This is a genomic window from Streptomyces sp. NPDC051940 (assembly GCF_040680895.1).
Lineage (GTDB): Bacteria > Actinomycetota > Actinomycetes > Streptomycetales > Streptomycetaceae > Streptomyces.
In genome coordinates this window covers 1-47243 of record NZ_JBFAXR010000066.1, presented here as the reverse complement: position 1 = coordinate 47243, position 47243 = coordinate 1, and the positions used below count along the sequence as shown (strand labels likewise).

General features: G+C 72.7%; 42 protein-coding genes and 1 pseudogene. 22 read left to right on the top strand and 21 right to left on the bottom strand.

Annotated features, from left to right (window positions below; translation table 11 throughout):
- Positions 1-344 precede the first annotated feature (344 nt).
- The 8 genes from AB0M28_RS24270 to AB0M28_RS24235 form a co-directional block, all read right to left on the bottom strand.
- Positions 345-710, bottom strand: coding sequence for a hypothetical protein (locus AB0M28_RS24270; protein WP_365408613.1), 366 nt, complete (start codon positions 708-710; stop codon positions 345-347).
- Positions 707-1186 (bottom strand): hypothetical protein, encoded by a 480-nt coding sequence (locus AB0M28_RS24265; RefSeq protein ID WP_365408610.1) that lies wholly within the window; start codon positions 1184-1186, stop codon positions 707-709. Before AB0M28_RS24265 ends, AB0M28_RS24270 begins: the two co-directional genes overlap by 4 nt.
- A 205-nt stretch (positions 1187-1391) precedes the next feature.
- Positions 1392-1844: an NUDIX domain-containing protein gene (locus AB0M28_RS24260; RefSeq protein WP_365408625.1), complete on the bottom strand. Its 453-nt coding sequence runs from the start codon at positions 1842-1844 to the stop codon at positions 1392-1394.
- Positions 1845-1871: 27 nt separating this feature from the next.
- Positions 1872-2630, bottom strand: a complete 759-nt coding sequence (locus AB0M28_RS24255) for a hypothetical protein (RefSeq protein ID WP_365408607.1) — start codon at positions 2628-2630, stop codon at positions 1872-1874.
- Positions 2631-2731: 101 nt separating this feature from the next.
- Positions 2732-3256, bottom strand: a complete 525-nt coding sequence (locus AB0M28_RS24250) for a GNAT family N-acetyltransferase (RefSeq protein WP_365408604.1) — start codon at positions 3254-3256, stop codon at positions 2732-2734.
- Positions 3257-3288: 32 nt separating this feature from the next.
- On the bottom strand, positions 3289-3987 hold the full coding sequence (locus AB0M28_RS24245; RefSeq protein ID WP_365408622.1) for a glutaminyl-peptide cyclotransferase: 699 nt from the start codon (positions 3985-3987) through the stop codon (positions 3289-3291).
- Positions 3968-5053 carry a DMT family transporter gene (locus AB0M28_RS24240; protein ID WP_365408602.1) on the bottom strand — a complete coding sequence of 362 codons (1086 nt, stop codon included), beginning with the start codon at positions 5051-5053 and terminating at the stop codon, positions 3968-3970. Before AB0M28_RS24240 ends, AB0M28_RS24245 begins: the two co-directional genes overlap by 20 nt.
- Before the next feature lie 226 nt (positions 5054-5279).
- Complete coding sequence (locus tag AB0M28_RS24235; RefSeq protein WP_365408599.1) at positions 5280-6143, bottom strand: 3-hydroxyacyl-CoA dehydrogenase family protein; 864 nt, start codon at positions 6141-6143, stop codon at positions 5280-5282.
- A 100-nt stretch (positions 6144-6243) separates the two neighbouring features.
- Between AB0M28_RS24235 and paaI the strand changes: the two genes are divergently transcribed.
- Together paaI and paaK are read left to right on the top strand one after the other, a co-directional pair.
- Positions 6244-6627 (top strand): hydroxyphenylacetyl-CoA thioesterase PaaI, encoded by a 384-nt coding sequence (gene paaI, locus AB0M28_RS24230; protein ID WP_365408619.1) that lies wholly within the window; start codon positions 6244-6246, stop codon positions 6625-6627.
- Positions 6628-6659: 32 nt separating this feature from the next.
- The gene (paaK, locus tag AB0M28_RS24225; protein ID WP_365408596.1) at positions 6660-7961 is read left to right on the top strand and encodes a phenylacetate--CoA ligase PaaK; all 1302 of its coding nucleotides are present in this window, start codon (positions 6660-6662) and stop codon (positions 7959-7961) included.
- A gap of 214 nt (positions 7962-8175) precedes the next feature.
- Here paaK and AB0M28_RS24220 read toward each other — a convergent pair whose 3' ends face one another.
- On the bottom strand, positions 8176-8721 hold the full coding sequence (locus AB0M28_RS24220) for a GNAT family N-acetyltransferase (RefSeq protein ID WP_365408593.1): 546 nt from the start codon (positions 8719-8721) through the stop codon (positions 8176-8178).
- A 51-nt stretch (positions 8722-8772) separates the two neighbouring features.
- On the opposite strand from AB0M28_RS24220, the gene AB0M28_RS24215 reads away from it, so the two are divergent.
- From AB0M28_RS24215 to AB0M28_RS24205, 3 genes are all read left to right on the top strand, one after another.
- Positions 8773-9576 (top strand): exodeoxyribonuclease III, encoded by an 804-nt coding sequence (locus AB0M28_RS24215; protein ID WP_365408590.1) that lies wholly within the window; start codon positions 8773-8775, stop codon positions 9574-9576.
- 120 nt (positions 9577-9696) lie between these two features.
- Positions 9697-10053, top strand: coding sequence for a YciI family protein (locus tag AB0M28_RS24210; RefSeq protein ID WP_365408587.1), 357 nt, complete (start codon positions 9697-9699; stop codon positions 10051-10053).
- A gap of 144 nt (positions 10054-10197) precedes the next feature.
- Positions 10198-11493, top strand: coding sequence for an RNA polymerase sigma factor (locus AB0M28_RS24205; protein WP_365408584.1), 1296 nt, complete (start codon positions 10198-10200; stop codon positions 11491-11493).
- A 1-nt stretch (position 11494) separates the two neighbouring features.
- Here the strand turns inward: AB0M28_RS24205 and AB0M28_RS24200 are convergent, their stop codons facing one another.
- The 3 genes from AB0M28_RS24200 to AB0M28_RS24190 all read right to left on the bottom strand — a co-directional run bounded on the left by AB0M28_RS24200 (position 11495) and on the right by AB0M28_RS24190 (position 17099).
- Positions 11495-12256 (bottom strand): MerR family transcriptional regulator, encoded by a 762-nt coding sequence (locus tag AB0M28_RS24200; RefSeq protein ID WP_365408581.1) that lies wholly within the window; start codon positions 12254-12256, stop codon positions 11495-11497.
- A gap of 110 nt (positions 12257-12366) precedes the next feature.
- Positions 12367-13368 (bottom strand): helix-turn-helix transcriptional regulator, encoded by a 1002-nt coding sequence (locus tag AB0M28_RS24195; protein ID WP_365408578.1) that lies wholly within the window; start codon positions 13366-13368, stop codon positions 12367-12369.
- Between the two features lie 53 nt (positions 13369-13421).
- Positions 13422-17099, bottom strand: a complete 3678-nt coding sequence (locus tag AB0M28_RS24190) for a S8 family serine peptidase (RefSeq protein ID WP_365408575.1) — start codon at positions 17097-17099, stop codon at positions 13422-13424.
- A 295-nt stretch (positions 17100-17394) separates the two neighbouring features.
- Between AB0M28_RS24190 and AB0M28_RS24185 the strand changes: the two genes are divergently transcribed.
- From AB0M28_RS24185 to AB0M28_RS24175, 3 genes are read left to right on the top strand one after another with little or no spacing between them, the layout of a single operon-like run.
- Positions 17395-18903, top strand: a complete 1509-nt coding sequence (locus AB0M28_RS24185) for an NAD(P)/FAD-dependent oxidoreductase (RefSeq protein WP_365408572.1) — start codon at positions 17395-17397, stop codon at positions 18901-18903.
- Entirely contained in the window at positions 18900-19847 is a 948-nt protein-coding gene (locus AB0M28_RS24180; RefSeq protein WP_365408569.1) for an alpha/beta hydrolase, read from the top strand. The genes AB0M28_RS24185 and AB0M28_RS24180 overlap by 4 nt, the downstream gene beginning before the upstream one ends.
- A complete protein-coding gene (locus AB0M28_RS24175; RefSeq protein ID WP_365408566.1) occupies positions 19844-20731 on the top strand; it encodes an SDR family oxidoreductase in 888 nt (295 codons plus the stop codon). Before AB0M28_RS24180 ends, AB0M28_RS24175 begins: the two co-directional genes overlap by 4 nt.
- A 144-nt stretch (positions 20732-20875) precedes the next feature.
- Here the strand turns inward: AB0M28_RS24175 and AB0M28_RS24170 are convergent, their stop codons facing one another.
- Complete coding sequence (locus tag AB0M28_RS24170) at positions 20876-21175, bottom strand: hypothetical protein (protein ID WP_365408564.1); 300 nt, start codon at positions 21173-21175, stop codon at positions 20876-20878.
- Positions 21176-21383: 208 nt separating this feature from the next.
- Here AB0M28_RS24170 and AB0M28_RS24165 point away from each other — a divergent pair, with 208 nt between their 5' ends.
- A complete protein-coding gene (locus AB0M28_RS24165) occupies positions 21384-22055 on the top strand; it encodes a hypothetical protein (RefSeq protein ID WP_365408561.1) in 672 nt (223 codons plus the stop codon).
- On the opposite strand, the gene AB0M28_RS24160 is transcribed toward AB0M28_RS24165, so the two are convergent.
- Positions 22001-25414 (bottom strand): S41 family peptidase, encoded by a 3414-nt coding sequence (locus AB0M28_RS24160; protein WP_365408558.1) that lies wholly within the window; start codon positions 25412-25414, stop codon positions 22001-22003. The genes AB0M28_RS24165 and AB0M28_RS24160 overlap by 55 nt on opposite strands.
- 168 nt (positions 25415-25582) lie before the next feature.
- Here AB0M28_RS24160 and AB0M28_RS24155 point away from each other — a divergent pair, with 168 nt between their 5' ends.
- From AB0M28_RS24155 to AB0M28_RS24140, 4 genes are read left to right on the top strand one after another with little or no spacing between them, the layout of a single operon-like run.
- On the top strand, positions 25583-26653 hold the full coding sequence (locus AB0M28_RS24155; RefSeq protein ID WP_365408556.1) for an energy-coupling factor ABC transporter permease: 1071 nt from the start codon (positions 25583-25585) through the stop codon (positions 26651-26653).
- Positions 26654-26656: 3 nt separating this feature from the next.
- Positions 26657-27421, top strand: a complete 765-nt coding sequence (cbiQ, locus tag AB0M28_RS24150; protein WP_365408552.1) for a cobalt ECF transporter T component CbiQ — start codon at positions 26657-26659, stop codon at positions 27419-27421.
- A gap of 44 nt (positions 27422-27465) precedes the next feature.
- Positions 27466-28227: an ABC transporter ATP-binding protein gene (locus AB0M28_RS24145; RefSeq protein ID WP_365408550.1), complete on the top strand. Its 762-nt coding sequence runs from the start codon at positions 27466-27468 to the stop codon at positions 28225-28227.
- A 25-nt stretch (positions 28228-28252) separates the two neighbouring features.
- The gene (locus tag AB0M28_RS24140) at positions 28253-29023 is read left to right on the top strand and encodes an SDR family NAD(P)-dependent oxidoreductase (protein WP_365408547.1); all 771 of its coding nucleotides are present in this window, start codon (positions 28253-28255) and stop codon (positions 29021-29023) included.
- Positions 29024-29054: 31 nt separating this feature from the next.
- On the opposite strand, the gene AB0M28_RS24135 is transcribed toward AB0M28_RS24140, so the two are convergent.
- From AB0M28_RS24135 to AB0M28_RS24120, 4 genes are all read right to left on the bottom strand, one after another.
- Complete coding sequence (locus tag AB0M28_RS24135) at positions 29055-30323, bottom strand: hypothetical protein (RefSeq protein ID WP_365408544.1); 1269 nt, start codon at positions 30321-30323, stop codon at positions 29055-29057.
- Between the two features lie 69 nt (positions 30324-30392).
- Positions 30393-31238, bottom strand: a complete 846-nt coding sequence (locus AB0M28_RS24130) for a DMT family transporter (RefSeq protein WP_365408542.1) — start codon at positions 31236-31238, stop codon at positions 30393-30395.
- A complete protein-coding gene (locus AB0M28_RS24125; RefSeq protein WP_365408539.1) occupies positions 31235-31744 on the bottom strand; it encodes a YbaK/EbsC family protein in 510 nt (169 codons plus the stop codon). Before AB0M28_RS24125 ends, AB0M28_RS24130 begins: the two co-directional genes overlap by 4 nt.
- 61 nt (positions 31745-31805) lie before the next feature.
- Positions 31806-33860, bottom strand: coding sequence for a penicillin-binding transpeptidase domain-containing protein (locus AB0M28_RS24120; RefSeq protein ID WP_365408536.1), 2055 nt, complete (start codon positions 33858-33860; stop codon positions 31806-31808).
- Positions 33861-34057: 197 nt separating this feature from the next.
- Between AB0M28_RS24120 and AB0M28_RS24115 the strand changes: the two genes are divergently transcribed.
- Positions 34058-34753: a DUF899 family protein gene (locus tag AB0M28_RS24115; protein ID WP_365408533.1), complete on the top strand. Its 696-nt coding sequence runs from the start codon at positions 34058-34060 to the stop codon at positions 34751-34753.
- 101 nt (positions 34754-34854) lie between these two features.
- Positions 34855-36318, top strand: a complete 1464-nt coding sequence (locus tag AB0M28_RS24110) for an ATP-binding protein (RefSeq protein ID WP_365408530.1) — start codon at positions 34855-34857, stop codon at positions 36316-36318.
- Between the two features lie 35 nt (positions 36319-36353).
- Here the strand turns inward: AB0M28_RS24110 and AB0M28_RS24105 are convergent, their stop codons facing one another.
- Both AB0M28_RS24105 and AB0M28_RS24100 read right to left on the bottom strand, forming a co-directional pair.
- Positions 36354-36509: a hypothetical protein gene (locus tag AB0M28_RS24105; RefSeq protein ID WP_365408528.1), complete on the bottom strand. Its 156-nt coding sequence runs from the start codon at positions 36507-36509 to the stop codon at positions 36354-36356.
- Positions 36510-36734: 225 nt separating this feature from the next.
- A complete protein-coding gene (locus AB0M28_RS24100) occupies positions 36735-38381 on the bottom strand; it encodes a phospholipid carrier-dependent glycosyltransferase (protein WP_365408616.1) in 1647 nt (548 codons plus the stop codon).
- 182 nt (positions 38382-38563) lie between these two features.
- Here AB0M28_RS24100 and rsmI point away from each other — a divergent pair, with 182 nt between their 5' ends.
- The 7 genes and pseudogenes from rsmI (at position 38564) to AB0M28_RS24065 (ending at position 45967) form a co-directional block, all read left to right on the top strand.
- Positions 38564-39445 (top strand): 16S rRNA (cytidine(1402)-2'-O)-methyltransferase, encoded by an 882-nt coding sequence (rsmI, locus tag AB0M28_RS24095; protein WP_365408525.1) that lies wholly within the window; start codon positions 38564-38566, stop codon positions 39443-39445.
- A 185-nt stretch (positions 39446-39630) separates the two neighbouring features.
- Positions 39631-39861, top strand: a pseudogene (locus tag AB0M28_RS24090) (hypothetical protein); the annotation flags it as partial.
- Between the two features lie 102 nt (positions 39862-39963).
- Positions 39964-40830: a TatD family hydrolase gene (locus AB0M28_RS24085; RefSeq protein WP_365408522.1), complete on the top strand. Its 867-nt coding sequence runs from the start codon at positions 39964-39966 to the stop codon at positions 40828-40830.
- Between the two features lie 133 nt (positions 40831-40963).
- Complete coding sequence (locus AB0M28_RS24080) at positions 40964-42151, top strand: ubiquitin-like domain-containing protein (protein ID WP_365408519.1); 1188 nt, start codon at positions 40964-40966, stop codon at positions 42149-42151.
- The gene (rsmA, locus tag AB0M28_RS24075; protein ID WP_365408516.1) at positions 42148-43020 is read left to right on the top strand and encodes a 16S rRNA (adenine(1518)-N(6)/adenine(1519)-N(6))-dimethyltransferase RsmA; all 873 of its coding nucleotides are present in this window, start codon (positions 42148-42150) and stop codon (positions 43018-43020) included. Before AB0M28_RS24080 ends, rsmA begins: the two co-directional genes overlap by 4 nt.
- A 285-nt stretch (positions 43021-43305) precedes the next feature.
- On the top strand, positions 43306-43983 hold the full coding sequence (locus AB0M28_RS24070) for a LuxR C-terminal-related transcriptional regulator (protein WP_365408513.1): 678 nt from the start codon (positions 43306-43308) through the stop codon (positions 43981-43983).
- A gap of 604 nt (positions 43984-44587) precedes the next feature.
- A complete protein-coding gene (locus tag AB0M28_RS24065; protein WP_365408510.1) occupies positions 44588-45967 on the top strand; it encodes a PQQ-binding-like beta-propeller repeat protein in 1380 nt (459 codons plus the stop codon).
- A gap of 10 nt (positions 45968-45977) precedes the next feature.
- On the opposite strand, the gene AB0M28_RS24060 is transcribed toward AB0M28_RS24065, so the two are convergent.
- On the bottom strand, positions 45978-46748 hold the full coding sequence (locus tag AB0M28_RS24060; protein WP_365408507.1) for a response regulator transcription factor: 771 nt from the start codon (positions 46746-46748) through the stop codon (positions 45978-45980).
- Positions 46749-47243 lie beyond the last annotated feature (495 nt).

Below are 47243 nucleotides of genomic sequence, written 5' to 3'. Positions count from 1 at the left end.
ACTCGTGGCCACCCTGGCGGCGGACTGCCTCGGACCCCACGAACTACACCTCGACCCACTCCGCGTGTATGCCCACACGGCCGGCGCATGAAGTCGCCTTGCCTGCCGAAGGGCTGCTGTGATCTCGTTCGCCGTGCGCTCGGTCAGGGCCCACCATGGGCAACGATCACCGGGCGGACGGGTAATGATCTTCAAGCCCTCGCATTGCAACTGATCAGACGCACTCGTGAACACCCCACGCACATGAGAAGACCCGCCGGTTTACACCGGCGGGTCTTCTGCTTTTGGGGCTGGGGCGCAGACGTCGCGCCAGGGCAGTGGAGGCTGGCCCAAGGGTGCCGGGGTCAGGGGCATCGTCTGTCTGTGGCTCGCGGGTGACCGGTTCCCGCGAAGGTGATCCAGCAGGTTTCGCGTGCGGTGTCCAGCAGGTACCAGATGCGGCCGCCGCCGGTCACTTCGATCTGCCACTGCTCGCAGGTCTGTCCGCGGTGGCTTCCGTGCGCCAGGCCACCCTTGAGGCGGTGGTGCCGGGGTGTCTCGGTGGCCGGCCTGGGGGTGGTGCGCATGGTGATCCACGCGCGGTATGTGTTCTCGCGGGCTTGCTGGGTGAGGCTTTCCCAGCCCTTGGCCGAGGCGGCGTCAGCGAAGCGGACCTCCCAGTGGCCTTCCGGTGCAGGGGGCGCCGCTCGATCGCCGCGTCCCGCGGTCATGCCATGTCCCGAGGGTCGGGGACCGGGCCGTAGTCCTCGCCGTGATCCCTGGTCAGTGCGGCCAGCAGTTCGGGGTCGGAGTAGACCTCGGCGGTGTGCTGCCAGGCGATGAGCAGTTGGGCGACGGACGCGCTGTTGCCGACTGAGTCGGCGGCACGCATGGTGTCGACCAGGTCGACCGCGAAGGCGTGCAGATCGGGCTCGGGCAGGAAGCGGACCCATGGGAAGGCGTCCGGCAGGATGTCGAGGAGCAGCTCCGTACTGCCGGGCTCCCGGCGCGCCAGCGCGGCCAGCATCCGGGTGGCTGCCGACACCACCGTCTGGTCCTGCTCGGCCCGCGCCGCGGTGGTGAGGACGAGGTCCTCGCCGTCTCTGCGGTGAAGGAGCAGTCTGGGCGATTCCTCGAGCCGGGCGAGGGTCTGTTTGTTCTTGTTCACCAGCTCGGAGAAATTCACGGCTGCGCTCTCGGAACTCATGACTTTGAAACTACTTCGAAACTTGCCTCGGCGTCATCCCTCAGAAGAGGGACACAGCGCGCGCTGGGCAGGTCACCGCGCGGGGGCGCTGTTCGTCGTCTCCGACGAGTGCTCGTGACTCCCGACCGACGACGCGGGTGCTGCCGCGAAGGCTGTCTCGCACACGAGCCCGGCTCCAGTCGGTGGACTGTCTCTACTGCCGACTTCAGATGCCCCACGACGCAATGTGATCGCGCAGGTAGTCGGCGAGCTCGGGCGGCTCGAGTCCGAGCGCAGCCACGGCTGATACGTCGAGTGGGACATGGACCGGCGTGAAATCTCCCAGGTCGGGATCACTCACCTCGGGCCCGCTGCGGCGGCCCACGTCCGTGTCCAGCACGTCAGCGCGGAAGTAGTGCCATACCGCCGTGACCCTCTCGCCGGGTTCAGTCATGGTCAGGAACTCGACGGGAGGACCGATCGTGGCGCCGATCTCCTCCATGACCTCACGGCGTAAGGCCGCTTCCAGCCCCGCGTCTTCGGTTTCGACGCCTCCACCAACGGTTGTGTAGAACGTGGATCCGCCGGGCCATCCCCGACGCAGAAACACCAGATGGTCGCCATCGAGCAGAACCGCGCGAACATTGCGCCGGACCTTCATGCTCGCGACGATAGCCATCTTCACCGTTCGAGGGCACTCAAACTGCTACAGACCGCCACGTTCGATCAAGGAACCGTCCGGGCCCAGGGTGAAGACGCGCGGGGGGCCCATGGCCGCCACGGCGCGCTTCAGTGCTGCCTCCCTCTCGGCGGGGCTGGGCGCATCCGGGTCCTGGATGCGGAAGCCGTGCAGTTCGACGTTGTACGCGTTGACGTCGTCCGGATCGGGGCCTCCCTCCTGGACGAAGCCGCACAGGGCCCGCAGCGCCTCTTCGCCGAAGTCGAGGGGATGGAAGGGCAGCGAGTACGGCTCTTCCTCCTCGCCGGGCCAGGGGATGACGTCCGCCGGGCGCTCCCCTGCCCAGAACGGGAGCTCGAAGGCGAGCGGTTCGCCGATGTTCTCCATGATTCCCCGGTCCGGCGACACGCTCAGGGAGCGGATGAGGCGTCCGTCTTCCCACACGGCGAATGCCAGCCAGTCGACCACACTGTGCATGGCGTGCAGAACCAGGCGTCGACCGGCACTCGCCGCAACGAGGTGCTCGGGAAGCCGCGACGGGTAATCGAGCATGACGTGTCGATCGCAGATGATCTCGATGCCGGGCCAGCTCGCCGCGTAGGCCGTTCCGTCCGGCGGGTACACGCCGTGCCCCAGCGTCGAACCCGGGGCCTCCTCGATCGTCCAGCCCGGGTGGAGCCGCCTCATCATGGCGGCCGTCCGCTCCGTGCTCGCAGCGCCGGCCTGCCGCAGCGCGTCGGGTACGACACCGTCCGCGTAAACCAGCAGTCCCGTCTTCGCTCCCATGGGCCCTCCCCGCAGCACTGTGCTTGATCGCGGAACGCACAGTACCCGGCAGCTCTGACATCGGGAGTCGCCCGCCCGTAAGGCCCGGAGCAGCTCCGGTTTTACGCCGGTCCGGACGGGTCCACCGGCCGCCGCATGCACACCCGCGCCCAGCGGGCCAGGCCGTTCGCCGCCTCGTTGTCGACGCGGGTGCGGAGGGACGGGCCGAGCGCCTCGTCCGGGAGGGGGTGGAAGCCGCAGCGGGTGTAGTACGGGGCGTTCCAGGGGACGTCGGCGCAGGTGGTCAGGGTCAGGGCCGGGGTGCCCGAGGCGGAGGCGTGGGCCGCCGCGTGGTCCAGGAGGTGGCGGCCTATGCCCTTGCGGGCGTGGGACGGGTGGACCGAGAGCTGTTCCACGTGCAGGTTGCCGTCGAGGGGCTCGGCGGTGAGGAAGGCGACCGGGGTGTCGTCCTCCGTGACCGCGACCCAGGCGAGGCCCTGGCGCTGGGAGTTCGCCAGGTCGTCCAGGGGGTGCGGGTCGCCGTCGGCCAGTTCCGGCATGCCGATGTCGCGGAAGAGCGCGTCCGCCGCCCTTTCGATGTCCTGCAGGTGCTTCAGTTCGTCGGCCCGCGCTGTTCTGATCCGCATGCGCGCATCATGCCGGGTCCCTTCCGTCCCGGTCACCCCTCAGGGACGAAGCGGACCCGGAACAGCTTCGGCCAGAGCTTGCCCGTCACATAGAACTCGTCCGTGTGCGGGATCGCCGCGATCCCGTTCAGGACGTCCGCGCCCGCCGTGCGTTCCGCGGGCGTGAGGAGGCCCGAGGCGTCGATCGTGGCCGTCACCTCGCCCGTGGCCGTGTCGATACGGACGATGCGGTCCGTCTGCCAGACGTTCGCGTACACCGTGCGGCCGTCCGGCGCGCACTCCAGTTCGTTGAGGCGGGCCAGCGGGCTGCCGCTCTCCGTGACCGGGAGGGTGCCCCGTACGGCGAAGGTCTTCGGGTCGCGGAACGTCAGGGTCGCGGAGCCGTCGCTCATCACCAGGCGCTCGGCGGACGACTGCAGGCACAGCCCCCAGCCCTCGCCGTCGTACCGCACACGGCGCAGCTCCTTCAGCGTGCGGGCGTCGCGCTCCAGGGCGACGCCCTCCTGCCAGGTCAGCTGCCACACCCGGTCGCCGACCAGCGTGATGCCCTCCCCGAAGAGATCCGCCGGCAGCGCCACGGCGCGTATCGGCGGCGCGCCGGGGCTGCCGGCGTAGAGGGCCGAGCGGCCGCGGCGGCCGGTGCCCTCGTACAGGACGCCGTCCTTCAGCTCCAGGCCCTGGGTGAAGGACGACGTGTCGTGCGGGAGGGTCTCACGTACTTCGGCGCGCAGCCGCCACGGGCTCCGGGGTGCGGGCTGCGGGCTCCGGAGCGAGGATGCCGGGGTGGTCCGGTGGCCCGGCGTACTCCCGCCGGGGGACCCGTCGGGGCTCCCGGCCCGCCCCGAGCAGCCGGTGAGCAGTACGAGGAGGGCGACGCAGGTCGCGACGGGAGCGCGCATGGGGCAACCCTGGCACACGCGCCGCACCCGAGCACCGGTGTACGGGTTCGCGCTGCGCGGGGAGCGCCGCCGCGTCCGCGGGCAGCGGGGCGGACTCCGTCCGGGCGGTCAGTACGAACACACCGGCCGCGGCGACCAGGCCCGCGACCGCCACGCCCGCCGCACCGGCCATCCCGTACCGGAACGACTCGCCCATCGCCACGATCCCGACCGCCGCGGCGACCACCGGGTTCACGACGGTCAGCGTGGCCAGCGGGGCGGCCAGGCCCGCGCCGCGGTAGGCGGCCTGGGACAGCATCAGGCCCGCGGGGGCGAGCAGGGCGATCATGCCGAGGCTGACGAAGTCCGTCAGATCGTCGGTGACGGCCTTGGTGAACACCGACGCCATGCCGAACGCCGTGCCCGAGGCCACCGCCAGCGTCAGGCTGCGCGCGGCCGGACGGTGACCCAGCCGGCGCGCGGTGAGCACCAGCGCGCCGAGCGCGACGGCCGTGCCGGCCGCCAGCAGCAGCCGGGAGTCCAGGGACAGCTCGTGCGCCGGGCCCGAGCCCGTGAGGGAGAGGATGACCGCGAGGCCCAGTGTGCACATCACGGCGGCCGTCCACGCGGAACGGCCGGCCCGCTTGCCGGCGAACAGGGCCGCGATCGGCAGGGCGAAGACGATGGTCAGGGCGCCCAGCGGCTGGACGAGGCTGAGCGAGCCGTACACCAGGGCGGCGACGTGCAGCAGCGCGCCGGAGCCGTTCAGCCCCACCGACGCCCACCAGCCGCCGTTGCGCAGGGGCGCGTACGACGGCTCATGGGTGGCGGCCGCCACGCGCTCCTGGAGCACGGCTGCGCCGGCGTACGCGGTCGCGGAGATGAGCGACAGCAGCAGCGCCAGCAGGAAAGGACTCATGGTCTTAACGATCCCCCGCGAGGGCGCGGAAGTCGTCATCCCATCGGATGCAATGCGTCCTACTGCTGTAGCAGTAGGCCTCACCCTCCGGGTCACGCTGTGGGCTGATATTCGCAGGTGAGGTTTGGGACCGGGGGAGGCGGGGCGATACGGCTCCGGGGTATCGGGGCGGCCTTGGGTGTACGCCGACACCCGGCGGCCGCCGGCACCCAGCGGGTTATCCCCGTCACTCGTCCCAGTCGTAGAAACCGCGGCCCGTCTTACGCCCCAGCTCGCCCTTCGCGACCTTCTCGCGAAGGAGCGCGGGGGGCTCGAAACGGGCGCCCAGGGTCGCGTGCAGGTGCTCGGCGATCGCCAGGCGCACGTCCAGGCCCACGAGGTCCGTGAGGCGCAGCGGGCCCATGGGGTGCTTGTAGCCGAGGGTCATCGCGTTGTCGATGTCCGCGGGGGCCGCGACGCCCTCCTCGACCATCCGGATCGCCTCCAGCCCCAGCATCACGCCCAGCCGGCTGCTGGCGAAGCCGGGGGAGTCCTTGACGGTGACGTCCGTCTTGCCCAGGGCGTGCGTCCAGGCGCGGGCCGCCCGCAGGGTCTCCGGCGCCGTCTGCGGGCCGGTGACCAGCTCGACGAGCGCCGACGCTGGGACGGGGTTGAAGAAGTGCATCCCCAGGAAGCGGCCGGGGTCGGTGAGGGCCGCCGCCAGCTCCGTCACCGGGAGCGAGCTCGTGTTCGTGGCCAGGACCGTCGTACCGCCGACGGCCTGCTCGGCGGCGGCCAGGACCTTCGCCTTCAGCGCCGCGTCCTCCGGCACCGCCTCGACCACGAGGTCGGCGTCCCGGGGCAGCCCGGCCACGGACTCGGTCGTACGGACCCGGGCCAGGACGACGTCGGGATCGGCGACCTTGCCCCGCTCGGCGGCCCGCGCGAGGCCCGTCGCGACCCGCTCCAGCGCCGCGGCGGCGGCCTGCTCGCCGCTCTCCACGATGACGACGGAGGAGCCCGCGGCGGCGAAGGACTGCGCGATCCCGGCGCCCATCCGCCCGCCACCGATCACGCCGACCACCGAGGGTGCGCTGTGCTGCGTCGTCATGTCCCACCTCTTGACAGGGATTTACGTGCACGGCAAAGCTAACCGAATGGTCGGTCGGGCGGCAAGCGTTCAGGGAGCAGGCGTGCAGGCGGCGAGGACGATGTACGAACAGGACCGCGCGTCGCGGCGCCTCGGAATCGAGCTGCTGGAGGTCGCCGAGGGCACGGCCGTGCTGCGGATGCGCGTCACCGCCGACATGGTCAACGGCCACGGGATCGCCCACGGCGGCTACGTGTTCCTCCTCGCCGACACCGCGTTCGCCTGCGCCTGCAACAGCCACGGACCGGTCACCGTCGCCGCGGGCGCCGACGTCACCTTCGTCGCCCCGGCGTACGAGGGCGACGAACTGGTCGCGCGCGCCGAGGAGCGCACGCGCTTCGGGCGCAGTGGGATATACGACGTGACCGTCCACCGCGGCGAGGACGTCGTCGCGGAGTTCCGCGGCCGCAGCCGCACGATCCGGGGAACGGAAGGCGCGCGGTGACCGCGCGAGGCACAGGGCAGGGAAGGGACGCCATGAGCACGACGGACGACCGGCTGCTGGACGCCGGTGAGCGGATGACGGCGGACGGGCTGCGCGAGCACCAGCTCCAGCGGCTGAAGGAGACGCTGCACCGGGTGTACGAGAGCGTCCCGCTCTACCGCGCCAAGTTCGACGCCCACGGCGTCGGGCCCGGGGACCTGCGGTCCCTGGCCGACCTCGCCCGCTTCCCCTTCACCACCAAGGCGGACCTGCGCGAGGCGTACCCCTTCGGGATGTTCGCCGTCCCGATGGCCGACGTCCGCCGGCTGCACGCCTCCAGCGGCACCACCGGCCTCCCCACGGTCGTCGGCTACACCGAGGCCGACCTGTCGACGTGGGCGGACGTCGTCGCCCGCTCCATCCGCGCGGCCGGCGGCCGGCCGGGGCGCAAGGTGCATGTGGCGTACGGGTACGGGCTGTTCACCGGTGGACTCGGGGCGCACTACGGCGCCGAGCGGCTCGGCTGCACCGTGATCCCGGCGTCCGGCGGGATGACCGCGCGGCAGGTGCAGCTGATCAACGACTTCAGGCCCGAGATCATCATGGTCACCCCGTCGTACATGCTGACCCTCCTCGACGAGTTCGAGAAGCAGGGCCTCGACCCGCGGGCGAGTTCGCTGAAGGTCGGCATCTTCGGGGCCGAGCCGTGGACGGAGGAGATGCGCCGGGAGATCGAGCAGCGGGCGGGCATCGACGCCGTCGACATCTACGGGCTGTCGGAGGTCATGGGCCCGGGCGTGGCCCAGGAGTGCGTCGAGACCAAGGACGGGCTGCACATCTGGGAGGACCACTTCTACCCGGAGATCGTCGACCCCTTCACCGGTGAGGCGATGCCGGACGGCGAGAGCGGCGAGCTGGTCTTCACCTCCCTCACCAAGGAGGCCATGCCGATCATCCGCTACCGCACCCGCGACCTCACCCGCCTGCTGCCCGGCACCGCCCGGCCCGCCTTCCGCCGTATGGAGAAGGTCACCGGGCGCAGCGACGACATGATCATCCTGCGCGGGGTGAACGTCTTCCCGACGCAGATCGAGGAGATCGTGCTGCGTACGGCGGGTGTCGCCCCGCACTTCCAGATCCGCCTGACCCGCGAGGGCCGCCTGGACGGGATGACGGTCCGGGTGGAGGCCCGCCCCGACGCGCCCGCCGCGCGGCGCGAGGAGGCCGCGGCGGAGATCGTCCGGGCGGTGAAGGACGGCGTGGGGGTCAGCGTGCGGGCCGAGGTGGTGGACCCGGAGACGCTGGAGCGGTCGGTGGGGAAGATCCGTCGGGTGATCGACGAGCGCGGGGAGTGAGGGGGCGCGACCGTCGTACGGCGGAGTGTGGCCGGGTACGAGAAGACCCGCCCGGCACGAAGGCTGGGCGGGTCCGACGTGGCAGTGGCCTGCCCGACGTTCAAGGACACGTCACTGTCGCGTTGATTCCTTCATGCGCATCACTCCTCGGGTCCCGGGGCCGGTTCGCGGCTGGCCCTCTGTCGCCCAGGAGCCCGCTGCTGAGCTGTGTCCCTCACGGCTCCAGCGGACTGCTGCGTTCCCATTCTCGCACCGGGGCGGCGGGATGGGCCACCAGAACCGGAAGAACCTTGGTATAGCAGCGGCTGTCGTCGTAGTCGCGGTACGTGCCGAACTTCTGAGCTGCGGATTCGTAGCCCTCGGAGACGTAGAGGGACATCGCCTCCGGCTGCTTGATGCCGGTCTCGAGCACCATGCGCACCCGGCCGGCGGCGCGGGCGTCGGCCTCCAGCGCGGCCAGCACGCGGCGGGCCAGGCCCAGGCCCCGGGCCTCGGGGACGACGTACATCCGCTTGATCTCGGCGTCGCCGTCCGCGTAGCCCTCCTCGCTCCCGCCGCTGCGGGCGCGCCAGCCGCCGGTGGCGACGGGGGTGCCGGCGTCGTCGTACACGAGGAAGTAGCGGCCGTGCGGCGGCTCGAACTCCTCGGGGTCCATGGGGGCGGAGTCGCCGTCGCCGTAGCGCTCGACGTACTCGGCCTGGACCCGCGCGTCGAGCCTGGCGGCGTCGGGGTGGTCGTAACGGACGGGGCGGATCTCCATGCGACACATGGTAAGGACGGGTTTGTCGGTGCCGGAGGCTAGGGTGCTCGGGTGCTGACTGTGACGACCGTGAACGTGAACGGCATCCGGGCCGCGGCGAAGAAGGGCTTCGTGCCCTGGCTGGCGGCGACGGACGCGGATGTGGTGTGCCTGCAGGAGGTGCGGGCCGAGGCGGACCAGATGCCCGCGCACGTCCGGGAGCCGGAGGGGTGGTTCACCGCCTTCGCCCCGGCCGCGGCGAAGGGGCGCGCGGGCGTCGCCCTGTACACCCGGCGGGAGCCGGACGAGGTGCGGGTGGGCTTCGGCTCGTCGGAGTTCGACACGAGCGGCCGCTACATCGAGGCGGACCTGCCGGGGGTCACGGTCGCGAGCCTCTATCTGCCGGCCGGGGAGGTCGGCACGGAGCGGCAGGAGGAGAAGGAGCGCTTCATGGGCGAGTTCCTCCCGTATCTGAAGGGGCTCCGCGAGCGGGCGGCGGCCTATGGCCGCGAGGTCGTGGTGTGCGGCGACTGGAACATCGCCCACCGCGAGGCGGACATCAGGAACTGGCGGGGCAACGTCAAGAACTCCGGCTTCCTCCCGGAGGAGCGCGCGTGGCTGAGCCGGGTCCTCGGGGAGGCGGAGTACGCCGACGTGATGCGGGAGCTGCACCCGGACGTCGAGGGTCCGTACACGTGGTGGTCGTACCGGGGGAGGGCCTTCGACAACGACACGGGGTGGCGCATCGACTACCAGGTCGCGACGAAGGGGCTCGCGGTCCGTGCGCTGAAGGGCCGGGTGGAGCGGGCTTCGAGTCACCCGGAGCGGTGGAGCGACCACGCGCCGGTGACGGTCACGTACGGGCCCGCGGTCTGAGGGCGGGGGGCTCCCGGAAGATTTTTCGCGGGCCGTGTCGATTGCCGTGTCCCTCGTTCGACGCGTCAGTGGAGGCAGGGTTCAGTCAGGGATCCTGCGCGAGGAAGAGGAGTCAGTGCCATGCCGCTCTATCTGTCGGTGATCCGGATCGACGAGAACGACACGCCCGAGGGCGGGCCCAGCGAGCAGCTCATGGAGGACATGGGCAAGCTCATCGACGAGATGACCAAGGCCGGGGTGCTGCTGGACACCGCGGGGCTGAAGCCCACCGCCGAGGGGAAGCGGGTGCATCTGCGCGGCGGGCAGCTCAGCACCACCGACGGGCCGTTCACCGAGTCGAAGGAAGTGATCGGCGGGTACGCCATCTTCCAGACCAAGGACGAGGCCGAGGCCCTGGAGTGGACCAAGCGGTTCCTGCTGATCCACGGCGACCAGTGGAACATCACCTGCGAGGTGCGGGAGATGGAGCGGCCCTGAGCCGGCCGGCCGCACCGGGGCGCGTGTGACGGGCGCGCGCCCCTGGCCGGTGTTCGCCAGCCTCTCGCCGCCCGGGCTTGCCGGCCGAGGCGGCCCGGGCCGGGCGCGGTGTTTGCGGTGCGCGGGGGCCGTTTGCTGTGATGGGTGGTTGTGGACGCCCTGGACCAGCAGACGCGCAGTGCCATCGACGCCGTGTGGCGGATCGAGGCCGCCCGGGTGATCGCCGGGATCGCCCATCTCGTACGGGATGTGGGGCTGGCCGAGGAGCTGGCGCAGGACGCGCTCGTCGCCGCCCTGGAGCAGTGGCCCCGGGACGGGGTGCCCGAGCGGCCGGGGGCGTGGCTGACCGCCGTCGGCAAGCGGCGGGCCATCGATCTGATCCGGCGCCACGAGACGTACGCCAGGAAGCTGGCCGAGGTCGGGCGGGACCTCGAGACGGGGGCGGCGCTCGACACCGAGGCCGAGCTGGAGGCCGTCCTCGGCCGGGTCGACGACGACCGGATCGAGGACGATCTGCTGCGGCTCGTCTTCACCGCCTGCCATCCCGTGCTGTCCACCGACGCCCGTGTCGCGCTCACGCTGCGGATGCTCGGCGGGCTGCGGACGGAGGAGATCGCCCGCGCGTTCCTCGTCCCCGAGGCGACCGTGGCGCAGCGCGTCGTACGGGCGAAGAAGAACCTGGCGAAGGCGAACGTGCCCTTCGAGGTGCCGGGCGGGCAGGAGCGGGGCGAGCGGCTGGGCTCCGTGCTGGAGGTCATCTACCTGATCTTCAACGAGGGTTACTCCGCCACGGCCGGTGACGACTGGATGCGCCCCGCGCTGTGCGAGGACGCGCTGCGGCTCGTACGGCTGCTGCAGGGGCTGATGCCCGAGGAGCCCGAGGTGCACGGGCTGGCCGCGCTTCTGGAGATCCAGGCGTCGCGGTCGGCCGCCCGCACTGGGCTGGACGGCGAGCCGGTCCTGCTGATGGACCAGAACCGGTCCCGCTGGGACCACCTCCTCATCCGCCGCGGCTTCGCCGCCCTCGCCCGCGCCGAGGCCGCGCAGACCGGCGCCCCGGGCCCGTACACCCTGCAGGGCGCCATCGCCGCCTGCCACGCCTCGGCGGCCGACGCCGCCGACACGGACTGGCGGCGCATCGCCCTGCTGTACGGGCAGCTCGCCCGGACCGCGCCCTCCCCGGTCGTCGAACTCAACCGGGCCGTCGCCGTGGCCCGAGCGGACGGGCCGGAGCAGGGGCTCGCCATCGTAGACGCGCTGCTCGACGAGCCCGCGCTGAAGGACTACCACCTGCTGCCCAGCGTGCGCGGGGACCTGCTGGAGCGGCTCGGCAGGCGGGCGGAGGCGCGGGCGGAGTTCGAGCGGGCGGCGGGGCTGACGCGTAACGCGAAGGAGCGGGCGCTGCTGCTGGAGCGGGCGGCGGGTGCGGGGACGCCCTGAGTCAGGGTGCGCCGGGGGTGTCGCCGTGGCGGTGGTGCCAGTCCTCCAGTTCCGCGTGTATGCGGCGGTCCATCGCCATCGCCACCTCCGCCTCCAGTACGGACTTCGCCATCGGGCGCAGGCGTTCCACCGTCTCCACCACGTGCGTGAGCTGCTCGGGGCTGAGGTCCGCCACGTCCGTGTCGAGTACGTCCGCCAGTACGTGATCGCGGATCAGGCCCGTGAACAGGTCCGCCAGCGCGTCCGCGTGCCGGCGGACCTCGCGGCCGGCGGCCAGCACGGCTGAGAGGGGGACGCCGTTCTCGACCAGTGCGGCCGATACGTCGAGGAGGCGGCGGCTGGCGTGTACGAACTCCTCGCCGTCGATCGCGACGTAACCGATGTCCAGGGCGGCGGCCAGGTTCTGCGGGCTGATCTCGTCGCCGAAGCGGTCGGCGAGTTCCTCCGGGGTGAGGCGGACGGGCGTCTCCTCGGAGAAGGGGCGGACGAGGGTGTCCTGGATGCCGAGGAGTTCGGCGGCGCCGTGGACGTCGCGGCCGGATTCGAAGGCGGTGATCAGCTCGGCGATGCCGCCGAGGGTGTGGCCGCGGTCGAGGAGGGCGGCGATCGTGCGGAGACGGGCCAGGTGCCCGTCGGTGTACCAGGCGATGCGGCCTTCCTTGCGCGGGGGCTGGAGGAGCTTGCGCTCCCGGTAGAACCGCACGGTTCGTACGGGGACGCCTGCGGCGGCCGCGAGTTCGGTCATGCGGTATTCCGTGCCCATGCGGCCAACATACCCAGGGCGGTGGCGGGCGGGGGGCCTCGTGGTTGGGGTGGGCGGGTGCGGGGCCGCTGCGTCCGGCATGTGGGGCGAACCTGCCGGACTGGTCGCCGCTATACCCAGCCCCGTCGGGAAGCCCGCATTCCCAGCTGGAATCTGCTCGCCGCACCCAGCCGCTCCTGCAGCTCGCTCACGCGCCGCCGCAGGGTCCGCAGGCTCACTCCCAGGTGGCGGGCCACCGCTTCGTCCTTCATCCCGGCCGCCAGCAGGCGGATCAGCGTCCGCTCGCTCTCGGTGAGCCCACCGTCGTCGACCGTCTGACCCAGCGGAGCCGCCTGCTGCCAGGCCATGTCGAAGAGCTTCTGCAGGGCCTCGGTCACCGCCGAGTGCCACACCACGACGGCGCAGTAGCCGCCGGCCGCGGAGGCGGTCAGCGGCAGCAGCGCCCGGCATCCGTCCACCACGAGGAGTTTGAGGGGGACGGACGGCAACACGCGTGCCTGCTCGCCGAGTTCGATCATTCTGAAGGCGCGGGACAGGATCTTCGGATCCTCCAGGCCGGTCGCCGAGTAGATCCCTCGGGAGACGATCCCGCGGTTGAGCAGATCGGCCTGGAGGTCCACCTGCGGACCGGCCGGGGCGAGATACGGCGGTGTGTCGAAGAGGCACACCTCGTGCTCCGCGCGCGCGTACATCTCTTCCAGGCGTGCCGCGATGGCGCCCTCGCCGGAGGCCACCTCGACCAGCCGGGACGGTTCCTCGCGCAGCAGCCCCGCCTCGAACGCGGTCGCCATCTCCTCGGCGGTCGCGGCCAGCAGCTCGGACTCCGTCTCACGCCGTCTGATCAGCCCCCGGATTGCCACCCGGGGATCGACGGCCCGTATCCCACCCATGGAGTCCGGTGGTTGCAGCAGCCCGAGCGCGAGCAGCCGGTCGCACACCTCACGGACCCGGGCCGGGGAGGCGCCGGTCAGCAGGGCCCAGCCGGTCACACCGGCGTCGGGCTGGTTGAGGACGGCCTGGTACAGACGCTCGTCGAATGCGGAGACCCCCACCGCGGCCCAGGGGCTCGCGGCGGGGGTGTGCCCGTCCTTGTCGTACGCCGTGGTCTCCATGCCCCGGCACGGTAGACGATCTCTGCTGGATCCGGGCCGCTCCTGCTGATCCGCTACTTCAGACCGAACGCCCGCAGCACGGTCTGATCGACCGCGTTGCCGTCCTGGTCGGCGGCCCGCACGCGCAGCGACACGAACGCGGCGCCCTTTGGGTGCTCGAGTTCCACCTCGCCGTCGTCCACCTTCATCTCCCTCCAGGAGGTGCCGTCGTCGTAGGAGACCCACGCCTTCAGCTCCCCGGCCGTGACACTTCCCGACTGGTCCCGTACGGAGAGCGCGAGCTCCGCTGTGTGCCTGCGGTCGACGCGGTTGAGGAGGTCGAGTCCGTCCACGCCGTAGTCGACCGAGAGCAGCGGCAGTGCCGTCCGCTGGTCCGTGTGGGCCGAGGCGAAGGACCATTCGGTGTGGGTGCTGGTGGAGTACGCGGCCCAGTCGGCGGTGCGCCGTGTGTCGAGCACGAGACGGTACGAGGCCCTCGCCGCCGCCACGTTGAAGGAGCCGAGTCCGCCGAGAGCGGTCGCGCCGATCAGTTGTCCGTCCGCGTACAGCGTGCCCTTCGCGGTGTCCTTGAAGTTGTCCACCGACGCGTAGTGCCCCGGCGTGGAGTCGCTCAACTCCGGTATCGCAAAGGTGAGTTTGTCGCCGGTCCGCTGGGAGAGGCCGTATCCCTCACTGGTTGCCGGGCGCACGATCTGGCGCAGCCAGTCCTCGGCGGGCAACGTGCCCGCCGTGTCGAAGGTCTGCACCGTGTCCCACTGGGGCCTGAACGCGCTCGCGTCGGGATAGACGGCGTGCCAGACCCGGTTGTCGGAGACGTTGTAGTACTCGGTGCGCTCGGTGCCGAGCGGCACGGTGTAGCTGGTCGCGATGTCGAAACGCTGCTGGGGACGGTAGTGGTACACGGCGTCCGTGCCGATCTGTCCGGTCCGGTCCGCGTGGTAACGGACCTTCCGCTGCACTGTATTGGAGCGGTTCAGGTCGTACGTCTGGTCCGCCGACACGGCGCCGGTCTGCGGGAACATCACGCTGTACACGTACGGGCTGACCGCGGTGCCCGACAGCTTCAGCCTGACCTCCTTGCCGCTCTTGAGCAGGGCGCCGAGCTTCGCCCCGTCCTCGCCGGTCGCCGTCATCAGCGGGATGGACGCGCTGTCCACCCAGGAGATCCAGTAGCCGGGCGTCTCGTGGTACGCGAGGACGTAACCGGCCCCGGCCGCCGTCGCGTTGGCCAGCGCCTCGTCCGCCGTCTCACCGGCGGGCACCCGAACGACCGCCACCTTGCCCTTGACGTCGAGTCCGTCGAAGTCGGCCGCCTTGCCACTGCCCGCGTCGACCGCCAGGGCCGTGCGTTCGCCGTCGATCCTCGCCGGGACACCGGTGGAGGTCTGCGCGTAGTCGAGGGGCAGCGCGTACGTCTCGGGGCTGATGACGCTCGACGTCAGTTCCTTGGCGTACAGACGGAACTTCGAGGTGAACTCGAACGTGCCCTGGGCGACCTTCTCGGTGGGCGCCACATAGACATGGTCGGTCCACCAGCCCTGGCTGTAGGACACCCCCCACGTACTGCCCGGGCCCTCCCGGCGCCAGCCGGTGGTGAAGCCCTGGAACTCGGAGTTCTCCTTGGTCCTCGGCTTGATCTCGACGGCCTTGCGGGCGTCGAGGACGACTTCGGTGTCCTGGTCGACCCTGACCTCCGGATCGCCGACGATCGCCGTGGTGACCTCAAGTCCGGCCGCGTCCCGCCGCGATATCCACGACGCCATGTTGTACGTACCGGCCGGCACCTTGAACGTGTAGCCGCTGCCGAGGAACCCGTGCGTCTCGGGATAGGCGCCGTTCAGCTCCGAGAGCATGAAGAGGGACGCCGAGGTCGACGGCTTGCCGTCCCGGCCCACCAGCGACACCTTCAGGTCGTAGGTCTTCACCAGCTTTTCGAAGCCGATGGCGGTGGTGACCCGGACGCCGTCCGCGGTGGCGGTGACGTGGCCCGAGTACCGGCCGGTCGCCTCCTTGGCGGGGTCGACCGTCACCTTGACGGTGGCGGTGCCCTTCGCCGGGACGGTCACGGTGTCCGCGTTCAGGGCGGCATCGGGGAGGGACGAGACGACTCTCAACTCCACCGCAGTGTCACCGGTGTTGGTGTAGGTCACGTCCTTGGTGTCGGCTTCGGTGTCACTCTCCTCGTACGTGCCGAAGCTGAGGGTCGGTGTCGCGAAGACGCCCTGGCTGACGGCGCGTACGGCGTCGACCCGGCCGTCACCCTGCTCGAACACGGAGTTGACGGCGTTCGTCTTCGCGGTGCTCGCGAGCGCCTGTTTGATCTGCTGTCCCGTCCAGTCCGGATGGGCTTGCGCCACCAGCGCGGCGGCGCCCGCGACGTGCGGGGTCGCCATCGAGGTGCCGCTCGACGTCGTGTAGTAGTCGTCGACCGGTGTGCCCATGGTGGTGCCGGCCGCGCGGGCCGCGGTGATGGCCGCGCCCGGTGCGGTGATCTCCGGCTTGACCGCGTAGTCGCCGATGCGGGGGCCCCGGCTGGAGAACGGGGCCAGCTGGTCGGACTTGTCGACCGCGCCGACCGTCAGCGCCGAGTCGGCGATGCCGGGGGTGCCGACGGTCTGCTCGGACGGTCCCGAGTTGCCCGCCGCGACGACGAAGAGGGTGCCGGTGGACGCGGACAGCTCGTCGACGGTCTGGCTCAGCACGTCCGAGGGGCCGGACGCGTCACCGCCCAACGACATCGACACGATCTTCGCGCCGGAGTGCGCCGCCCACTCCATACCCGCGATGATCCAGGAGTCCTGGCCGCGGCCGTCGTTGCCCAGCACCTTGCCGACCAGCAGCTCCGCGCCCGGCGCCACCCCCTTGTGACTGCCGTCCGAGGCCGCGCCCGAGCCGACGATCGTGGACGCCACATGGGTGCCGTGACCGTGGCCGTCCCGCACCGCCTGGTCCGGCACGAAGCTCACCGACCCGGCTATCCTCCCGGCCAGATCCGGATGACCGGCGTCCACGCCCGTGTCCAGGACGGCGACCTTGACGCCCGCACCGTCGAAGCCGGACTTCCACACCTCGGGCGCGCCGATCTGCGGAACGCTGACGTCGAGGGACACCTCGACCTTCCCGTCGAGCCAGATCTTGTCGATCCCCTCGCCGAGCTGCCGTGCCGCCTTCGTGGTCGGTCCGGTGCCGAGCGCGGGGGCGACGTCCTTCCAGAAGGCGGTCGACTTCCGCGCACTGAGCGAAGCGCCGTCGATCGAAGGCAGCTTCAGCATCCGGCGCGCGCCGTCGGGAGTCGCGCTGCCCGTCGTGTACGTGGCGATCACCGGGATGTCACGGGTCTTCGCGTCGGCGTACCCCTGCTCGACCAGCCGGGTGACGTTGAACAGGGCCGGGTCGAGACGGCCCGCGTTCACGAGCGGGATCGCGTCCGACGGCAGGACGGAGACCTCGCCGTCCCTCTCGCTGGACACGAAGGTGGCGGCCTCGCGGCCCTTGCCGCGCCGCACGTCGACGGCGTACTTGCCGTCCGGCCCGGCGCTGAGGGTCACGGTGTCACCGGTGATGAGGGTGACGGTCTGGCTACGTGCCCCGTCGGCCTGGGCGCCGCCCTGCACGGATGTGGATTGCGCTGCGGTCACCTGCGCCCCGGCACCGGCCGCGGCGGGCGTGATCGTACTCGTGAGCAGTCCGGCCGCTCCTGCCACGGCCCAGAAGGCGTGGTGTTTTCGCATGGGTGGCGTCCTCCCCTGAACACTGGCGACGCTTCCGCCTGATGAGCGGAAGCCAGTGATCAGAGTGCGCCGCGCGCGGAAGACGACTCAAGGAGATCCGGTGGCCGAGGAGTGCCAATGCTCACTTCGGTCACGGAAGGCGGCGGTCGCCGTGACTCCTGCCGTCCATGAGGTTCGGCCCGACCCGACCCACGCGCCGGGAAGTTCTGCGCATACGACCCCTACCCACCGGTAGGTGCAGGGCCTACTCTCCAACCATGCCAGTAATCGCTGGCGCGTTTCGTGGGAGGCGGGCGTGGGTGGACAGCGGGAGCACGTGCGGGTGGTTGTGGTGGGGGCCGGGTTCGGGGGGCTCGGGGCCGCCGTGAAGCTGCGGCGGGAGGGGGTGACCGACTTCGTCGTGCTGGAGCGGGCCGACGCGCTCGGCGGGACCTGGCGGGACAACTCGTATCCCGGCTGCGCCTGCGACGTACCGTCGCATCTCTACTCGTTCTCCTTCGCGCCCAACCCGGACTGGCCCCGGACGTTCTCCGGGCAGGAGCACATCTGGGACTACCTGGAGCGCGTCGCCGACACCTTCGGCCTCCGCCCGCACCTCCGCTTCGGGCACGAGGTGCGCAGCATCCGCTGGGACGACGAGGCGCTGCGGTGGGAGGTCGAGACGTCGCGGCAGGAGTTCACCGCCGATGTCGTCGTCGGGGCCACCGGGCCGCTGTCCGACCCGAGGATCCCGGAGATCCCCGGCCTGGACACCTTCCCCGGGAAGGTCTTCCACTCCGCGCGGTGGGACCACGACTACGACCTGACCGGCAAGCGCGTGGCCGTCATCGGCACCGGCGCCTCCGCGATCCAGATCGTGCCGAACATCCAGCGCACGGCGGGCCGGCTGACCCTCTTCCAGCGCACACCCCCGTGGGTGCTGCCGCGCATGGACCGGAAGATCACCGCCGCCGAGCGGTGGCTGCACGCCACGGTGCCGGCGACGACCAAGCTGCGCCGCGGGCTGCTGTGGGGCATACGCGAGCTGCAGGTCAGCGCGTTCACCAAGCGGCCGAACGAGCTGGGCCTCATCGAGGTCCTCGCCAAGCGCAACATGGCGCGCTCCATCAAGGATCCGCAGACCCGCCGCAAGCTCACCCCCGACTACCGCATCGGCTGCAAGCGGATCCTGCTGTCCAGCGACTACTACCCCGCCCTCGCCCAGCCCAACGTCGACCTCGTCGCGGCCGGGCTGAAGGAGATCCGGGGGACGACCCTCGTCGCCTCCGACGGCACGGAGACCGAGGCCGACGCGGTCATCTTCTCCACCGGCTTCCACGTCACCGACATGCCCTTCGCCGACCGGGTGAAGGGGCGCAACGGGACGACGCTGGCGGAGGCGTGGGCCGGCGGGATGGAGGCGCTGCGCGGGGCGAGCGCCGCCGGGTTCCCCAACTTCCTGACGATCATCGGGCCCAACACCGGCCTCGGCAACAGCTCGATGATCCTCATGATCGAGTCCCAGCTGAACTACCTCGGCGACTTCATGCGCCAACTCGACACCCTGGGCGGCACCGGCGTTGCCCTCGACGCCCGCCGCGAGGCCGTGGACCGCTGGAACGTCCGCGTACAGGAGCGGATGAAGCGCACCGTCTGGAACACCGGCGGCTGCACCAGCTGGTATCTCGACGCGAACGGCCGCAACACCACCGTCTGGCCCGGCACCACGTCCGAGTTCCGCAAGGTCACCCGGCACGTCGACCTCGGCGAGTACGAGGTGCTGCGCGCCGCCACCCGCAGTCCGCTGAAGGAGGAGGTCCGTTGAGCCCCCGTCGTACGCACGTGACCACCGGCCCGTACGCCCCGCCCGTCCCGCACAGCGAACTCACCGTCACCTCCGCCGACGGGGCGCGGCTGTACGCCGAGATCCACGGCCCCGACGACGCGCCGACCGTGGTGCTGGCCCACGGCTGGACCTGCTCGACGGCCTTCTGGGCGGCGGTCGTCCGGGACCTCGTCGTCGACCACCGCGTGGTGGTGTACGACCAGCGCGGCCACGGCCGCAGCCCCGCGCCGGCGTCCAGGGGCGGGTACTCCACCACCGCGCTCGCCGACGACCTCGGCGCCGTCCTGCAGGCGACCCTGCGCACCGGCGAGCGGGCGGTCCTGGCCGGGCACTCGATGGGCGCCATGACGCTGATGGCCGCCGCCGACCGCCCGTATCTGCGCGAGCGCGCCGCCGCCCTGCTGCTGTGCTCCACGGGCGCCTCGAAGCTGCGGCTGGAGTCGCGGGTCTTCCCGGTCGGTCCGCGGAGCGTACGGAACTTCGCGCACCGGGCGCTGCTGCTGTCCCGGATGCCGCTCGGCCCGGTGACCGGCCTGGCGAAGGGGCTGCTCAAGTACGGGACGATGGCGCCGGGTTCGACCCCGGCAGAGGTCGAGGCGTGCGCGTACATCGTGCACGCCTGCCCGCGCAAGGTGCGCGGGGCGTGGGGGAGGGTGCTCGCGTCGCTGGACCTGGACGGCGAGGTGCGCCGGATGGCCGTGCCCACGGCCGTCGTCCAGGGCACGGCCGACCGGCTCACGCCCCCGGTGCACGCCCGCCGGCTGGGGGCGGCCCTGCCGAACTGCCTGGGGGTGACCGAGCTGCCCGGCAAGGGGCACATGACGCCCGTCGAGGCGCCCGACGTCGTGGCCGGTGCGATCCGCGGGCTGGTGGGGGAGTATCTGCCGCAGACCGCCAAGGTGGCCGAGGAGGAGAGCGCGTGAGCAGGGGAAGGCTGGACGGCCGCGTCGCCGTCGTCACGGGAGCGGCGCGCGGCGTCGGCGCGCTGCTGGCGCGCAAGCTGTCCGAGCGGGGCGCGAAGCTGGCGCTGGTCGGGCTGGAGGCCGAGGAGCTGAAGCGGGTCGCGGGCTCGCTGCGCACGGAGGCGGAGTCCTGGTACGCGGACGTCACCGACCACGAGGCGATGGGCGCGGTGGCGGCGGAGGTCGTCGAGCGGTTCGGGCGCGTCGACATCGTCGTGGCCAACGCCGGTGTGGCGATGGGCGGTCCGTTCGCGGACTCCGACCCGCGCAGCTTCGACCGGGTCATCGAGGTCAACCTGCTGGGCAGCGTGGCCACGGCCCGCGCGTTCGTGCCCGCGCTGACGGACAGCGGCGGCTATCTGCTGCAGATCGCCTCGCTCGCGGCGATCACGCCCGCGCCGATGATGGCTGCGTACTGCGCGTCGAAGTCGGGGGTGGAGGCGTTCGCGCACTGTCTGCGGGGCGAGTTGGCGCACCAGGGCGTCGGGGTCGGGGTCGGCTATCTGAGCTGGACCGACACGGACATGGTGCGCGGCGCGGACGAGGACGAGGTCTTCCGTGACCTGCGCAGGTCGCTGCCGTGGCCGGCGAACAAGACGTATCCGCTGGAGCCGGCCGTCGACCGGCTGCTGCAGGGCATCCTGCGGCGCTCGCCGCACGTGTACGGGCAGTGGTGGCTGCGCGGGATGCAGTCGGTGCGCGGGGCGCTGCCGGGGGTGCTCGCCGTCGGCGGGGCCCGGGAGATGCGGAAGTTCGCGCCGCGGCTGGCGGCGACGCGGGCCACCCGGCGGCAGGGGCTCGTCGGCGCGGGCGGCGCGGCGGACGAGTCGGCGCGCGCGCAGTGAGGCGGGCGCGGTGAGGCAGGCGCCGTAGGGCAGGCGCGCCCGTCGTGGCCCGGGCCCGCCTGTCGCGGCACAGGGGAAGGGGTGCGTCCCGTACGGGACGCACCCCTTCGGCGCAGTGTGCGATTGCGCTGTGGTGACAGATCGTCAGTAGTTGTCCTCCACGTCGTCCCACGCCTGCTGGCCCTGCTCCTGGCCGCGCTGCGGGGGCCGCTGCTCCCGCTCCTGCGCGCCCTGCCGGGCTTCCTGCGCACGCTGCTGGCCGCGCTGCTGGCCCTCCTGGGCCCGCTGCTGACCGCCCTGCTGGGCCCGCTGCTTGGCGTTCTGCTGGCCCTCCTGACCGCGCTGCTGCGCGTTCCGGGCCGCGTCCTGCGCCTTGTCGGTCATGTCGCCGGCGGCGTTCTTGGCCTTGTCGGCGGTGTTGCCCAGGGATTCTCCGATGCCCATCTGTAGTCACTCCTAGTAGTGAGACCGTCGGGGGCAGAACCACTGTGGCATACCGCACTTCACCTCGCATTTCGGGCATTGCGGTTACGCCCTGGAAAGGGCCCCTGACGTGCGGTGACGCAGATCGCCGTAACGCGTGTGCGCGGCCGGGACGTGCACAACCGCCCGGCCCTGGCGGGACGTCAGCCCCGCCGGGGCCTTCCACACCGTGTTCCACGACGTCGACTCCGCGTACGGCGAGACCTGGGCCGTCGGGCCCGGTGACGTGTGGGCGGCCGGTTCGCTGTACCGCGAGGACACCGCCGGCGGATATGACAGCGGTCACGCCCTGCTGCTGCACTACGACGGCACCACCTGGAGCGAGGTCCAACTGCCGCTGCCCGCCGAGGAGTCGTACAGCCGCCTGACCGCGGTCGCCGTCGCCGCCGACGGCACCGTGTGGACCGGCGGCATCCGGGCGTCCGCCGGCTCGTCGGAGGAGGCGTTCGTCCAGCGCCGCGACCCGGCCGGCGGCTGGCGCCAGGCCGCGGGCGGCGCGTCGCCCGGCTGGGTCTCCGAGCTGCAGGCCCTGCCGGGCAGCGAGGCGCTGGCCGTGGGCGAGACCCAGAACCCCGCGGTGGACCCGGACGGCGACTACGTCCTCACCCTCGGCGCCGACGGCGCGTTCGTCCGCGCCGAGGACCCGCCGGGCGCCGGCTCGCTGTACGGCGCGGCCACGGACGCCGAGGGGCGGGTGTGGGCCGTGGGCGCCGGTGGCCGGTCCCGACTCGTACCCGACGGGCTACGCGGCCGTCCGCGACTGACGTACCACCCGCCGCCCCGGGGTCACGGCCTCCGGGGCGGCAGCGGGGGCCGCCGGCGGTCGGGGACGCCGCTGTAGTCCGGGGGGCGGGCGGCGGGGTCGGACTCCAGGAGCTTCAGCGCCGTCTCCACCGCCACGTCCAGCTCCGAACAGCGGCCCTCCGCCCAGTCCAGCGGCGTGCGCTCCGCGACGATGTCCGGGTCCACGCCCTCGTTCTCCACGTCCCAGCCGTACGCGTCGAACCACGCCGCGTTCATCGGCACCGTGATCACCGTGCCCTCGCCCAGCTTGTGCCGGCCCGTCATCCCGACCACGCCGCCCCAGGTGCGCAGCCCCACCACCGGCCCCAGGCCGAGCAGTTTGAACGCCGCCGTGATCATGTCGCCGTCGGAGGAGGTGGCCTCGTCGCACAGCGCCACCAGCGGACCGCGCGGGGCGATGGAGGTGTACGACACGGGCTGGGCGTTGCGCGTCAGGTCCCAGCCGATGATGGACCGGGTGAGCTTCTCCAGCACCAGCTCGCTGATGTGCCCGCCCGCGTTGCCGCGCACGTCCACGACCAGCGCCTCGGCCTGCATCTCCATCCGCAGGTCGCGGTTGAACTGCGCCCAGCCGGACCCCAGCAGGTCCGGGATGTGCAGATAGCCGCACCGCCCGTCGCTGAGCTCGCGCACCACCTTGCGCCGGTTGGCCACCCAGTCCTGGTAGCGCAGCGGCCGGTCGTCCACCAGCGGCACCACCGCCACCCGGCGCGCCCGTCCCGTCTCCGGGACCAGGAACGTCAGTTCCACCGTCGTACCGCCCGCGGCGGCCAGCAGCGGCCCCGGGCCGTACTTCGGCTCCACCCTGCGCCCGTCGATCTCCAGCAGCACCATGCCCTCGCGCACGCCCTGCCCGGCCAGGGGCGAGCGGGCGCGGCTGTCGGAGGACTCGCCGGGGAGGATGCGGGCCACGGTCCACTGACCCTCCTTGTTGTGGGCGTAGTTGACGCCCAGGAAGCCCAGCGGGCGCTGGTACGCCGGCGGTCCCTCGTTGCGGCGGGCGGGCGTGACGTACGCGTGCGAGGTGCCCAGCTCGCCCAGCACCTCGCGGAGCAGGTCGGCGAACTCGTCCGGCGACGCCACCTGGTCCAGCAGCGGCCGGTACTGGTCGAGGACGGCCGTCCAGTCGATGCCGCACATGTCGGGCTCCCAGAAGTACGCCCGGGTGATCCGTCCCGCCTCGTCGAACGCCTGGTGCCACTCCGCCACGGGGTCGGCCTCGTGCATGATGCGGCGCAGATCGATGTACGTCGTGCTCTCGCCCTCCGCCCGCTCGGTCGCCGGGATGACGCGCAGCGTGCCCTCGTCCAGCACGACCAGGCGGGTGCCGTCGCCGCTCACCCAGATGTCGCTGACGAGGGTGGTCAGCTCGGTGCGCTTGGCCTTGGAGATGTCGAAGTGCTCCAGGGTCGGGTTGCCGGAGGTGTCGTACGGGTTGGCGAACGTCTCGCCCAGCGCGCCGGAGATCGGCCAGCGCAGCCAGACCAGCCCGCCGCCCGCGACAGGCGTGAGCGCGGAGTACTTCGACGCCGCCACCGGGAACGGCGTCACCCGGCTCTCCAGCCCCTCCGGCTCCACCAGCACCGTGCCCTCGTTCCCCTCCAGCGGGGCGATCGGGTCCAGCCCGCCGGCCGCGGGACGCCCCTCGGCGGAGAGCGCGAAGGGCGAGGGGGTGGCCGACGACAGCGGGACCAGGTAGGGGCGGCAGCCCAGCGGGAAGGAGAGGTCGCCGGTGTGCACGTCGTACACCGGGTCGAAGCCGCGCCAGGAGAGGAAGGCGAGATAGCGGCCGTCGCGGGTGAAGACCGGCTGCTCGTCCTCGAAGCGGCCGTTGGTGACGTCGACGATCAGGCCGTCCGCCAGCCGGGCCAGCTTGATGCGGCGCAGGGAGCGGCCCACGCCGGGGTGGGCCCAGGTGATCCACTTGGAGTCGGGGGAGAAGGAGATGTCGCGGACCGGGCCGTTGTCGGAGCGGATCAGCTCGACGGCCTGCCCGGCGGCCTCGATCACCGGCGGATGCTCCGCCTCGAAGGCGTCCTCCGCGGCCGTCTTCCCGGCGTCCTCGGCGGCCGTCTCCCCGGCCTCCTCAGCGGCCGCCTCCGCAGCGTCCTCCGCCAGGTCCGACGCCCTCTCCAGCCGGTCCTCGTACGGCCACGTCCGCTCCGGCACCGGCACGATCAGCAGCCGTCCGTCGTTCGACGCCACGGCGATCGTGGTGCCGTCCGGTGACGGCACCATCGCCAGCACCCGTCCCAGCTCGCCCGACGCCAGCCGCAGCGGCGGCCGGACGGCGCCGGCCTGCGGCAGGTCCGAGATCTCGATGGCGTCCGGCCCGTCCGCCTCCGTCACGTACGCCACCGACCCCGTCGCGCCCAGGGTCTCCGGCAGCCGGATCCGTACCCCCGGCGTGTCCACGATGGTGCGGGCCGGCCCGTCCCGGTGGGTCAGCCAGTACAGCGCGCCCCGCACCGCGACCGCGCTGGCCCGCCCGGTGGTGTCGACGGCCAGCGCGTTCAGGTTCGCCCCGGCGGCCACCTGGTAGCGGCGCCGTCCGGCGCGGGGTCCGCCGAGCCGTACGCGCAGCTTGCGCGGCTCGCTGTCCGGGGTCAGGTCCTCCACCAGCCACAGCTCGCCCGCGCACTGGTAGACCACGCGGCGGCCGTCGCTGGACGCGGCGCGCGCGTAGAAGTCGGCGTGGTCGGTGTGGCGGCGCAGATCGGTGCCGTCGGGCAGACAGGAGTAGAGGTTGCCGATGCCCTCGTGGTCGGAGAGGAAGGCGATCCGCTCCCCGACGATCATGATGCTCTCGAGGTTTCCGCCCAGGTCCGGCAGCAGCCGCTCGCCCTGCAGATACAGCCGGCCCATCGCTCCGCCGCGGTACCGCTTCCAGGCGTACGGCTCCTGCGGCGCCTTGCCCGTCAGCAGCAGCGTCTGCCGCTTCCCGCCCAGCGTGCCGATCGCGATGTCGTTCACCGGCCCCCACGGCAGCATGCCCGACGGGCTGCCGTCCGGCGGCACGGTGTACGCCCACTGGAAGGAGGCCAGGGGCTGGCTGTACGACGAGACCGCCAGGATGTCCGTACGCCCGTCCTCCGGCGGGGACCAGCCGCGCACCTTGGTGTCCGTACCGCCCCAGTACGTCAGCCGCACCGCCTCGCCGCCCTCCACGGGTACGACGTGCACCTCGGGGTCGAGGCTGCGCAGGCTGGTGAAGGCGATGGTGGAGCCGTCGGGGCCGAACCGCGGGTGGTCCACGCGGGTCCGGTCGACGGTCAGCCGCCAGGCGCGCTCCGGCTCCTCGCCGGGGGCGGCCAGCGGGGAGAGCCACAGGTCGTCCTCGGTGACGAAGCAGAGCAGGCCGCCGTGGAGATGGGGGGCGCGGAGGTATCCAGTCACCTTTCCATGTTTCGGGCCCCCCTCCGGCCCGGCAACTCGGATCGGACCGCCGGAACCCGTCCGGATCCGCACCCATCCGCTCCCGCCTCTGCGCCGAATTCCTTATTGCAAGTGCTTCGCAATAAGCCGCTATGATCGGATCGGTCTGCCAGCCGGGAGGGGAACCCCATGCACGTACCCGACGGATTCATCGACGCACCCGTCTCCGTGGCCGCCGGTGCCGTCGCCGCTGGCGCGGTCGCCGTGTCGCTGCGCGGCGCCCGCAAGGAACTCGACGAGCGCACCGCTCCGCTGGCCGGACTGGTCGCGGCGTTCATCTTCGCGGTCCAGATGCTGAACTTCCCCGTTGGCGCCGGCACCAGCGGCCACCTCCTCGGCGGGGCGCTGGCGGCGATACTCGTCGGCCCGTACACGGGCGTGCTGTGCGTCGCCGTCGTGCTGCTCATGCAGGGCCTGCTCTTCGCCGACGGCGGCCTCACCGCGCTGGGCGTGAACATCACGCTGATGGGCGTGGTCACCGTCGTCGTCTCGTACGCCGTCTTCCGCGTCCTGATCCGCGTGCTGCCCCGCGGCCGCGGGGGCCTGGGCGTCGCGTCCTTCGCCGCCGCCGCGATCTCCGTGCCGGCCGCCGCGCTGGCCTTCACCGGGCTGTACGCCGTCGGCGGCACCGCGGACGTCTCCCTCTCCAAGGTCGCCACCGCCATGGTCGGCGTGCACGTCCTCATCGGCCTCGGGGAGGCCGCGATCACCGCCGTGACCGTCGGCTCGGTCGCCGCCGTCCGCCCCGACCTGGTGCACGGCGCCCGCGGACTGGCGACGCCCCTGCAGATCCGCCACGCGGACGGCACCACCTCCACCGTCACCGCGGGCGGCGGACGCGAGGTCCCGGCCGCCCCGCGCGGCTCGCGCAAGGTCTGGGCCGCGGGCCTGGCCGCCGCCGTGGTGCTCGCCGGCATCGTCAGCTTCTACGCCTCCGCCGACCCCGACGGCCTGGAGAAGGTCGCCACCGACCAGGGCATCGCCGCGAAGCAGCAGGACCACGGCCTCGGCGACTCCCCGCTCGCCGACTACGGCGTCAAGGACGTCGGCGACGCCCGCCTCTCCGGCGGCCTCGCCGGCGTGATCGGCGTGGGCGTGACGCTCGCCGCCGGCTCCGCCGTCTTCGTCGCCGTACGCCGCTCCAACCGCGGCACGTCCCAGGCAGCCCGGGCCGCGTCCGTCCCCGCGAACCGGGTCTGAGCCATGGGCGCCGGTCACAGTCACCGTCTCTACCGCCACGCGCACAGCCCCGTGCACGCGCTGCCGCCGCACTGCAAGCTGGCCGCCGTGTTCGGGTTCGTGCTGGTGGTCGTCGCCACCCCGCGCGAGGCCATGTGGGCGTTCGCGCTGTACGCGGCGCTCCTCGCGGGTGTCGCCGTACTCGCCCGCGTCCCGGTGTCGTTCCTGCTCAGGCGGCTGGTCTTCGAGGTGCCCTTCGTGGCGTTCGCGCTGCTGCTGCCGTTCGTCGCGGAGGGCCCGCGCGTCGACGTACTCGGTATGTCGCTGAGCGAGTCGGGCCTGTGGGGCGCGTGGAACATCCTCGCCAAGGGCACCCTCGGCGTCGGCGCCTCCGTCCTCCTCGCGGCCACCACCGAACTGCGCGAGGTGTTGCTCGGCCTGCAGCGGCTGCGGATGCCGCCGCTGCTGGTGCAGATCGCGTCCTTCATGATCCGTTACGGCGACGTCATCGCCGGCGAGATGCGCCGGATGCGCATCGCGCGCGAGTCCCGCGGCTTCGAGGCGCGCGGCGTCCGCCACTGGGGCGTGCTCGCCAAGTCCGCGGGTGCCCTGTTCATCCGCTCCTACGAACGGGGCGAGCGGGTGCACCTCGCGATGGTCTCGCGCGGCTACACCGGCACCATGCCGGTGATCGACGAGGTCACCGCCACCGCCGTCGACTGGCGCCGCGCCGCCGTACTGCCGCTGACTGCGCTCGCCGTCTGCCTGCTGGGATGGAGCCTCGGATGACTTCTGGAACGCAATCCCCCGCGACTTCCGGGAGGGAGCCTCGTATGACCGCTTCGCTGGAGGTCTCCGGCCTCGCCTACGCCTACCCCGACGGCCACCAGGCCCTCTTCGGCGTCGACCTGACCATCGACCGCGGTGAGCGCGTCGCCCTGCTCGGCCCCAACGGCGCCGGCAAGACGACCCTCGTGCTGCACCTCAACGGCATCCTCGGCGGCGGCGCGGGCGCCGTGACCGTGGCCGGACTGCCCGTACAGAAGCGGAACCTCGCCGAGATCCGGCGCCGCGTCGGCATCGTCTTCCAGGACCCCGACGACCAGCTCTTCATGCCGACCGTCCGCGAGGACGTCGCCTTCGGCCCGGCGTCCGCGGGCCTGCGCGGAGCGGAGCTCGCCGCCCGTATCGACAAGGCCCTCGCCCAGGTCGGCATGGCGGAGTACGCCGACCGTCCGCCGCACCATCTGTCCTTCGGCCAGCGGCGCCGCGTCGCCGTCGCCACGGTGCTGGCCATGGAGCCGGAGATCCTGGTCCTGGACGAGCCCTCGTCCAACCTCGACCCGGCCTCGCGGCGCGAACTCGCCGACATCCTGCGGTCGCTGGACGTCACCGTCCTCATGGTCACGCACGATCTGCCGTACGCCCTGGAGCTGTGCCCGCGCTCGGTCATCCTCAGCGACGGCGTGATCGCCGCGGACGCGCCGACCCGGGAGCTGCTGTCGGACGAGGAGCTGATGCGTCGGCACCGGCTGGAGCTGCCGTTCGGGTTCGATCCGCGGTCGGTTCCCGCCGGTTCGCGATCTACCGCCTGAGCGGGACGCGCCCTAACCTTCGGCCATGAACCGGTTTGGGGGTTACACAGCGATCGTCACCGGAGGCGCGCACGGGATCGGGGCCGCCATCGCGCGGCGGCTGGCCGACGAGGGCGCGCGGGTCGTGATCGCCGACATCGACGGGGACGCCGCCAAGGCCACGGCCGCCGCGATCGGCCGCGGGGCGGAGGGCGTCCACTGCGACGTACGCCGCACCGCCGACGTCGAGGAGGCCGTCGCGCACGCCGCCGAGGTGTACGGCCGGCTCGACGTCCTGGTCAACAACGCGTACGCGGGCGCGGGCCTCGGCCCGTTCGGCCAGGTCGCCGAGGCGGACTGGCTGGCCTCCTTCGACGTGACCCTGCACGGCGCGATGCGCGCCGCCCGGGCCGCGCTGCCGCACCTCGCGCGGGCCGGCGGGCGCGGCGCCATCGTCAACATCGGCTCCGTGAACGGCGAGACGGGCCTCGGCGAGCACGCGTACAGCGCCGCGAAGGCGGGACTGACGAGCCTCACCCGCAGCCTCGCCGTCGAGGCCGCCGCCTCGGGCGTACGGGTCAACCTCGTCGCCCCCGGCACCATCCGCACCCGCGCGTGGGACGGCCGCGAGGCGACCCTGGCCGACGTCGCCGCGAACGTCTACCCCATGGGGCGGGTCGGCGAACCCGAGGACGTGGCGGCGGCGGTGGCGTTCCTGGCGTCGCGGGACGCGGGGTGGATCACCGGCGTGACCCTCCCGGTGGACGGCGGTCTGCTGGCGGGCAACCTGGCGTGGACGCGGGCGGACCGGTCGTAGGCGGCCGGTCCTGGGGGTTGTGTTCCCGGGATCACGTTCCCGGCGGCGCGGGCGGCATCGGTGGCATCGGGGGCGGGGCGGCCGGAGCGGGCGGGACGTCGGACGGCGCCTGCGGCGCGGGGCCGAAGCCGCCCTGCGGGGGTACGCCGTAACCGCCCTGCGGGGGCTGGGCGAAGCCGCCCTGCGGGGGTACGCCGTAGCCGCCCGGGACCGTGGGCTGCTGGTACGGGTTCGGGGCGTACAGACCCTGCGGCCCCGGTGGAAGCGGCGCGCCCCACGCGCCGGGCGCCGCGAGCGCCCGCCGCCCGGCGGCCGCCATCAGGACGATCACCACGACGCAGAGCACGGCCTCCCCCACGGTCGTGGCGAGGCTGAGCTTCCCCGGGGTGTCGGCCCCGGCCGCCGACCAGCTCGGGTACCAGTTGTCGCTGGAGCTGCCGGGGTGGTCCGAGCCGAGGGTCAGACCGATCATGGACCGGACGTCCGGATAGAGCACGACCGCCGCCAGTGCGACCGCCCCGCCCCCCGCCGACCTGCGCCCCGCCAGCGCGAGCGCCCCGAAGAGCAGCATCGCCACGGCGAAGAGCGCCTGGTACGAGTAGTAAGTGCCGCCGATCTCGCCGGACCCGGTGGTTCCCGGCATCACGCCGTGGGAGGCGTCGACGAGGTGGCGCAGATAGTCCTTCGCGTTCCACGGATACCGGTCGGAGGCCAGGTAGTAGACGATCCAGGCCAGCTGGACCACCCCGAGGAACAGCAGCAGCGCGCCCGCCGCCGCGCCCGGTCCGCCCGGCCGGACCGGTGTCCGGGGCGCCGCGGCCAGCATGAGGGCCAGCACCGCGACCGAGACGAGCAGGCCCACCACCCAGCTGCCGATGATCAGCACGTCCAGGTCGTTGCCGCCGATGTAGGAGTCGCGGAAGTCGTCCGAGACCGCGAGCCCGACCAGTTCGCGCGCGGAGACGGCCAGCAGCATCGTGCCGGCGAGGAGCGCCGCCCCCCGCGCGCCCGCCCGTGCCGCGCACGCCAGGACGCCCACCACCAGCATCAGGACGGTCAGCGCCCAGACCTGCTCGTTGAACAGCTCCGGCTCGACCCCGATCCGCGGGTCGACCAGCGCCTGCGCGAACTTCCCGGCGCTGAGGTCGGAGAACTCGACGAAGTCGTAGACGATCCACGCCACCACCGCCACCCCGAAGAACAGCAGCAGGACCCCCGCCGCCACCCCCGCGCCGCGGCGCGGCGGCCCCGCCGTCATCCCCGGCATCCCGGTGTTCGGTATCGCGCTGGGCATTGCCATGACCGACGGACCCCCTGTCGCCGTTCCCCCGTGAACCCGCCCCATGATGCCCGTACGGACGGGCCGGGGTCACCCCGTACGCAACATCAGACCGATCCCCAGCACCATCAGCACCGCCGCGGCGATCCGCGGGGCGCCGAAGCGCTCCTTGAAGAACAGGGCCCCGATCGCCGCCCCCACGATGATGCTCGACTCCCGCAGCGCCGCGACCGGCCCCAGCGGGGCACGGGTCTGCGCCCACAGCACCAGCCCGTACGCGGCGGACGACATCAGCCCGCCCAGCAGCCCGCGGGCCAGGAACGGGCGGACCTGGGCGGCGAGTTCACGCCCGCGGGTGGACAGGGCGTACAGCGGGAGGAGCGGGCCCATCAGGAAGATCAGCCAGGCCGTGTAGCCGAGGGCGGTCTCCGCGTTGCGCACCCCGATGCCGTCGACGACGGTGTACGTCGCGATCGACAGCCCCGTCGCCCCGGCCGCGGTGAGCGCCGGCCAGTCGGGCCGGCCCGTGCGTATCCCCCACAGGGCCACCCCCAGCAGCCCCGCCGTGGCCAGCGCGACGCCGACGGCCTGGGCGCCGGTCAGCGTCTCGTCCACGGCGAACACGGCCACCACGGTGACGACCAGCGGCGCCGTGCCGCGCGCGATCGGGTACGCCTGGCCGAAGTCGCCCAGCGTGAACGACCGCATGAGCAGCTGCATGTACACGATGTGCACGGCGACGGACGTCAGCAGCCACGGCCAGGCGCCCGCCGCCGGGACGGGGACGAAGAACAGCAGCGGCAGCGTGGCAAGCGTCTGCCCGCCGCCGATCAGGGTGAACGCGACGAGCTGGTCCTTCACCCCGTGCGCGAGGGCGTTCCACGAGGCGTGCAGCAGGGCCGCGGCCAGGACGACCGCGACCACCACCGGCGTCAAGACGACTGCTCGCGTACGTCGACCACGCTGCCGCCGGCGTGGGCGACGAGGGTCTTGGGCTCCATCGGGAAGACGGTGTGCGGGTCGCCGGCGGCCGCCCACACCACGTCGTGGTCCAGCAGCCCGCGGTCGGCCAGCACCCGGGTGCGGGTCAGATGCCCGAACGGCGGGACGCCGCCGATCGCGTAACCCGTCGTGGCGCGCACCAGGTCGGCGTTCGCCCGGCCGACCTTGGCGGCGCCGAGTTCGGCCCGTACGAGCTCGGTGTCGACCCGCGAGGAGCCGTCCATCAGGACCAGCACCGGCTGACCGTCCGCCTCGAAGATCAGCGACTTGACGATCTGGCTGAGCTCGCAGCCGATCGCGTCCGCGGCCTGCTGCGCGGTGCGGGTGGCGTCCGGGAAGCGGCGCACCTCCAGATCGCCGAGGCCCAGCTCGGCGAGGGCGGCGGCGAAGCGGGGGTGGGCGAGGTGGTGGGTGGACCCGGCGGGCGATTCGGATGACATGGAGGTGACGCTAGCGGTACGTGCACCGGCCATGCGACCGGGTTATGGCCGCGGGCGCCGGTCACCCCATCGCGAGCATGGCCCGTACCAGCGGACCCGCGAACTCGCCGCCGTGGCCCGTCTCCGGCACCACCGCGGCCGCCGCCACATCGCCCCGGTACGCCGTGAACCAGGCGTTCGGCTTGTCCTGGCCGTCGACCTCCGACGTGCCCGTCTTGGCGCCGACGTCGCCGCCGAGGCCCTTCATGGCCGTGGCCGCCGTGCCCCAGATGGCGGTCTCCGCCATCATCCCGCGCAGCTGTGTGAGCGTGGACGCCTTCATCGTGCGCGGCGCCTTGGCCAGGGTGCGGCCGTCGACCCGGGGGGAGACGAGGTACGGCTGCTTGAACACGCCCGTCCTGACCGTCGCCGAGACCGACGCCATCACCATCGGGTTGGCCCGCACCCCGCCCTGGCCGATCAGCTCGGCGGCCATCTGCGCCTGGGACTGCACGGGGACGCGGCCGTCGAAGGTCGTCACGCCCGGCTGCCAGTTGAGGCCGATGCCGAAGACGTCGCGGGCCTGCTTGGTGAGGTCGTCGTCGTCCAGCTTGGGGGCCATCCCGATGAAGGCGGTGTTGCAGGAGTTGGCGAAGGACTGGGCGAAGGTGCTGCCGTCCGGCAGCTCGAACTTCTCCACGTTCTGGAACTTCCACCCGCCGTACGTCACGTACTTGGGGCACGGGTGCTCGGCGGTGCTCGTCACCAGGCCCTTGTCCAGCAGCATCGACGCCGTGACGACCTTCATCGTCGAGCCGGGCGCGAGGGAGCCCTGCAGGGCGGAGTCGAAGCCGCCGCCCGGGTAGTTGGCGACGGCGAGGATCTCGCCCGTGCTCGGGCGGATCGCCACCAGGGACGACTTCCCGGCCTTCTTCACCTGGCGCTCGGCCTCGGCCTGCATCCGCGCGTCGATGGTGGTCTTCACGGTGCCGGGCCGGCCCTTGGCGAGCACCAGCAGCGTCTCGGGGGCGGCGGCCTTGTGGTCCTCGCCCTTCTTCGTCTTCGCGGGCTCGATCCAGATCTCCACGTCGCCGCTGCCGCCGGCCTTCTTGCCGTACTTCTCGCGGAGGCTGGCGATGATCGGGCCCATCGAGGGATAGGTCTTCGTGTCGAGCAGCTTGCCGTTGCGGTCCAGGGCCTTCACCGGCGGGGCGTCGGGCTCGCCGGTGCGCAGCTTCTCGCCCTCGCCGAGCTTGGGATGCAGGACGGTGGGTGCCCAGTGGACGACGGCCTTGCCCGTCTTGGTGTCCCGTTTGACCTCGAGCTTCGCGTCGTACGTCCAAGGCGAGGTCTTCTCGCCGTACTTCACCTGGGCCTCGACGTGGTACGGCAGCGAGGTGCCGGCCGGGACGCCCGGCGTCAGCTTCACGGAGGTGACGGCGGCGTCCGTGGTGTACGCCGTCAGTCCGGCCTGCGCCGTGACGGCGTCGTCGGTGAGCGCGGCGGCGGCGGGGGCCTGACCGCCGGCCCAGGCGCTGAGGAAGCGGGTGCCCATGGCGGTGACCTCCTTCACCGTGGGCGGCGCGGTGTTGACGGGCTTGGGCGTCTTCTTCGCGGCGGGCGTCTTCCCGTCGTCGCCGAGCACGGTGTACGCGCCGAAGCCGGCGGCGCCGACGACCACGACGGCGGCGGCGCCGATGGCGGCCCACTTCCGCCACGGCGGCTTGGCGGGCTTACGCCGGCGGTGGCCGCTGCCCGCGGCGGTGTCGCGGCCGTCCGGATCGTTGTGGGCGTTGTACGCGGGGAAGGTCTGGGTGTCGCCGCCGGCGGGCTGCCACTGGCCCTGGGCGTAGGCGGTCTGGTGGGGGTGGCCGTGCTGGGGGTCCGCGGGCTCCTGTCCCTGGGGGTATCCGGGATCCCGGCCGTATCCGCCGCTCCGGGGGTCCGGGGCGGGCGGCTGGTAGGGGGCGCCCTGGGGCCGGGCCGCGTCCCAGGGGTGGGCCTGCCCACCGTCGTAACCCTGCTGCGGCCGTCCGTACGGATCCTGCGGCCGTCCGTACGGCTCCTGCTGCCCGTACGGACCCTGCGGCCGGCCGGCGCCCGCCGCGCCGCCCTGCCCCTGCTGCCCGTCCCACATAACCCGCAGCTCCCTCGCCGCCCGCGTGTACCACGCACCTGTGCCTCGCACCCTAAGGCACGCCGAACGCGACGAGAGACGTCATTCGCCTGGAAGGGTGCATTACGGGGCGTGCCGGGGAGGACCGATGAGTTCCGCGGCCGGGCGCGGTCTACCTCCGTACAGCGCAATCCATCGACGTTTCTCAGCGAGGGACCATGACTGCGAACGCACTACCGCCCGTCGTCGACGCGGACACCTGGCAGCACGAACTCGACGCCCTGCGCGCCCGGGAGAAGGCCGCGACCCGGGAACTCGACGCGATCGCCGCGCAGCGGCGCCGGCTGCCGATGGTCCGGATGCCGGACTACACCCTGGAGGGTGCGGACGGCCCGGTGCGGCTGGCGGACGTCTTCGGGGACAGGCGGCAGCTGATCGTCTACAACCACATGTGGTCCGAGGGCAAGGAGTGGCAGTGCTCGGGCTGCACGGGCTTCACGTCCCAGTTCACCCGGCTGGAGTTCCTGCAGGCGTACGACGCCCGGTTCGTGATCGTCACGCAGGGCCCGATCGACGAGGCGCTCGCCTACAAGCGGCGGGTCGGCAACCGGATGGACTGGTACTCCACGGCGAACAGCCCGTTCGGCACGGACACGGGCGCCCCGCCCGGCGGCGGCTACGCGGTGAACGTCTTCCTCCGCGACGGCGACGCGGTGTACCGCACCTGGCACACGGACGGCCGCGGCACGGAACAGCTCAGCCACTCCTTCCCCCTGATCGACCTCCTCCCGTACGGCCGCCAGGAGGAATGGCAGGACTCCCCGGAGGGCTGGCCCCAGTCCCCGACGTTCAGCGGCTGGAGCACGTCGAAGGAGATCGCGGCGCTGTACGGGACGGACGCCCCGGAGGCGTAGGCCGCCGCCCGCGGAGGCCCACCCGCCGCCGCATTGCCCTGATGGAGGCGGCTATGTAGATTCAATCTACGTAGATGTCGGCTACCTAAAGAGCTGATCGTGTGGCGACGAGTGGGTTCATCGGGCGGGGCCGGGAGCTTGCGCTGCTGGGCAAGCGCCTGGAGCGGGTCCGAGTGTCGGGACGTGGTGTGGCCCTGGCCGTCCGGGGCCGCCGGCAGGTCGGCAAGAGCCGGCTGGTGCAGGAGTTCTGCGACCGGTCCGGGGTCCCGTACCTGTACTTCACCGCGACCAAGGGGGCCTCCCCGGTCGAGGCCACGGCCGCACTGCTGTCGGAGCTGCGCGGATCCACGCTCATCGCCGACGAGGGCGACCGGGACCTGGTGCCGCGGCTGGAGAGCGCGGCATGGCCGGACATCTTCCGGATCCTGGCCGGTGCGCTGCCCACCGAGCCGTGCGTCGTGGTGCTGGACGAGCTGCCGTGGCTGTCGGAGCAGGACGTCGTCTTCGAGGGAGCGCTGCAGACGGCCTGGGACCGGCTGCTGTCCACGCGGCCGGTGCTGTTGCTGCTGCTCGGCTCGGACCTGCACATGATGGAGCGGTTGACCGCGTACGACAGACCCTTCTACGGCCGGGCCGACAACCTGGTGCTGGGCGCACTCGACCCGGCCGAGACCGGTGCCGCACTGGGCTTGGGCGGCGCCGCCGCGCTGGACGCGCATCTGGTGTCCGGGGGGCTGCCCGGCATTCTGCGGGCCTGGCCGCACGGCACGCCTGCGCTGGAGTTCCTGCGCGCCGAGTGCGCCGACCCGGCCTCACCGGTTTTCGGGGTGCCGGAGACCACACTCATGGCCGAGTTCCCGAACCCCGACACGGCTCGCCGGGTACTGGAGGCGGTCGGAGCCGGGGAGCGTACGCACGCCAACATCGCCGCGACTGCCGGCAGCCGGGAGGGCGCGCTGCCATCAGGCACGCTCTCGCCGCTGTTGCGCCGGCTCACGGAGGAGAAGCACGTGCTGGCCGTGGAGCAGCCGCTGTCCACCCGGCCGGGCAAGCCGGCGCTGTACCGCGTCGCGGACAGCAACCTGCGGCTGTACCTGGCGGTCCTGCGCTCGGCCCAGAACCTGGCCAGGCGCGGTCAGCCGGCGGCGGGCTACCGGGCCGTCGAGCGGCGGTGGCACAGCTGGCGGGGCCGTGCGGTGGAGCCGCTCGTGCGCGAGGCGCTGGAGCTGGCGGCCGTCGCGGGCAGCCTGCCATGGCCGCAGACGGAGGTGGTCGGCGGCTGGTGGAACCGGCAGTTCGACCCCGAACTCGACCTGGTCGGAGCCGACCGCGCGCCGGTCGCCGACCGGATCGATTTCGTGGGCTCCGTCAAGTGGCTGGAGACGCCGTTCGACGCGCACGACCTGGCCGCTCTGCGCCGGGGCGCGACCCAGGTCCCGGGTGCCGACCCCGCGGAAACCGGCCTGGCGGTCGTCTCCCTCTCCGGCGTTTCCGAGCGCATGCCACGCGACGGCGTGGGCCTGGTCTGGGCGGCGGACGACGTCGTCGCGGCCTGGGGCGGCTGACGGCAGCAACCGGGGTGCCCGCGCGGCCGATGGGCTCAGGAGGAGAGAGCTCGCGCAATTGCTCGGAGCAGCGATTCCTTCGCGGCTGGCAGCAGGATCTCCAGATGGCCTGCGGTCAGCTCGCAGACCACCATGGACCGGTCGGGTTCCACCGCGACGACCACGGCACCGGGAGGTCCGAGTCGAAGCATCGGAATCGCGCTGTCTCTGCTGCGGATATGCGCACCCGGACGGCCCGAAGTCCACATGCGCCCGATGCCGCTTGCCCCCCGTGTTGCGCAGCCGCGCGTGGCAGGCGATTCGCACGCTGTCTCCCCGGTCGAGTCGGGATGCGAGCTGAGCACACCGGAACCGGCGCCAGCGCCTGTTCGCGCGTGGGATCAGGACGTCGGCGGCCAAGACGAGGCCAGCCGCGGCTAGATCCAGGTGCTGAACCACATCCGGTCGCTCCACTCGTCCCGGGAGATCGTCTGGCCCGTGTAGATCGGGAAGAAGTAGATGAAGTTCCAGACGATCAGCAGGACCAGCACGCCCCCCGTCACCACGCCCACCGTTCTGCGGCGTTCCGAGGAGCCCGGGGGGCCCGCGATCGCGCCGAGGAGCATGGCCAGGGCGAGGCAGAGGAACGGGACGAAGACCACCGCGTAGAAGTAGAAGATCGTGCGTTCCTGGTAGCGCAGCCACGGGAGCCAGCCCGCGGCGAGGCCGCACAGGAGGGCGCCCGCGCGCCAGTCGCGGCGCAGGGCCCAGCGGTAGAGGCAGTAGACCACCGCCGCGATGCCCAGCCACCACAGCAGCGGGGTGCCGAGGGCGAGGACCTCGCGGGCGCAGTCCTGCGAGGCGTCCGCGGGGCAGCCGGACTTGCCGGGCTTGGGGCCCTCCCAGAAGTACGAGACGGGGCGGCCGGCCACCGGCCAGGTCCAGGGGTTGGACTCGTAGCGGTGGGCCGTCTCGAGGTTGACGTGGAACTGCCACACCTCGTGGTGGTAGTGCCACAGCGAGCGCAGCGCCTGCGTCCAGCCCCAGCCGCCGCGGTCCGACGCCCAGTCCCGGAAGTAGCCGCCCGACGTCGCGAACCAGCCCGTCCAGCTCGCGAGGTACGTCAGCAGCGCCACCGGGACGATCGTCAGGGCCATCGGGACGTCGCGGATGAGCGTCCAGAGATAGGAGTTGCGCGCGCCCGCGACCCGGCGGCCCGAGGCGTCCCAGAGGACCATGAGGATCCCGAACGCGGCGAGGAACACCGCGCCGTTCCACTTCGTACCGATCGCCAGGCCCAGGAAGACCGCGGCCCCCAGGCGCCACGGACGCCACAGGAACCACATCGACTCCGCCACCGAGGCGTCCGGCCGCCCGTCCGCCGGCAGCGCCGCCGCCAGCCGCTCGCGGAACCTGTCCCGGTCGACGAGCAGACAGCCGAAGGCCGCCAGCACCCAGAACATGACGACGAGGTCCAGCAGCGCCGTGCGGCTCATCACGAAGTGCAGGCCGTCCACCGCCATCAGCCCGCCGGCCAGGCAGCCCAGCAGCGTCGAGCGGAAGAGCCGGCGGCCGATCCGGCAGAGCATGAGCACGGAGAGCGTGCCGAGCACGGCCATCATGAACCGCCAGCCGAACGGGTTCAGGCCGTACATCCACTCGCCCAGCGCGATGACCCACTTGCCGACCGGCGGATGGACCACGTAGGAGGGGTCCGAGGAGAGCGGGATCGTCTGCGGGTCGGCAAGGATCCTGGCATTGGCGTCGTTCGGCCAGACGCCCTCATAACCCTGCTGGAGAAGCGCCCAGCCGTCCTTCGCGTAGTACGTCTCGTCGAATATCACCGCGTGCGGGCTGCCCAGCCGCCAGAAGCGGATCAGGCCCGCGAACAGCGCGACCAGCAGCGGACCCGCCCAGGCGGAGATCCGCACCATCCGGCGCGCCCCGTCGGGGCTCGCCCCGAGCAGCTCCCAGACCCGGGTGCCGCCCTCGGCGTACGGCGGGAGCAGGCGGTCGCGGCTGGTGGTCCGGGCCGGGGCGACGTATCCGAAGCGCCTCAGCCGGGCGGGCCACAGCCCGCGCACCGTCTCCTCGTCCGTCCGGTGCGCCGCCTCGGTCGCCGTGTCGCTGCTCACGGTGGGCCATCCTATGGGTGGGCCCGTAAGCACGGGGTGTGGCGTGCCCGGCACCCACAGCCCGCGTACCCGGCCCACACCCGCCCCTCCCCGCCACGCGCCCCCCGCCCCGCGCAGGGCAGACTGGGGCCGTGGACAGCGCACCCAGCCCCACCGGGCTCCTCGTACTGGCCGGTACCCCCATCGGCGACCTCACGGACGCCTCGCCGCGGCTCGCGGCCGAGCTGGGCGCCGCCGACGTGATCGCCGCGGAGGACACCCGGCGGCTGCGCCGGCTCACCCAGGCGCTGGGCGTCGAGCCGCGCGGGCGCGTCGTGTCGTACTTCGAGGGCAACGAGACCGCCCGTACGCCCGAGCTCGTCGAGGCCCTGACCGGCGGCCGGCGCGTGCTGCTGGTCACCGACGCCGGGATGCCGTCCGTGTCCGACCCCGGCTACCGGCTGGTCGCGGCCGCCGTGCAGCACGGCATCACCGTCACCGCCGTGCCCGGACCCTCCGCCGTACTCGCCGCCCTCGCCGTGTCCGCGCTGCCCGTGGACCGCTTCTGCTTCGAGGGCTTCCTGCCCCGCAAGGCCGGCGAGCGGCTGTCCCGGCTGAAGGAGGTCGGGGACGAGCGGCGCACGCTCGTGTACTTCGAGGCCCCGCACCGCCTCGCCGACACCCTCGCCGCCATGGCCGAGGTCTTCGGCGAGGACCGCCGGGCCGCGGTGTGCCGGGAGCTGACCAAGACGTACGAGGAGGTCCGCCGCGGCCCGCTGAAGGAGCTGGCCGACTGGGCCGCCGGCGGGGTGCGCGGCGAGATCACCGTCGTCGTCGAGGGCGCCCCCGAGCGCGGCCCCCAGGCCCTGACGCCCGAGGAGCTGGCGCGCCGGGTCGGCGTCCGCGAGGAGGCCGGGGAGCGCCGCAAGGAGGCCATCGCGGCCGTGGCGCAGGAGCTGGGCCTACCCAAGCGGGAGGTCTTCGATGCCGTGGTGGCGGCAAAGAACGCGGCCGGTGACGGTACGGGGCGGTAAAGGTCCCGGGCAGGACGCGGTAAAGCCCGTGGGCCCTGGGTAAAGGGCCCCTCCGGCAGCCGGGCCCCTTTCCCATGCGCCGGGAAAATCCGTCCCAACAAGGGACAGGGCAGGCTGCGAGCCGGCCCGATCGGGTGTCCACTGGTGGAAGGAAGAGGGGCACTCCGGTAAAGGAGGCGGACGGCATGAGCGAGACCGGCGAGACGGTCACTGAGGCGTATGCCTTCGCGTGTATGCGATGCGGGCACGCCTGGGAGCAGAGTTACGAGATACACCACCACACCGACGCCAAGGGTCGTCCCTACGTCACCTACCACGCCGACGGTGAGCGGGTCCCCTCACCCCTGACCAGGCCGACGTGCCTGAACTGCGGCGAGCACGTCGTACGGATCATGCGGTCGGGGCAGGTGCGCACGGCCGTGAAGGGCTGGGAGAGCTACTACCACTGACCCCGGCCGGGAGCCGGCCGCCGACCCTGGCCGGACGGCGCGTCCACGCCCGGAAGTAGAGTCGGCGGCATGGACAAAACCGCCGCGCCGCCGCTGCCCGAGCCGCTGCGTGTGGCCGTCGCCGACTCGCACACCCATCTGGACATGCAGGACGGCACTGTAGAAGAAGCCCTGGCCAAGGCCGCGCGGGCCGGCGTCACGACCGTGATCCAGGTCGGCTGCGACGTGAAGGGCTCGCGCTGGGCCGCCGAGACCGCGGCGGCCCACGACGCCGTCTGGGCGGCGGTGGCCCTGCACCCCAACGAGGCCCCCCGGATCGTGCTGGGCGACCCCGACGGCTGGTCCCGGCAGGGCGCGCGCACCCCCGGCGGCCAGGAGGCCCTGGACGAGGCCCTCGCCGAGATCGAGGCGCTGGCGGCGCTCGACCACGTGAAGGCGGTCGGCGAGACGGGCCTGGACTACTTCCGTACGGGCGAGGAGGGCGTCGCCGCGCAGGAGCTGTCCTTCCGCCGGCACATCGACATCGCCAAGCGGTACGGCAAGGCGCTGGTGATCCACGACCGCGACGCCCACGACGACGTGCTGCGGGTGCTGGACGAGGAGGGCGCCCCCGAGCGGACCGTCTTCCACTGCTACTCCGGCGACGCGGAGATGGCGCGCGTCTGCGCCGACAAGGGCTACTACATGTCCTTCGCCGGGAACGTCACCTTCAAGAACGCCCAGCCGCTGCGCGACGCCCTCGCCGTCGCCCCGCTGGAGCTGGTCCTCGTCGAGACGGACGCGCCGTTCCTGACGCCCGTGCCGTACCGCGGACGGCCTAACGCCCCGTATCTCATTCCGGTCACGCTGCGTGCGATGGCCGCCTCGAAGGGTGTGGCGGAAGACGTGCTGGCCGCGGCGGTCGCGGCCAACACGGCGCGTGCGTTCGGGTATTGAGATTGCGCCGTCCGGCTCCCCGGTCCGTCACAGCGGGTGACGGACCGGTTTTGCGCGGTGCCGCGCCCGCGCTATGGTCCCCGGCCCGTCCGCCTTCGGTGGACGTGAACTGTTCCCGGACGACTGGAGCAAGGTGACTCCCTCGTACGACAGACCCGCCCGGCTCGACGAAGAGCCGGGCAGCCGGGCCGCCGCCCGGATCGGGGCCCGCGCCGCCCGTACCCGGCGGCGCCGGCAGCAGGCGACGCGGCTGGTGCCGCAGGCGCTGGTGGTCGCCACGCTGGCCGGCGGCACCACGGCGTTCGTCGCCGACGGCAAGAGCGTGACGCTCGAGGTGGACGGCGCGGAGCGCCGGGTGTACACGCTGGCGGACACCGTCGGCGAGCTGCTCGACGCGGGCGGCGTCGACACCGGCCCGTACGACCGCGTGCTCCCCGCGCCGGACACCGGCCTGCACCACGGTGACACGGTCACCGTGCGGCACGCCCGCCCGGTCCAGCTCACCGTCGACGGGCGCCGGCGCACGCTGTGGACGACCGCCCGTACCGTCGACGAGGCCCTCGGCCGGCTGGCGATGCCGGGCCGGGCCGACGTGTCCGCCTCGCGCGGCACGGCGATCGGGCGCAACGGGCTGGCGGTCGAGGTCCTCACCGAGCGGGAGGTCCGCGTCGTCGTCGCGGGCCGCGAGCGCACGGTACGGACCCGCGCGGCCACGGTCCGCGAGGCGCTGCGGGAGGCGGGCGTGGACCCGCACCCCGAGGACCGGGTGTCGGCGCCGCTGGACTCGGTGCCGCGGAACGGGCAGCGGATCGTGGTGGAGCAGGTGCGCACCCGCGAGCGGGTACGCGTCGAGACCGTCCCGTACCCCACCGTCACCCGCCGCGACCCGTCGCGGTACGCCGGCGAGCGGGTCGTGGAGCGCCCCGGCCGCGAGGGCGCCCGCCGCGTCGTCTACCGGGTGCGCACGGTCGACGGCGTACGCAAGGAGCACCAGCGCCTGAGCGTGACGGTGCTGCGCGAGCCCGAGCCGCAGGTCGTCCGCGTCGGCACCCGCCCGCGGCCCGCGTCCGTCGCCGGGGCGGAGGGCCTGAACTGGTCGGCGCTGGCCTCGTGCGAGTCCGGCGGGCGGCCGCACGTGACCGACCCGTCTGGGACGTACGGCGGGCTGTACCAGTTCGACACCCGGACCTGGCAGGGCGTGGGCGGCAGCGGCCGCCCGCAGGACGCGTCCGCCGAGGAGCAGACGTACCGGGCGAAGAAGCTGTACATCCAGCGGGGGGCGGCGCCGTGGCCCGTCTGCGGCCGTAACCTGTACAGGTGAGTTCAAGCACCACCGAAGGCCCGCTGCTCGGGCCCGCCGACATCCGGGAGCTGGCCGCGGCGCTGGGCGTACGCCCGACGAAGCAGCGCGGCCAGAACTTCGTCATCGACGCCAACACCGTGCGGCGCATCGTCCGCACGGCCGAGGTGCGCCCCGACGACGTGGTCGTGGAGGTGGGACCGGGCCTCGGCTCGCTCACCCTCGCGCTGCTGCAGGCGGCGCGCTGGGTGACGGCGGTGGAGATCGACGACGTGCTCGCGGCGGCCCTCCCGGCCACGGTCGCCGCGCGGCTGCCGGCCCGGGCGGAGTCCTTCGCGCTGGTGCACTCCGACGCGATGCAGGTCACCGAGCTGCCGGGCCCGGAGCCGACGGCGCTGGTGGCGAACCTGCCGTACAACGTGGCGGTGCCGGTGCTGCTGCACATGCTCGCGACCTTCCCGACCATCGAGCGCACGCTGGTGATGGTGCAGTCGGAGGTCGCGGACCGGCTGGCGGCGGCGCCGGGCTCGAAGGTCTACGGCGTCCCGTCGGTGAAGGCCAACTGGTACGCGGACGTCAAGCGCGCCGGAGCCATCGGCCGCAACGTCTTCTGGCCCGCGCCGAACGTCGACTCGGGCCTGGTGTCCCTGGTCCGCCGCGACCCGCCGCGGACGACCGCGTCGAGGGCGGAGGTCTTCCGGGTGATCGACGCGGCCTTCGCCCAGCGCCGCAAGACGCTGCGCTCGGCGCTGTCGGGGTGGGCCGGCTCGGCCCCGGCGGCGGAGGCGGCGCTGGTCGCGGCGGGAGTGTCGCCGCAAGCGCGCGGAGAGGCGCTCACCGTCGAGGACTTCGCGCGGATCGCGGAACACCGGGCGCCGCAGGCAGGCTGACGCCCGCCCGGGAGCCGTGCGCGGAGGCGTCGTCCGTGACGGGCGCGAGCCCTGTGGCGGACGGGCGGCCGGAGCGCCGGCGACGGTTCGGCGAAGCCGCGGCGGACTGCCGGGCGGTATGAGCCCGGGTACGCCGACGTGCGCGGTAACGCCGGAGATTTCGACATTCCGGGATACTTCTGGCCGGTAAGGCGGTACCTTCCGGGGGCAAGACCCCGCTGAACACTGGCCTTCGGGGGAGAACGGGGATTCAGCTGCCGGCTGCGGGATGGGGGAGGGCGTGCCATGGCAGTGCGGCTCATCGTGGTCGACGACCACCGGTTGCTCGCGGAGGCGCTTGCCTCCGCGCTCAAGCTGCGCGGGCACCGGGTGCTCGCGGCGACCGCGCCGGTCGCGGGGGCGGCGGAGCTGGTCATCAGCCGGTCACCCGAGGTGTGCCTGCTCGGCACGGGGTCCCCGGCCGCGCCGGGGGTGTTCGATCCGGTCGTACGGATCAAGGCCGAGCGCCCGCAGATAGCCGTGGTCGTGCTGGGACCGGTGCCGTCGCCGCGCGGCATCGCGGCCGCGTTCGCGGCGGGGGCCTCCGGCTACGTCCGCCACGACGAACGGATCGAGGGCGTCGAACGCGCCATGGTCAAGGCCCGCGCCGGCGAGGCCGCGGTGGCCCCCCAGCTCCTCCAGGGCGCCTTCGCGGAACTCCTCAACCCCGCGGCCGCACCGGACGACGAGGGCGCGCGCCTGCTGGAGATGCTCACCCCGCGCGAGGTGGAGGTCCTGGTCCGCGTCGCCGAGGGCGAGGACACCCGCCTCATCGCAGCGGGCATGGGCATCGCCCCGTCGACGGCCCGCACGCACGTCCAGCGCGTGCTCATGAAGCTCGGCGTCGGTTCACGGTTGGAGGCGGCGGCGCTGGCGGCCCGAACGGGGCTCCTGGACCGGGCGGTCCAGGAGGAGGGTGACTGAGCATCCCTTGCCGCGGTCCGCTGCGCGGTGCGGTCCCGCTGGCGCCTGCGGCGCGCTTCGGCGCTTCGCGCCTCAGTCCTCAAACGCCGGACGGGCTGGAGGTCGCCTTTGCGTCGGCTGACGCAGTCGGCGCCTCGTCCTCAAGCGCCGGACGGGCTGGGATTGGTGCCGGTCACGTTGGAAGGGTCGGTCTGTGACGCCTTCCCCCGGAGGCCCCTCCGTACGGGACGGTGATAGAAACGTAGGAACTTGACCGCGCCGGCCCCCGGGGGGAAACGTGACCGAGCCGCAGCCGCCGAACCAGCAGCCGCAGCCCGGGGGTTTCGGGCCCCCCGGGCAACCGCAGCCGCAGCCCGGCGGAGCGGGCTATCCCGGGTTCCCGCAGCAGACACCGGGCTACGGGACCCCGAACACCCCCCACCAGCCCGGCTACGGAACCCCCGGCTCCACCGCGCAGCCGGCATACGGCTATCCGAACCCGTACCAGCAGCCGGCACCCCCCGAGGCGTACCCCGCGTACGCCCCCGCACAGCACCCCGCGCCCACCCCGCACCAAACCCACCAACCTCCGCACCCCCACACCCGTTCCCCCCGCGCCAAAGCCGTGATCACCCTCAGCGTCATCCTCGCCATGCTCTTCGTCGCCGGCTCCGGCTACACCGCCTGGCAACTCACCGACGACGGCGACACGAAGACCACCACCGCCGCCGGAGGCGACCAGCCCGGCGGCGCCGACGCGAAGCCGAAGTCCGTCGCCGGGCGCGAGCTGTTCAGCGTCGCGTATCCGAAGATCAGCGCCAGCGTCATGGGTACGGACGGGCTGTGGGCCACGGAGAAGACCGTCGCCAAGGGCGAGCCGTACGCGGTCGCCGGATACGACAGCGCCTCCGGCAAGGAGCAGTGGCGGCTGCCCCTCGACGGCGAGATCTGCGGCGCCTCCCAGCACATGACCGAGGACGGCAAGGCGGCCGTGCTCTTCCAGGACCACAAGCCCGCGAACAAGGACGACCACCCGAGCTGCTCCGTCGTCGCGGTGATCGACATCGCGCAGGGCAAGAAGCTCTGGCAGGGCTCCGGAACGGACGGCGACCAGCCGCTGCGGCTCGACGAGGTGACCGTCGGCGGCGGCGCCGTGGCCGCCGGCGGCACGAGCGGCGCCATCGTGTGGAAGCTGGAGGGCGGCGACCCGCTCTGGCAGTCCCAGTCCGGCACCGAGTGCAGCGAGGACGGCTTCGGCGGCGGCCGGGCCCTGGTCGCGGTCGTCCGCTGCGGCAACTACAGCAGCCCCCAGATGCGGGTCGAGAAGCTCGACGTCAACACCAAGCAGCCGGTCTGGAGTTACCGCCTCCCCAACGGCACCCAGTACGCGCAGCTGCTGTCCACCGACCCGGTGGTCGTGGGCCTCACCCTCGGCGACCACAGCGGCACCAGCGATCTGCTCTCCCTCGACGACCAGGGCAGACTGCGCGCCAGGATCTCGCTCGGCACCGTCGCCGGGGGCGGCGACTCCGCGAAGTACGACCCCAACTGCGAGGCCACGGAGATCGAACCCTGCCGCACGGTCGCCGTCGACGGGTCGTACGTCTACCTCGCCTCGCAGGAGCACAGCTCCGGCTCCGCGGACGGCCGTTCGACCAACGAGATCGTCGCCTTCGACCTCGGCACGGGCAAGGAGGTCAGGAAGTTCGACGCCGGTGAGGGACGGACGGTCGCGCCGCTGCGCATGGCCGGATCGAAGCTGCTCGTGTACCTGGAGCCGACGTACAAGGAACCCGGCCGCGTCCTGGCGATCGATCCCGCCACCGGGAAGCAGGACGCGTGGCTGCGGCTGCCCGCCTCGCAGTCCGAGATCGACGCCCAGCTCTCACCCGACCGCGACACCTTCGCCTACGCCCACGGCCGCATCTACATGGGGCTCAACACGGTGTCCGACGACGGCGGCGAACACAACAAGTACCTGATGGTGGCGTACGGGAGCGCCTGACCTTCGCCCCTTACGACGACAGCGTCGCCGGCTCCCCGAGATCCGCCGGGCCCACCCCGGCCCGGCGGGCCAGCGCCACGGCGGCCAGCGTGGAGTGCACGCCGAGCTTGCCGAGGACGTTCTGCATATGGGTGCGGACCGTGTGCGGGGAGAGGTAGAGCCGCTCGGCGACGGCCTTGCGGCCCAGACCGGCCACCATGCAGCGCAGCACCTCGCGTTCGCGCGGGGTGAGCGACTCGACGAGCTGCTCGCTCTCCGTGCGGTGCTTGCGCGCGGCCGTCAACTCCCGCAGTACGCCGGTGAGCAGCGCCGGCGGCAGATGCGTCTCGTCGCGCAGGACGCCTCGGATGACGGCCAGCAGCCGCTGCAGCGAACAGTCCTTGGCCACCCAGCCCGACGCGCCCGCCTGCAGGGCGGCGGCCGCGCGCCGAGGGTCGTCGCGCTCGGCCAGCACCACCACACGGGTCGTGGGATGGGCCGTACGGGCTCTCGCCACCAGGGAGATGCCCGGCGCGGGTGCGTCGGGTGACGCGTGCGACGAGCCGTTGACCGCGGGCGCGGCCGGGTCGGCTCTGTGCGGGGCCGGGTCGTGCGCCTCGGTGTCCGCGAGCAGCACGTCGAAGCGGCGGCCCTCGGAGACCGCACGGTCCAGCAGGCGCAGCGCCGCCTGAGCACTGCCCACCGCCATCACGTCGACGTCCGGTTCGGCGGCGAGTGCGGCGGCCAGGGACTCGGCGAAGATGCGGTGGTCGTCCACCACGAGTACACGGATTCGAGCCATGGAGGTCCACCCCCAGTCCGGCGGAGAACGGTCGGTGAAGCGCGACGCCCGGGCGAAGTGCGCTCCCGGACGGCCGCCGCCGTCACGGGTCACGTCTACCCCGCGCCAGGCGCCGCACCTCACTGTCTCGCCCCCTGATCAGCATCGGCCCCCACCGATGCTGTGCTCTTCAGAGTAGGGCTGTCGCGCTCCTTGGGAAGCCCATTGGTGAAAACTCGGCCACGGAGGGCTGCGCCTCGGCTACGGGTGGCTATCGCCTCTGCCGCGGCTTTCGGCGCTGCGCGCCTCGTCCTCAAGCGCCGGACGGGCTTCATGGTGCGTTGCGCCGGCTGACGCGCTTCGGCGCTGCGCGCCTCAGTCCTCAAACGCCGGACGGGCTTTGTGTGCGGTTGCGTCGGCTGACGCGCTTCGGGCTTCGCCCGAAGTCCTCAAACGCCGGACGGGCTTCAGGGGTGCCTGGGTCGAGGCTGCCGGACTGCAGATCCGCGTACGCCG

What these genes read in the sequence shown, in the direction of transcription:
- AB0M28_RS24270 (WP_365408613.1), bottom strand. Translation starts at nt 710, where the DNA reads ATGACCGCGGGACGCGGCGATCGAGCGGCGCCCCCTGCACCGGAAGGC.
- AB0M28_RS24265 (WP_365408610.1), bottom strand. Translation starts at nt 1,186, where the DNA reads ATGAGTTCCGAGAGCGCAGCCGTGAATTTCTCCGAGCTGGTGAACAAG.
- AB0M28_RS24260 (WP_365408625.1), bottom strand. Translation starts at nt 1,844, where the DNA reads ATGGCTATCGTCGCGAGCATGAAGGTCCGGCGCAATGTTCGCGCGGTT.
- AB0M28_RS24255 (WP_365408607.1), bottom strand. Translation starts at nt 2,630, where the DNA reads ATGGGAGCGAAGACGGGACTGCTGGTTTACGCGGACGGTGTCGTACCC.
- AB0M28_RS24250 (WP_365408604.1), bottom strand. Translation starts at nt 3,256, where the DNA reads ATGCGGATCAGAACAGCGCGGGCCGACGAACTGAAGCACCTGCAGGAC.
- AB0M28_RS24240 (WP_365408602.1), bottom strand. Translation starts at nt 5,053, where the DNA reads ATGAGTCCTTTCCTGCTGGCGCTGCTGCTGTCGCTCATCTCCGCGACC.
- AB0M28_RS24235 (WP_365408599.1), bottom strand. Translation starts at nt 6,143, where the DNA reads ATGACGACGCAGCACAGCGCACCCTCGGTGGTCGGCGTGATCGGTGGC.
- paaI (WP_365408619.1), top strand. Translation starts at nt 6,244, where the DNA reads ATGTACGAACAGGACCGCGCGTCGCGGCGCCTCGGAATCGAGCTGCTG.
- paaK (WP_365408596.1), top strand. Translation starts at nt 6,660, where the DNA reads ATGAGCACGACGGACGACCGGCTGCTGGACGCCGGTGAGCGGATGACG.
- AB0M28_RS24220 (WP_365408593.1), bottom strand. Translation starts at nt 8,721, where the DNA reads ATGGAGATCCGCCCCGTCCGTTACGACCACCCCGACGCCGCCAGGCTC.
- AB0M28_RS24210 (WP_365408587.1), top strand. Translation starts at nt 9,697, where the DNA reads ATGCCGCTCTATCTGTCGGTGATCCGGATCGACGAGAACGACACGCCC.
- AB0M28_RS24200 (WP_365408581.1), bottom strand. Translation starts at nt 12,256, where the DNA reads ATGGGCACGGAATACCGCATGACCGAACTCGCGGCCGCCGCAGGCGTC.
- AB0M28_RS24195 (WP_365408578.1), bottom strand. Translation starts at nt 13,368, where the DNA reads ATGGAGACCACGGCGTACGACAAGGACGGGCACACCCCCGCCGCGAGC.
- AB0M28_RS24190 (WP_365408575.1), bottom strand. Translation starts at nt 17,099, where the DNA reads ATGCGAAAACACCACGCCTTCTGGGCCGTGGCAGGAGCGGCCGGACTG.
- AB0M28_RS24170 (WP_365408564.1), bottom strand. Translation starts at nt 21,175, where the DNA reads ATGGGCATCGGAGAATCCCTGGGCAACACCGCCGACAAGGCCAAGAAC.
- AB0M28_RS24155 (WP_365408556.1), top strand. Translation starts at nt 25,583, where the DNA reads ATGCACGTACCCGACGGATTCATCGACGCACCCGTCTCCGTGGCCGCC.
- cbiQ (WP_365408552.1), top strand. Translation starts at nt 26,657, where the DNA reads ATGGGCGCCGGTCACAGTCACCGTCTCTACCGCCACGCGCACAGCCCC.
- AB0M28_RS24145 (WP_365408550.1), top strand. Translation starts at nt 27,466, where the DNA reads ATGACCGCTTCGCTGGAGGTCTCCGGCCTCGCCTACGCCTACCCCGAC.
- AB0M28_RS24140 (WP_365408547.1), top strand. Translation starts at nt 28,253, where the DNA reads ATGAACCGGTTTGGGGGTTACACAGCGATCGTCACCGGAGGCGCGCAC.
- AB0M28_RS24135 (WP_365408544.1), bottom strand. Translation starts at nt 30,323, where the DNA reads ATGGCAATGCCCAGCGCGATACCGAACACCGGGATGCCGGGGATGACG.
- AB0M28_RS24125 (WP_365408539.1), bottom strand. Translation starts at nt 31,744, where the DNA reads ATGTCATCCGAATCGCCCGCCGGGTCCACCCACCACCTCGCCCACCCC.
- AB0M28_RS24120 (WP_365408536.1), bottom strand. Translation starts at nt 33,860, where the DNA reads ATGTGGGACGGGCAGCAGGGGCAGGGCGGCGCGGCGGGCGCCGGCCGG.
- AB0M28_RS24115 (WP_365408533.1), top strand. Translation starts at nt 34,058, where the DNA reads ATGACTGCGAACGCACTACCGCCCGTCGTCGACGCGGACACCTGGCAG.
- AB0M28_RS24105 (WP_365408528.1), bottom strand. Translation starts at nt 36,509, where the DNA reads ATGCTTCGACTCGGACCTCCCGGTGCCGTGGTCGTCGCGGTGGAACCC.
- AB0M28_RS24085 (WP_365408522.1), top strand. Translation starts at nt 39,964, where the DNA reads ATGGACAAAACCGCCGCGCCGCCGCTGCCCGAGCCGCTGCGTGTGGCC.
- AB0M28_RS24070 (WP_365408513.1), top strand. Translation starts at nt 43,306, where the DNA reads ATGGCAGTGCGGCTCATCGTGGTCGACGACCACCGGTTGCTCGCGGAG.
- AB0M28_RS24060 (WP_365408507.1), bottom strand. Translation starts at nt 46,748, where the DNA reads ATGGCTCGAATCCGTGTACTCGTGGTGGACGACCACCGCATCTTCGCC.